Annotated in this window: 48 protein-coding genes and 1 pseudogene (1 of these 49 running past the window's edge); 31 read left to right on the forward strand and 18 right to left on the reverse strand. The window is 74.3% G+C overall.

Translation table 11 applies throughout. The features are described 5' to 3' along the window. The 5 genes and pseudogenes from Q7T67_RS12200 to Q7T67_RS12220 form a co-directional block, all read left to right on the forward strand. A pseudogene (locus Q7T67_RS12200) lies at positions 1-467 on the forward strand (hypothetical protein); the annotation flags it as partial. Beyond that, complete coding sequence (locus tag Q7T67_RS12205) at positions 467-805, forward strand: YbaB/EbfC family nucleoid-associated protein (protein ID WP_304789641.1); 339 nt, start codon at positions 467-469, stop codon at positions 803-805. The pseudogene Q7T67_RS12200 and the gene Q7T67_RS12205, both read left to right, overlap by 1 nt. Before the next feature lie 92 nt (positions 806-897). Further along, positions 898-1,566, forward strand: a complete 669-nt coding sequence (locus Q7T67_RS12210; protein ID WP_304789644.1) for a recombination mediator RecR — start codon at positions 898-900, stop codon at positions 1,564-1,566. 232 nt (positions 1,567-1,798) lie between these two features. After that, positions 1,799-4,123, forward strand: a complete 2,325-nt coding sequence (locus Q7T67_RS12215; RefSeq protein ID WP_304789647.1) for a cellulase family glycosylhydrolase — start codon at positions 1,799-1,801, stop codon at positions 4,121-4,123. Between the two features lie 123 nt (positions 4,124-4,246). Next, complete coding sequence (locus Q7T67_RS12220) at positions 4,247-5,569, forward strand: serine hydrolase (protein WP_304789650.1); 1,323 nt, start codon at positions 4,247-4,249, stop codon at positions 5,567-5,569. 127 nt (positions 5,570-5,696) lie between these two features. Here Q7T67_RS12220 and Q7T67_RS12225 read toward each other — a convergent pair whose 3' ends face one another. Continuing rightward, on the reverse strand, positions 5,697-5,858 hold the full coding sequence (locus tag Q7T67_RS12225) for a hypothetical protein (RefSeq protein WP_304789653.1): 162 nt from the start codon (positions 5,856-5,858) through the stop codon (positions 5,697-5,699). A gap of 105 nt (positions 5,859-5,963) precedes the next feature. On the opposite strand from Q7T67_RS12225, the gene Q7T67_RS12230 reads away from it, so the two are divergent. Continuing rightward, positions 5,964-7,292: an aspartate kinase gene (locus Q7T67_RS12230; RefSeq protein ID WP_304789656.1), complete on the forward strand. Its 1,329-nt coding sequence runs from the start codon at positions 5,964-5,966 to the stop codon at positions 7,290-7,292. On the opposite strand, the gene Q7T67_RS12235 is transcribed toward Q7T67_RS12230, so the two are convergent. The 3 genes from Q7T67_RS12235 to Q7T67_RS12245 form a co-directional block, all read right to left on the reverse strand. After that, complete coding sequence (locus Q7T67_RS12235; RefSeq protein ID WP_304789659.1) at positions 7,289-8,266, reverse strand: LysR family transcriptional regulator; 978 nt, start codon at positions 8,264-8,266, stop codon at positions 7,289-7,291. The genes Q7T67_RS12230 and Q7T67_RS12235 overlap by 4 nt on opposite strands. After that, positions 8,245-9,816 (reverse strand): MFS transporter, encoded by a 1,572-nt coding sequence (locus Q7T67_RS12240; protein WP_304789662.1) that lies wholly within the window; start codon positions 9,814-9,816, stop codon positions 8,245-8,247. Before Q7T67_RS12240 ends, Q7T67_RS12235 begins: the two co-directional genes overlap by 22 nt. A gap of 113 nt (positions 9,817-9,929) precedes the next feature. Then, positions 9,930-10,109 (reverse strand): hypothetical protein, encoded by a 180-nt coding sequence (locus Q7T67_RS12245; RefSeq protein WP_304789665.1) that lies wholly within the window; start codon positions 10,107-10,109, stop codon positions 9,930-9,932. Between the two features lie 76 nt (positions 10,110-10,185). Between Q7T67_RS12245 and Q7T67_RS12250 the strand changes: the two genes are divergently transcribed. The 4 genes from Q7T67_RS12250 (at position 10,186) to def (ending at position 14,346) form a co-directional block, all read left to right on the forward strand. After that, on the forward strand, positions 10,186-10,926 hold the full coding sequence (locus tag Q7T67_RS12250) for an SMI1/KNR4 family protein (RefSeq protein WP_304789668.1): 741 nt from the start codon (positions 10,186-10,188) through the stop codon (positions 10,924-10,926). 46 nt (positions 10,927-10,972) lie between these two features. Next, on the forward strand, positions 10,973-12,316 hold the full coding sequence (locus Q7T67_RS12255; RefSeq protein WP_304789670.1) for a hypothetical protein: 1,344 nt from the start codon (positions 10,973-10,975) through the stop codon (positions 12,314-12,316). A 149-nt stretch (positions 12,317-12,465) separates the two neighbouring features. Continuing rightward, entirely contained in the window at positions 12,466-13,569 is a 1,104-nt protein-coding gene (locus Q7T67_RS12260; RefSeq protein ID WP_304789673.1) for an aspartate-semialdehyde dehydrogenase, read from the forward strand. 189 nt (positions 13,570-13,758) lie between these two features. Then, positions 13,759-14,346: a peptide deformylase gene (gene def / locus Q7T67_RS12265; RefSeq protein WP_304789676.1), complete on the forward strand. Its 588-nt coding sequence runs from the start codon at positions 13,759-13,761 to the stop codon at positions 14,344-14,346. 91 nt (positions 14,347-14,437) lie between these two features. Here the strand turns inward: def and Q7T67_RS12270 are convergent, their stop codons facing one another. Genes Q7T67_RS12270 through Q7T67_RS12285 form a run of 4 tightly spaced genes read right to left on the reverse strand, consistent with a single transcriptional unit; the run spans position 14,438 to position 20,502 of the window. Next, positions 14,438-16,213: an acyltransferase gene (locus Q7T67_RS12270; RefSeq protein ID WP_304789679.1), complete on the reverse strand. Its 1,776-nt coding sequence runs from the start codon at positions 16,211-16,213 to the stop codon at positions 14,438-14,440. Next, the gene (locus Q7T67_RS12275; RefSeq protein ID WP_304789682.1) at positions 16,194-18,149 is read right to left on the reverse strand and encodes a cellulose biosynthesis cyclic di-GMP-binding regulatory protein BcsB; all 1,956 of its coding nucleotides are present in this window, start codon (positions 18,147-18,149) and stop codon (positions 16,194-16,196) included. Before Q7T67_RS12275 ends, Q7T67_RS12270 begins: the two co-directional genes overlap by 20 nt. Then, positions 18,146-19,585, reverse strand: coding sequence for a glycosyltransferase family 2 protein (locus Q7T67_RS12280; protein WP_304789684.1), 1,440 nt, complete (start codon positions 19,583-19,585; stop codon positions 18,146-18,148). The genes Q7T67_RS12275 and Q7T67_RS12280 overlap by 4 nt, the downstream gene beginning before the upstream one ends. Continuing rightward, positions 19,582-20,502: an SGNH/GDSL hydrolase family protein gene (locus Q7T67_RS12285; RefSeq protein WP_304789686.1), complete on the reverse strand. Its 921-nt coding sequence runs from the start codon at positions 20,500-20,502 to the stop codon at positions 19,582-19,584. Before Q7T67_RS12285 ends, Q7T67_RS12280 begins: the two co-directional genes overlap by 4 nt. A gap of 266 nt (positions 20,503-20,768) precedes the next feature. On the opposite strand from Q7T67_RS12285, the gene Q7T67_RS12290 reads away from it, so the two are divergent. Next, on the forward strand, positions 20,769-21,719 hold the full coding sequence (locus Q7T67_RS12290) for a hypothetical protein (RefSeq protein WP_304789687.1): 951 nt from the start codon (positions 20,769-20,771) through the stop codon (positions 21,717-21,719). Here the strand turns inward: Q7T67_RS12290 and Q7T67_RS12295 are convergent. Continuing rightward, positions 21,650-22,594 (reverse strand): SGNH/GDSL hydrolase family protein, encoded by a 945-nt coding sequence (locus Q7T67_RS12295; RefSeq protein WP_304789688.1) that lies wholly within the window; start codon positions 22,592-22,594, stop codon positions 21,650-21,652. The two genes, Q7T67_RS12290 and Q7T67_RS12295, sit on opposite strands and share 70 nt — an antisense overlap. A 181-nt stretch (positions 22,595-22,775) precedes the next feature. Here Q7T67_RS12295 and Q7T67_RS12300 point away from each other — a divergent pair, with 181 nt between their 5' ends. The 3 genes from Q7T67_RS12300 to Q7T67_RS12310 are packed head-to-tail and all read left to right on the forward strand — an operon-like array spanning position 22,776 to position 27,552. Further along, positions 22,776-24,437: an alkaline phosphatase gene (locus Q7T67_RS12300; protein WP_304789689.1), complete on the forward strand. Its 1,662-nt coding sequence runs from the start codon at positions 22,776-22,778 to the stop codon at positions 24,435-24,437. Next, entirely contained in the window at positions 24,437-25,918 is a 1,482-nt protein-coding gene (locus Q7T67_RS12305; protein ID WP_304789692.1) for a hypothetical protein, read from the forward strand. Before Q7T67_RS12300 ends, Q7T67_RS12305 begins: the two co-directional genes overlap by 1 nt. Continuing rightward, entirely contained in the window at positions 25,915-27,552 is a 1,638-nt protein-coding gene (locus Q7T67_RS12310; RefSeq protein ID WP_304789694.1) for an alkaline phosphatase PhoX, read from the forward strand. Before Q7T67_RS12305 ends, Q7T67_RS12310 begins: the two co-directional genes overlap by 4 nt. Positions 27,553-27,687: 135 nt before the next feature. Here the strand turns inward: Q7T67_RS12310 and Q7T67_RS12315 are convergent, their stop codons facing one another. Next, positions 27,688-28,674 (reverse strand): NADPH:quinone oxidoreductase family protein, encoded by a 987-nt coding sequence (locus Q7T67_RS12315; protein ID WP_304789696.1) that lies wholly within the window; start codon positions 28,672-28,674, stop codon positions 27,688-27,690. A 93-nt stretch (positions 28,675-28,767) separates the two neighbouring features. Further along, a complete protein-coding gene (locus Q7T67_RS12320) occupies positions 28,768-30,429 on the reverse strand; it encodes a PQQ-dependent sugar dehydrogenase (protein WP_304789699.1) in 1,662 nt (553 codons plus the stop codon). Positions 30,430-30,534: 105 nt separating this feature from the next. Between Q7T67_RS12320 and Q7T67_RS12325 the strand changes: the two genes are divergently transcribed. The 5 genes from Q7T67_RS12325 (at position 30,535) to Q7T67_RS12345 (ending at position 35,314) form a co-directional block, all read left to right on the forward strand. Next, positions 30,535-31,467: an ABC transporter ATP-binding protein gene (locus tag Q7T67_RS12325; RefSeq protein WP_304789702.1), complete on the forward strand. Its 933-nt coding sequence runs from the start codon at positions 30,535-30,537 to the stop codon at positions 31,465-31,467. A gap of 58 nt (positions 31,468-31,525) precedes the next feature. Beyond that, positions 31,526-32,314 (forward strand): ABC transporter permease, encoded by a 789-nt coding sequence (locus Q7T67_RS12330; protein WP_304789705.1) that lies wholly within the window; start codon positions 31,526-31,528, stop codon positions 32,312-32,314. Positions 32,315-32,348: 34 nt separating this feature from the next. Beyond that, entirely contained in the window at positions 32,349-33,695 is a 1,347-nt protein-coding gene (locus Q7T67_RS12335) for a sensor histidine kinase (RefSeq protein ID WP_304789708.1), read from the forward strand. Next, positions 33,692-34,297 carry a DNA-binding response regulator gene (locus Q7T67_RS12340; protein ID WP_304789711.1) on the forward strand — a complete coding sequence of 202 codons (606 nt, stop codon included), beginning with the start codon at positions 33,692-33,694 and terminating at the stop codon, positions 34,295-34,297. Before Q7T67_RS12335 ends, Q7T67_RS12340 begins: the two co-directional genes overlap by 4 nt. A gap of 69 nt (positions 34,298-34,366) precedes the next feature. Further along, positions 34,367-35,314: a phosphate/phosphite/phosphonate ABC transporter substrate-binding protein gene (locus tag Q7T67_RS12345; RefSeq protein ID WP_304789714.1), complete on the forward strand. Its 948-nt coding sequence runs from the start codon at positions 34,367-34,369 to the stop codon at positions 35,312-35,314. Positions 35,315-35,415: 101 nt separating this feature from the next. Here the strand turns inward: Q7T67_RS12345 and Q7T67_RS12350 are convergent, their stop codons facing one another. From Q7T67_RS12350 to Q7T67_RS12360, 3 genes are read right to left on the reverse strand one after another with little or no spacing between them, the layout of a single operon-like run. Then, complete coding sequence (locus Q7T67_RS12350; protein WP_304789716.1) at positions 35,416-36,327, reverse strand: CoB--CoM heterodisulfide reductase iron-sulfur subunit B family protein; 912 nt, start codon at positions 36,325-36,327, stop codon at positions 35,416-35,418. Positions 36,328-36,329: 2 nt separating this feature from the next. Then, positions 36,330-37,526 carry a succinate dehydrogenase/fumarate reductase iron-sulfur subunit gene (locus tag Q7T67_RS12355; protein ID WP_304789719.1) on the reverse strand — a complete coding sequence of 399 codons (1,197 nt, stop codon included), beginning with the start codon at positions 37,524-37,526 and terminating at the stop codon, positions 36,330-36,332. Further along, positions 37,526-39,229, reverse strand: coding sequence for an FAD-binding protein (locus Q7T67_RS12360; protein ID WP_304789722.1), 1,704 nt, complete (start codon positions 39,227-39,229; stop codon positions 37,526-37,528). Before Q7T67_RS12360 ends, Q7T67_RS12355 begins: the two co-directional genes overlap by 1 nt. Before the next feature lie 667 nt (positions 39,230-39,896). Between Q7T67_RS12360 and Q7T67_RS12365 the strand changes: the two genes are divergently transcribed. Genes Q7T67_RS12365 through Q7T67_RS12375 form a run of 3 tightly spaced genes read left to right on the forward strand, consistent with a single transcriptional unit; the run spans position 39,897 to position 43,356 of the window. After that, the gene (locus Q7T67_RS12365) at positions 39,897-40,667 is read left to right on the forward strand and encodes a succinate dehydrogenase cytochrome b subunit (RefSeq protein WP_304789725.1); all 771 of its coding nucleotides are present in this window, start codon (positions 39,897-39,899) and stop codon (positions 40,665-40,667) included. After that, positions 40,664-42,586: a fumarate reductase/succinate dehydrogenase flavoprotein subunit gene (locus Q7T67_RS12370; RefSeq protein WP_304789728.1), complete on the forward strand. Its 1,923-nt coding sequence runs from the start codon at positions 40,664-40,666 to the stop codon at positions 42,584-42,586. Before Q7T67_RS12365 ends, Q7T67_RS12370 begins: the two co-directional genes overlap by 4 nt. After that, on the forward strand, positions 42,583-43,356 hold the full coding sequence (locus Q7T67_RS12375) for a succinate dehydrogenase/fumarate reductase iron-sulfur subunit (protein ID WP_304789731.1): 774 nt from the start codon (positions 42,583-42,585) through the stop codon (positions 43,354-43,356). Before Q7T67_RS12370 ends, Q7T67_RS12375 begins: the two co-directional genes overlap by 4 nt. Before the next feature lie 117 nt (positions 43,357-43,473). Here the strand turns inward: Q7T67_RS12375 and Q7T67_RS12380 are convergent, their stop codons facing one another. Further along, complete coding sequence (locus Q7T67_RS12380; protein ID WP_304789734.1) at positions 43,474-44,652, reverse strand: site-2 protease family protein; 1,179 nt, start codon at positions 44,650-44,652, stop codon at positions 43,474-43,476. Positions 44,653-44,805: 153 nt separating this feature from the next. Here Q7T67_RS12380 and Q7T67_RS12385 point away from each other — a divergent pair, with 153 nt between their 5' ends. Next, complete coding sequence (locus Q7T67_RS12385; protein WP_304789737.1) at positions 44,806-45,795, forward strand: malate dehydrogenase; 990 nt, start codon at positions 44,806-44,808, stop codon at positions 45,793-45,795. 116 nt (positions 45,796-45,911) lie between these two features. On the opposite strand, the gene Q7T67_RS12390 is transcribed toward Q7T67_RS12385, so the two are convergent. The 3 genes from Q7T67_RS12390 to Q7T67_RS12400 form a co-directional block, all read right to left on the reverse strand. Further along, positions 45,912-46,286 (reverse strand): helix-turn-helix domain-containing protein, encoded by a 375-nt coding sequence (locus tag Q7T67_RS12390; protein ID WP_304789740.1) that lies wholly within the window; start codon positions 46,284-46,286, stop codon positions 45,912-45,914. 385 nt (positions 46,287-46,671) lie between these two features. Continuing rightward, on the reverse strand, positions 46,672-47,118 hold the full coding sequence (locus Q7T67_RS12395; RefSeq protein WP_304789743.1) for an SRPBCC family protein: 447 nt from the start codon (positions 47,116-47,118) through the stop codon (positions 46,672-46,674). Positions 47,119-47,171: 53 nt separating this feature from the next. Beyond that, on the reverse strand, positions 47,172-48,092 hold the full coding sequence (locus Q7T67_RS12400) for an NAD(P)H-binding protein (protein WP_304789746.1): 921 nt from the start codon (positions 48,090-48,092) through the stop codon (positions 47,172-47,174). A 397-nt stretch (positions 48,093-48,489) separates the two neighbouring features. Between Q7T67_RS12400 and Q7T67_RS12405 the strand changes: the two genes are divergently transcribed. The 8 genes from Q7T67_RS12405 to Q7T67_RS12440 all read left to right on the forward strand — a co-directional run. Next, positions 48,490-48,744 (forward strand): hypothetical protein, encoded by a 255-nt coding sequence (locus Q7T67_RS12405; RefSeq protein WP_304789749.1) that lies wholly within the window; start codon positions 48,490-48,492, stop codon positions 48,742-48,744. 279 nt (positions 48,745-49,023) lie between these two features. Continuing rightward, entirely contained in the window at positions 49,024-50,244 is a 1,221-nt protein-coding gene (locus Q7T67_RS12410; RefSeq protein ID WP_304789753.1) for an acetyl-CoA C-acetyltransferase, read from the forward strand. 41 nt (positions 50,245-50,285) lie between these two features. After that, positions 50,286-52,505 carry a 3-hydroxyacyl-CoA dehydrogenase NAD-binding domain-containing protein gene (locus Q7T67_RS12415; RefSeq protein WP_304789756.1) on the forward strand — a complete coding sequence of 740 codons (2,220 nt, stop codon included), beginning with the start codon at positions 50,286-50,288 and terminating at the stop codon, positions 52,503-52,505. A 137-nt stretch (positions 52,506-52,642) separates the two neighbouring features. Next, positions 52,643-53,440 (forward strand): MBL fold metallo-hydrolase, encoded by a 798-nt coding sequence (locus Q7T67_RS12420; RefSeq protein WP_304789759.1) that lies wholly within the window; start codon positions 52,643-52,645, stop codon positions 53,438-53,440. Between the two features lie 160 nt (positions 53,441-53,600). Continuing rightward, positions 53,601-54,062, forward strand: coding sequence for an Hsp20/alpha crystallin family protein (locus tag Q7T67_RS12425; protein ID WP_304789763.1), 462 nt, complete (start codon positions 53,601-53,603; stop codon positions 54,060-54,062). Then, the gene (gene lon, locus Q7T67_RS12430) at positions 54,059-56,530 is read left to right on the forward strand and encodes an endopeptidase La (RefSeq protein ID WP_304789766.1); all 2,472 of its coding nucleotides are present in this window, start codon (positions 54,059-54,061) and stop codon (positions 56,528-56,530) included. The genes Q7T67_RS12425 and lon overlap by 4 nt, the downstream gene beginning before the upstream one ends. Before the next feature lie 115 nt (positions 56,531-56,645). Continuing rightward, positions 56,646-57,173, forward strand: coding sequence for a hypothetical protein (locus tag Q7T67_RS12435; protein ID WP_304789769.1), 528 nt, complete (start codon positions 56,646-56,648; stop codon positions 57,171-57,173). 144 nt (positions 57,174-57,317) lie between these two features. Continuing rightward, positions 57,318-57,464: the 5' end (the start) of a TetR/AcrR family transcriptional regulator gene (locus Q7T67_RS12440; RefSeq protein ID WP_304789772.1), read on the forward strand. 462 nt of this gene lie beyond the right edge of the window; the window shows 147 of its 609 coding nt (coding positions 1-147); its start codon is at positions 57,318-57,320; the stop codon falls past the right edge of the window.

Consider the following 57,464-nt stretch of genomic DNA (forward strand, 5'->3'; position numbering starts at 1 on the left):
CGGCCCCCGCCCCGCCCGCGGCTGCCGCACCCGCCGCCCCGATCGGCATCACCGCCGGCGACGTCGACGAGCAGCTGCCCGGCATCGCCGAGCGGATGAGCGGGGCCGTGCGCGCCGCGCTCGGCCAGGCGCGCGCGGTGTCCGTCACGGGCAACGACCTCGTGCTCGGCGTGCCGGCCGGCAAGGCCACCGCCGCCCGGACGATCAACCGCGAGGACGCGAAGGAGAAGATCGCCGCCGAGCTCGAGGAGTTCCTCGGCGTCCGCTTCGTGATCCGCGCCGAGGAGCAGGCCGGGGTGGAGGCACCCCAGGAGCAGCTCCTGCCCGAGGACGAGGTCGTCCGCCGCGTCATGACCGAGTTCGAGGCCGAGGAGGTCGGCGACGGCGCGTCCGGCGTCGCCTCCCCGGGCACCGAGACCGAAGACCCCACGTCCGCACCCGAGACCCCCACCCCCGGAGATTCCTGATGGCCCGTCAGCCGAACATGCAGCAGATGATGAAGCAGGTCCAGAAGATGCAGGCCGACATGGCGGCCGCGCAGGAGGCCCTGAAGACCGAGGAGCTGGACGTCACCGCCGGCGGTGGCATGGTCACGATCAAGATCACGGGCGCCCTCGAGGTCAAGTCCGTCACGATCGACCCCGACGCGATCGACCCCGAGGACGCGGAGCTGCTGCAGGACACGGTCACCGCGGCCGTCAACGAGGCGATCCGCCAGGCGCAGGAGATGGCCGAGAAGCGGATGAGCGGCCTCACCGGCGGCATGGACCTCGGCGCCATGGGCCTCGGCGGCCTCGGGCTCTGATGCCCCCGACGGCCGGCGCCCGCGACCGGGCGCCCCGCGCCCGCACGCGCCCGGCCGTCCCCCCGGCCCGTCGTCCGCGGCGGGGCTGAGCGGTGCAGCCCGCTCCGATCGAGCGCCTCGTCGCCGCGTTCTCGCGGCTGCCGGGCGTCGGCCCGCGCACCGCGCAGCGCCTGACCTACCACGTGCTCTCCCGGCCGGACGAGGACGCCCGGGCCCTGGCGACGGCGCTCATCGAGGTCAAGGAGCTGATCGGCGAGTGCCGGATCTGCTTCAACCTCGCGGAGGGCGAGCGCTGCGTCGTCTGCGAGGACCCGCGCCGCGACCCGGCGCTGCTCTGCGTGGTCGAGACGCCGGCCGACGTCCTGCCGATCGAGCGCACCCACGAGTACCGCGGCCGGTACCACGTGCTCGGCGGCGCGCTCTCGCCCGTCGACGGCGTCGGTCCGCGCGACCTGCGGCTGCAGGAGCTCTACCGGCGCGTGCTCGAGGGGGACCCCGACGCGCCGGTCACCGGCGACGGGCCGCTCGTCGACGACGGCACCCGGCCTGCCGGCGGACCGACGGTCACCGAGGTCGTCGTCGCCACGAACCCCACGACCTCCGGTGAGGCCACCGCGCTGCACATCGGCGCCGAGCTGCGCGAGCGCTCGCCGCAGGTGACGGTCACCCGGCTGGCCTCCGGCCTGCCGGTCGGCGCGGACCTCGAGCACGCCGACGAGGTCACCCTCGGCCGCGCGTTCGCGGGCCGCCGGGCGATCTGAGTCGCCGGCCCGCGGCGCTCCGGCGGGCGGTCGGATCGGGCCGTCCCGGGCCGGTCCGACCGCGGTCCGACCCGCGGGCCGGCCGCAGGCGGGGTCCGAGGGCGCGCTGAGACGTGGGCGGGGGGCAGGCACCGTCCGGGCGATCGCCTGCGGGCCTTCTGCCTCGGACGCTCGTCCGTATACGTTGTCACTCGTGTCGGTCCGTGCTCCCGCGGGCCGATCGAGAGGACAGATGACGGCCCGCACCTCCCTGAGCCGCTGCACCGCCTTCGCGCTCGCCGTCGTCATCGTCGCCGGAGGTGCCGTCGCCGTCGCCGCGGCGGACGGCGGGAGCTCGGCCGAGGCGTCGGACCCCGTCGCGCTGAGCTCCGCCGACGCGCTCGGCGTGGCCGTCGCCGCCGACGGCACGAAGGTCCTGCGGACCGCCGACGGGCGCACCGTCCGCCTGCGTGGCGCCAACGTCAACGCCCTGGTCGACTACGGCGGGGTCCACGACACCGTCGCCGTCACCCCGGCCGACGGCGCGCAGGCCCGGGCGCTCGGCTTCTCCGTCGTCCGGCTCGCCGTGTCCTGGTCGCGCATCGCCCCGCGGCCCGGCGCCTACGACACGGCCTACCTCGACCAGGTCCGCACCGCCGCCCGGGCGTTCACCGACCAGGGCGTCCGCGTCCTGCTGGACCTGCACCAGGACCGCTACGCCGCGGGCCTCGGACCGTCCGGCGACGAGAGCGACGGCGCCCCCGCCTGGGCCTCCGCCACCGGCGGCGCCTCGACGGCGAAGGACTCCGGCGGGCACCCGTACTACGGGACGGCGGCCTCGCGGACGGCCGCCCAGGCCTTCTTCACCGACGCGACCGTCGAGGGCAAGGGGCTGCAGGAGCACTACGCCGACGCGCTGGCCCGGCTGGCCGCCGTCGGCGAGGACCTGGGGCCCGGCCTCGCGGGCGTCGAGCTCTACAACGAGCCGGTCGACCCCGTCGGGACGGACCCGATGGCGACCGACACGTTCTCGCCGACCCGCCTGTGGCCGCTCTACCGCCGCCTGATCGGCCGCCTCCGCGGACCCGACGGGACCGGGCCCGGCGCGGGCGCCTACGACGGCCCGATCTGGTTCCAGCCGCAGGCCACGCGGACCCAGACCGACGACGACGCCGTCGCCGCGCGGTTCAGCGACGACCCGAACCTCGTCTACGCGCCGCACGTCTACACCGACGTCTACAACGGCCAGATCGGACAGGGCACGTACGCGAAGCTCGAGCGGAGCTTCGACGACGCGGCCGCCGAGGCCCGCCGCTACGGGGCGGCGCTCGCGCCCTCGGAGCTGCCCGGCGCCTCGACGGGCCCGTGGGAGCTGCACCGGGGCGAGGTCCTCCGGCACCTCGACCGCCTCGACGCCGGCGGCATCGTCTGGATCTGGAAGCAGGCCCCGGGGGCCGACTACGGCTGGGGCGTCCTGCGCGCCGACGGCGGGCAGCGCGCCGAGTCCGGCATCGCCCGCGACTACGGGCGCGCGCGGCTGCGGGCCTCGAGCACCGCGACGGCGACGTCCACGTGGGCCGACGGGACGCTGACCGTGCGCACGACGGGGGCGGGGGCCGTCGAGCTTTGGGACGGCGCGCGGTTCGCCGCCGCGGCCCCGTCCTCCGGTGCCGCGCCGGTCGTCACCGTCGACGGGGCCGCGCCGGGGGCGGGCGCGCTGACCGGCCGCCGCGCCGCCGCCACCCTGTCCTCGGCGACGGAGTGGGTCGGTGGCCGCGAGCTGCGCCTGACCCTCCCGGCCGGGGCGCACACCGTCGTCCTGCGCCCGGCCCGCGCGGGCGAGACCCCGACCCCGGCACCGCTGCCGGACGGGGATCCCGCGACGACGACGCCCGTCACGACGACGCCGGCCGTGACGACACCCGCGCCGACGACGCCCACGATCCCCGCCGCGACGACCCCCGTCGCGGCCACGCCGACGACGCCCGTCGTCCCGTCGTCCGCGGCGACCACCCCCGCGGTCGATCCCGTCGGCTCGCTCGTCGGTGGCCTGACCGGCGCGGTCGGCAGCCTCGCCGGGGCCGTGCTGGACCCGGTCCGGGCGGCCGTCGGGTCGCTCGGGTCGCTGCTGCCGTCGGCCCGCCCCGCAGCCGCCCCCTCGACCTCGGGTCGGCCCGGCGCCGGGGCCGCGCCCACCGTCTCCGCCGTGCGCGCCAGCCCGACCCGGTTCCGCCCCGCGGCAGGCGGCCGCGGCGGGACCCGCGTCAGCGTGCTCGTCGCCTCCGCATCGCGCCTGCGCGTCGCCCTCCAGCGACGCACCACCGGTCGGTGGTCGGGCGGACGCTGCGTCGTGCCCACCCGGCGCACGGGCGCGTCGGCGTCCTGCGTCCGCTGGGTCCACGTCACGGCGCAGACCCGCCGCGTCGCCGCGGGGCGCACCGTGGTGCCGGTGACCGGGCGGGCCGCGGGCCGTCCGCTGGCGCCCGGCGCCTACCGGGCCGTCCTCACCCCGACCGCCGGCCGCGCCGTCGGGAGCACCCGGACCGTTGCCCTGACGGTCCTCCGCCCCGCCCGGTAGACGCCCGCCGCGAGCGGCCACGCGCCACCCCGGGGCGACCCGCCCGGCCGCGTCCCCGACGCCCGCCGGAGACGGCGTCCACCGCACCGGGCGCCGGCCCCTTCGGTTCCGTAGGCTGCGCGCGTGCTGCTGCGTCCGAAGCTCCCCGCCGTCCGGCTGCCCCGGCCGCCGCTCGTGCCCGACCCGCTGCGGCGCGTCGCGATCCCCCGGGACCTCGAGCCGCTGACCACGCGCTCACCGGCGGAGCGGCCCGCGGCCGAGGGCGGGATGACGCCCGAGGGCGTCGAGCGCATCTGGTCCGCGACCGAGCGGCTGTTCCGCCACGGGGTGCACCCGGCGATCACGCTGACGATCCGCCGCGAGGGCGTCGTCGTGCTGGACCGCTCGATCGGCTGGGCGCGCGGCGTGGGACCGGAGGAGCCGGCCGACGCCGAGCCCGTCCTGGCCACGCCCGAGACGCCGTTCTGCCTCTTCAGCGCGTCGAAGGCGGTGACGGCGACCGTCATCCACCTGCTCGACGAGCGCGGTCTGCTGCACGTCGGCGACCGGGTCGGCGAGTACGTGCCGGAGTTCGTCGGGCCGGGCAAGCACCGGATCACGATCGACCACGTCCTCTCCCACCGGGCGGGCATCCCGAACATCCCCGGGTCGGTCATCGACATGGACCGGATCCAGGACCACGACTTCGTCATGGAGCACCTCAACGAGGCGCTCGTCCGGACCCGCCCAGGCAGCCGGCTCTCGTACCACGCGATCTCGGGCGGCTTCGTCCTCGCGGCGGTCGTCCGCGCCGTCACCGGCAAGGAGCTCAAGGACGTCCTGCGCGAGGAGATCCTCGAGCCGCTGGGGTTCCGCTGGATGGGCTACGGCGTCGCCGAGGAGGACCTGCCGCTCGTCGGCACCGCGCACGCCACCGGCCTGCCGCCGGTGCCGCCGCTCTCCACGGCGCTGACCCGCGCGTTCGGGATGTCGCTGGACGCGGTCACCCACGTCTCGAACGACCCGCGGTTCCTGACGGCGGAGATCCCGTCGGCCAACGTCGTCTCGACCGCCGACGAGCTCTCGCGGTTCCTCGAGCTGCTGCGGGGCGGCGGCGAGCTGGACGGGACCCGCATCCTCGAGCCGCGGACGATCCGCCGGGCGATCATCGAGCGCTCGCACCACGAGATGGACCTGACCCTCGGCGCGCCGCTGCGCCACGCCTCGGGCTACATGCTCGGCGCGAAGGCCCTCGGCCTGTACGGGCCCGACACGGAGAGCGCGTTCGGGCACCTCGGGTTCACGAACGTCCTCGGCTGGGCCGACCCGCGCCGGGCGACCTCGGTGGGTCTGGTGACCACGGGCAAGCCCGCGCTCGCCCCGCACCTGCCGGACCTGTGGAACCTGACGCGGCGGATCGGCCTGGAGGCCCCGAAGGTCGAGCACCCGGTCCTCTTCGGGGACTGAGCCCGCGGGAGGGGTCGACGGCGGACGACTCGGGTGCCCGCCGGTCCGCGGGGGACCGGGTCGCCGCACCGGACGACGAGGAACGCGACGGTCCGTCACATCGCCCCGCGTCGCCGCACCGCGCCGGTCAGGAGCGGGCGCGCTGCTCCCGCAGGGCCTCGCGGAGGAACGCCGCGGTCAGCAGGACGAACAGGACGCCGAGGAGGATCGAGCCGTCGACGAACAGCGAGACGGCGAGGATCACCCCGGCGACCACCATGATCCACTTCAGGACGAGCAGCGGGGGCATCGGCCGAGCGTACAGCGGCTCGTCCGCCGCCCGGGTCGGTCGCCCGGGACCGCGGCGCACCTGGGGACGCGCCGGAAGGCCCGCCCCGTAGGATCGATCGCGCGCATGAGCCCCCTCCTCGACACCGGAACCGGCAGCGACACCGTCGTCATGAAGTTCGGCGGCACCTCCGTCGCCGACGCGGAGCGCATCAAGCGCGCCGCCGCCCGGATCGTGAAGAAGCGCGAGGCCGGCCAGCGCGTCGTCGTCGTGCTGTCCGCGCGCGGCAAGGAGACCGACCGGCTGATCGCCGATGCGCTGGAGATCTCCGAGCGCCCCGCCCCGCGCGAGATGGACATGCTGCTGTCGACCGGCGAGCGCGTGTCCTGCGCCCTGGCGGCGATGGCGATCAACGACCTCGGCCACGAGGCGATCTCGCTGACGGGCTCGCAGGCGGGCATCGTCACCGACACGTCGCACACGAAGGCCCGGATCCTCGACGTCCGCGCCGACCGCATCCTCGAGGCGCTGGACCAGGACCGCATCGTGCTCGTCGCCGGCTTCCAGGGCGTCTCGATCGCCAAGGACGTCACGACGCTCGGCCGCGGCGGCTCGGACACCACCGCCGTCGCGCTCGCCGCCGCCGTCGGCGCCGACGTCTGCGAGATCTACACCGACGTGCCCGGCGTCTTCAGCGCCGACCCCCGCATCGAGCCGCGCGCCAGGAAGCTCGACGTCGTCTCGTTCGAGGAGATGCTCGAGATGTCCGCCTCCGGCGCCGGCGTCCTGCAGCTGCGCTCCGTCGAGTACGCCCGGACCCACGGCGTGCGGATCCACTGCCGCTCGTCGTTCGAGGACGCCGAGGGCACCTGGGTGGTGTCCGAGTCCGAGGCGGCCGCCGCCCTCCAGAAGTCCAACCAGGAGAACACCGTGGAGAACCCGCTCATCACCGCCGTGACGCACTCGACGGTCGAGGCGCGGATCACTCTGAAGGGCGTCCCCGACACCCCCGGGGCGGCGGGGACCATCGCCACGGCGCTGGCCGAGGCCGGCGTCAACGTCGACATGATCATCCAGAACGAGCCGCCGGAGCCCGACGCGCGCGCCGACATGTCGTTCACCGTCCCGCGCGAGGACCTGCTGGCCGCCCAGGACGCCCTGAAGCCGGTGGTCGCCGACCTCGGCGTCACGGCCGTGCGCACCGAGGCCGAGATGGGCAAGGTCTCGATCGTCGGCGCCGGCATGAAGACGCACCCGGGCGTCGCGGCCAAGGTCTTCACCGTGCTCGGCGAGCAGGGGATCAACATCGAGATGATCTCGACGTCGCCGATCAAGATCTCCTGCGTCGTCCCCGGCGAGCAGGTCCCGCAGGCCGTGCGGGCGCTGCACGGCGCGTTCGGGCTCTCGGGGGAGGACACCATCCGCCCCGAGCAGCCCTTCGGGCAGTTCTCCTAGGCGGTCAGGCGCCCCGCACCCGGCGCGTCCCGCCCGGCCTCGGGCGGGAGCGGGGCGAGGCGACGTGGGTCGCGGAGCCAGCCCTCCGCCTCCGCCACCTCACCGGCGACGGCGGCCAGGGTCGCCACGCCCGGCGCCGCGGCCACCCGCGGCGTCAGCAGCACCACGTCGAGGACCAGCGCCGGAGCGACCGGGCGCCAGGTCAGGCCGTCGCCCGTGCCGCCCGCGGGCCGGCTGACGATCGTCGCGCCCGCACCGTCGCGGATCGCCTGGTGCGCGGGATCGAAGGCCACGAGCGGCGGCTCGAGTCGCGGCTCGAACCCGGCGGCCCGGCAGGCGTCGACGATCGCGTCCCACCGCCCGGGGTTGGCATCGCGCGGATGGACGACGATCGGGACGTCGCGCAGCGCGGACAGGGAGACGACCTCCTGGGCGGCCAGCGGGTGGTCGTCCCGCAGGAGGACGCCCTGCAGCTCGCGACGCACGAGCCGGCGCTCGAACGCCGACGACGCGGGGGGCTCGCGCAGGAGCGCGGCGTCGAGCGTGCCGGCACCCAGGGCCTCGAGGGCGTCGGCGACGCAGACGACCCGGGCGCGGACGTCGATCGCCCCGTCGCGCTCCCGCATCGCGGCGACGACGCGGACCGCGGTCTCGTACCCGGCGCTCGCGGCGTAGCCCAGGCGGACCGTGCGCGACTCGCGGTCGTCGCCGCCGAGTCGCTCGACGTCCTCGCGCAGCGCCTCGAGGTCCGCGATCAGGGCGGGCGCACGCGCGAGCAGCAGGGCACCCGCGGCGGTGGTCTCGAGGCCGTCCGGTCCCCCGCGGACGAGCAGCGGGGTCCCCAGCTCGTCCTCCAGCAGCCGGACCTGACGGCTCAGTGCGGGCTGGGCCACGAGCAGCCGCTCGCCGGCGCGCGTGAAGCTGCGCTCGGTCGCCACCGCGACGAAGTAGCTCAGGCGACGGAGGTCGAGCACCCGTCCGACGATACGCGCTCGTCCCGTCGCGTCTGTGCCGTACGCCGCCTGCGCAGGAGTGCCGCGCTGACGAGCAGCGCCACGACGCAGACGCCGGCGAGGCCCCAGAGCGTGGCCTCGAACGCTCCCGCGTAGGCGTCGACGGCGACGTCGACCACGGACCGGCCGCCGACCCCGGCGGACGCCGCCGTGCCCTGCACGTCGCCCTGCGTCATCAGACCGGCGATGCGATCCGCGTCCACCGGGGCGGCGAGGCGGCCGTCGGCGGAGACGCCGCTCGCGGTCAGGCTGACGATCAGCGATCCGGCGACCGCGATCGCGAGGGTCTCGGCCCCCAACCGCATCGTGTTGAACAGGCCCGCGGCCATGCCGGCCCGGGCGGGCGGTACGACGGAGACCGCGGCGCCGTCGAGGATCCCGTTGGCGATCCCGACGCCGGTGCCCGCGACCACCAGCGGCAGGGCGAGCGCGGGCAGGGCGCCGTCGGGCGGGGCGAGCGCGAGCCAGGCGACGCCGATGGACTCCAGCGCCAGTCCGGCGGCCACGAGGGTCCGGATGTCGGTCCGGGCCAGCAACGCGCCGGCGAGCACGGGGACCAGCAGCGTCGGGACCGTGAGGAACAGCAGCAGCGCACCGGCGGTCGCGGCGTCCGCTCCGCGTACGACCTGCAGCAGCGTCGGCAGGTCGACGAGCAGCGGCACGAACGCGATGACGACGGCCATCGCCGCGACCCCGAGGCCGACGAAGCGGCGGTGGCGCAGGAGGCCCAGGTCGAGCATCGGACGCGCCGTGCGGCGCTCGACCGCGACGAACGCGGTCAGCAGCCCGGCGCCGACGGCTGCGGAGACGAGGGTGCGACCGGACAGCCATCCGCGCTCCGGAGCCTCGACGATCGCGACGATCAGCACGGCCAGGGCGGCCGTGAAGAGGACGGTGCCCGCCCAGTCCACGCGCCCGGCGGCCGGGTCGCGGGACTCGTCCATCAGCCGCGGGGCGAGCACGCAGGCCACGGCGCCGAGCAGCGCGAGCACCACGAGCACCGAGCGCCAGCCGACGACGTCGGTCAGCACCCCGCCGAGGACCGGGCCGAGCGCCAGGCCGGCGCCCAGCGTCGTGCCGAACGCCCCGAAGGCCCGGGCCCGCGCCGGACCCTCGAACCGGGCGGCCAGGAGCGCGCTGCCCGACGGCAGCATGGTCGCGGCCCCGACGCCGGCCAGGACGCGGGCCAGGTCGAGCACGAGGATCGACGGGGCGAGTGCGGCGATCAGCTGCCCGACGGCGAACAGGCCGGTGCCCGTGGTGAACAGCCGGCGTCGTCCGACGAGATCGCCGAGCGAGCCCGCGGCGAGCATCAGACTGGCGAACGCCACGTTGTACCCCGTCACCGCCCAGGCCTGGGCCGCCGCCCCGGCCCCCAGGTCGCGTCCGATGTCCGGCAGCGCGACGGTCACGCTGGTCAAGGACATCGGCGCGGCGATCAGGGCCACGAGGACGACCGCGAGGGTCCATCCGGCAGGTCGGGGGAGCAGGGTCTCGGGGGAGGCGCGCATCGGGCGACGGACGCTAGGTCCGCGCCGGCCGACCGTCCAAGACCGCTTCGGGCTGGGCCCAGAGCGGATCGGCATGACCTGCGACGTCGGGGCCCGCGGGCACCGCCCTGCCGTCAGAGGACGGCGCGCACCAGCAGGTAGAGCACGGTCAGGACCGCGAGGAGCACGAGGACCGCGCAGCCCAGCGCGTTCTGGGCCCGGTCGAGGATCCCCGCCAGGCGGAAGGTCCGCGTCCGCTCCAGTCGGTCCAGGAGCGGCTCGCGCTCCCCGGGGTCCTGCGGGCCGTCGGGCATGGCGGGACCGTACCGGGACGGCGGCGGCCCGCCACCCGGCGCAGGAGTCCCGCGCCCATCCCCTAGCCTCGTACGCGTGCAACCCGACCTGAGTCCCGAGGACGCCGACCGCCTGGACCGGCTGCTGCGGGCGGTCGAGCTGCTGGACCCCGACGCGGAGCTGCCCGGCGGCGCGGACGACGACGACATCGACGAGGCGGAGCGCAAGCTCGGCCGGCCGATCCCGGCCCAGCTCCGCGAGTGGTCCCGGACGGTCGGCGGGGGAGCGGTGCTCCTCGGCGGCAACCTGCGCACCTACGCGCTGGTGAAGACCCGCCTGGTCCCGGGCCCGTACGTCGCGACGGCACGCAACGCGCTGCGCTCCCGCGAGTGGTTCGTGCCCGAGGAGGTCGTGCCGTTCGGGGCGGACGCCGGCGGCGACGTCTTCGGCATCTGGTCCCCGCGGGACGAGCCCGCACGGCCCTTCGTGGTCCTGATCGGTGCGGGCGACGGCGACGAGGACGTTCCGTCGTGCGCGATCGTCGGGGAGGACCTCTACGCCTTCCTGCAGGGCTGGATCGCCCATTACGTCTGGGCGCTCGAGGACACCGAGCCGGGGGGCCAGGAGCTGATCGACGAGGTGCAGGAGGAGCTCGAGCTGCCCCTGGACCTGCAGGGCGTGCCCGAGGAGATGGCACGCAGCGCCGGCGAGCACCTGCAGAAGACGCTGCGCTGGGCCAGCCCGTCGCTGGACGGGCTCGTCTACGACCCCGACAAGGGCTGGCCGCTGAGCGTCGCCGACGTGCGCGAGCAGGCCGAGGCGCTGCCGGACTGGTGATCCGCGGGTGGCGCGGCACCCCGCGCCCTGCGACCCTCCGACGGACATGAGCCCGAAGTACGACGCCTTCGGGCGCCCCGTCGAGCCCGAGGCGCCGCGGCCGAGCACGCTGGGCCGGCCGGGCGAGCGGTCCACCCGCGACCCGCGCGCCGCGGAGCACCGGTCCTTCGGGTCGCCCAGCGCGCCGTGGACCCCCGCGACGCGGAAGGACGACGCCGTGGTGCCCGAGGTCCGCGGCCTGCCGTCGGTCACCGGCGGCCGCCCCGTCGGCGCACGGGCCGGCAAGCGGGTCCAGGGGCTGACGCGCCTGGCCGGGGGCGTCGGCGCCGTGGTGCTCGTCCTGCTCGCGATCGTCGGGTCGCTCGTCGACGACGATGCGCCGACGGCCAGCTCCGGCGGGCGCGTCGGCATCGTCGGCACCACGCCGCTGACCGCCGAGCGGGTCGCGCGGGCCGTCGGGCTCCTGCGCGTCGAGATGGGCTCCGGCGAGCGCGTCCTCTCGGTCTCCATCACGGACTCGTACGCCAGCGCCCGCGTGCTGACCGCCGACGGCGACGGGACGCGGTCCCTCTCCCTGGGCCGCGACGGCGCGGTGACGGCGGTCGGCGGCAGCTCGACCTCGGCGACGTCGCGCGGCGTCCCCGTGACCGACCTCGACGCCCCGGCGGCAGGCGCCATCGCCGAGGCCGTCGTCCGCGGGCTGGGTCCGGGGGCGACCGGGGCCCTGCGCAGCCTCACCGCCTACAGCTACCAGGACGAGCCCCTCCGCTGGACGGCGTCCGTGGAGGGCGGCCCCGACGTGTCGCGGACCTGGAGCGCCGACCAGGCGGGCCGGTCCGTGGTGCGCACGAAGGACGGCGCACCCGCCCCACCGAAGGGGCAGCCGGGTCCGGCGACGGTCCCGGAAGGCATCTCCGGCACGTCGCTGCTGGCGCCCGACAACCTGCGTCAGGCCCTGGGTGCGCTCGGGGCCCTCCCCGCGCTGCAGGACGAGAGCCCCCGCGAGATCCTGCTGTCGACGCTGAACCTGGAGCCCGAGCGCCTGCTCGCCGGCGTCAAGGACGGCACGGACCGCCGGCTCGTCTCGGTCGACGCGGCGTTCGGGCTCGATCCCTCCGCGGTGAGCCCGAGCGCCGGGGAGGACACCGTGGCGCTGTCCGACGTCGACGCGGCCGGCCCGGCCCGCGCGCTGCGCACGATCGGCCGTCGCCTGTCGACCGACGCCGCCGCGCAGGTGCAGTCCGTCTCGCTGGCGCCCGACGGCGGCGCGGCGGACGGAGGGCGCCCGGGCTGGTTCGTCCTGCTCGAGGGCGAGGGCGAGGACCGGGTCTGGCGGGCGTCGCTGGACGGCCGGCGCGTCGGGCGCTCCGGCGAGGACCTGACGCGGTAGGACCATCGCGCCGGGGGGGGGGCGGCCCTCCGGCGGTGACCCGGGCACCGGCGACGTGCCCTGCCCATGCGGGGACGGCATGGCCGGACACCGGGACGCTGATGCCCCCGGATCCTGGCGCGGCCCCGTTCTCTCGTACCCTTCACCGCATGAGCAGCGAGGGGTACCGCATCGCCGTCGTCGGCGCCACCGGCCAGGTCGGTGGCGTCCTGCTGGACGAGCTCGGCGTGCCGAACGACGGGACGCGCGTGGGTGCGGCCACCAAGGCCCCGAACGCCGGTGAGCCCGTCGGCGCGGCGTTGCCGATCCGCGAGATCGTGCCGTTCGCCTCCGCGCGCTCGGCCGGCTCCACGCTGCGCGGCATGACCGTCCAGCCGATCACCGACGAGACGATCCAGGGCTTCGACCTCGCGGTCTTCTCCGCCGGCGGCAGCACCTCGAAGGAGTGGGCCCCGAAGTTCGCGGCCGCCGGCGCGGTCGTCGTCGACAACTCGTCGGCCTGGCGGATGCACGACGGGGTCCCGCTCGTCGTCTCCGAGGTCAACCCCGAGGCGCTCGACGACCACCACGGCATCGTCGCCAACCCCAACTGCTCGACGATGCAGCTGATGGTGGCGCTGCGGCCGATCCAGCAGGCCGCCGGCATCGAGCGGCTCGTCGTCTCCACCTACCAGGCGGTCTCGGGCACGGGCAAGGCCGCCGTCGACGAGCTGTTCGAGGAGTCGCGCGCGATCCTCGACGGCACCGACGTACCCGCCCCGCGCTCCTACGCGCACCGGATCGCGTTCAACGCGCTGCCGCACGCCGGGAGCTTCGTCGACGACCACACCGACGAGGAGCTCAAGCTGATCAACGAGACGCGCAAGATCCTCGGCGACGACACGATCCGGATCTCCGCGACCTGCGTGCGCGTGCCGGTCATCAACGGGCACTCCGAGACCTGCAACGTCGAGACCCGCGAGGAGCTCTCGCCCGAGCGCGCCCGCGAGATCCTGCAGGCCGCGCCGGGCCTCGACGTGCGCGACGACCCGGCGAACGGGGTCTACCCGATGGCCGTCGACGCCGACGGCCGGAGCGACGTCCTCGTCGGTCGCATCCGCCGCGACCGCGGCAACCCGAAGGGCCTCGACCTCTTCGTCGTCGGCGACAACCTGCGCAAGGGTGCCGCGACGAACACGATCCAGCTGGCCGTCGTCCTGCACGAGCGAGGCCTAGTGCGCCCGACGCCGGCCGCCGAGGTGCCGGCGCTCTGAGGTCGCAGCGGCGCGCTTTTTAGGCGCGCTGAAGCGCCAGACGTAGGCTGAGGCGCCATGGACCCCATCTTCTGGATCCCCATCGGCGTCATCCTCCTGATCGCGGTCGGAGGCGTGTACTACTTCGGCGTGATCGTCGAGAATCGGTCGAACGACGACTGACGCCGCGCCGCAGCTACCGTTCCGGGCATGGCCAGCCCCGACGCCTTCACCCCGGAAGTCCTGCAGCGCCGCCGCGAGGCGCTGCAGCAGGTCCGTCAGTGGGGCGACCCCGCGCTGAAGACCGTCGCGCGGCCCGTCGAGGAGATCGACCAGGACCTCGTCGGCGAGGCCCGTCGCCTGATCACGATCATGGACGCCGCCCTCGGCGCCGGTCTGGCCGCCACGCAGGTGGGGATCATGCGCCGCTACTTCGTCTACCGCGAGGGCGACGAGGAGCTCGGTGCCGCCACCGCGCTGATCAACCCGGAGCTCGAGTGGGCGTCCGAGGAGACCGACGTCACCCACGAAGGCTGCCTGTCGCTCGCGGGCGTCTGGGTGCCCGTCGAGCGGCCCGTGTCCGTGCGGGTCACCGGGCTGGACCTGTCCGGCCGCGAGCAGCGGATCGAGGCGACCGGCCCGCTCGCGCGCCGGCTGCAGCACGAGATGGACCACCTCGACGGCGTCCTGATGATCGACCGCACCACGAAGGACGCGAAGAAGACCGCGCTGCGCGCCCTGCGCGAGGGCCGCTCGATGGACCCGCCCGCCGCGGGCGAGCGCCTCGAGATCGACTAGGAGAACGGGCGGGCCCCACCCCGGGCGTCTCGGGCCCGGCCGCGTCGGCCGACGCCGCGGCCCGGGGCACCCGCAGACGCGCGGGCGCCGCTCAGTCGCCGACGCCGACCGGCACGCGCCCCGCGCGCGGGTCCGCGCCGTCGGCCAAGGCGTCGAGGCCGCGGCGGACGAGGCGGTGCGGGTCCTCGTCGCGCGCGACGCCGACGACGGTGCCCGACGCGTCGATCGCGACCAGGGCGATCTCCGGCTGCTGCTGGCCGCCGGCGGTCCGGACGACGAGCAGGCCGAGGCCCTGGGCGATCGCGGCCCTGGGGTCCTGCAGGTGGACGACCGCGTCGTCGAGCGGCTCGTCGGCAGGATGGGGCGGCGCGCCGCTCTCCGCCTCGTCCGGCACCCGCGGTGACAGGGCCGCCATGCGGATGCCGAAGCCGGCGGCGGCGGACTGGGAGGAGTCGAACGCGCGCAGCGCACCGCGCGTCCCCTGCAGCGCCGGGTGTCCGCTGGGCACCGGGTCCGACGGGTGGACGAGCAGCAGCAGGCCGCCCGGGCCCGTCAGCTGCCGGACCGACCTCGCGCGGCCGTCGGCGTCGGTCACCGGCACGTCCGGCAGCACCGTGCCGGCGGCCAGCGTGGGCGTGGAGACCTTCGTGATCTGCAGCTCGCGGTCGAGCTTGGGCTGGAACAGGCGGTCGAGGCCCGACAGGGGCTGCTCGACGTAGCGGAACGCCAGGAGCCCCGCGGGCACCACGACGAGGACGAGCGCCGCGGCGGAGACCGGCCACAGCCCCGGGATGTCCATCGGGATGATGTCCCGCTCGTTCAGCGATCGCAGGATCGGGGCGTGGATCAGGTACGTGCTGAACGACGCGGCGGCGAGCAGCTGGGCGACCGGGCTGCGCAGCAGACGGCGCATCCAGCCGTCGGGGTCGGCGGTCAGCGCGCCGAGGATCCACGACAGCGGCGTCAGGAACGAGAGCTCGAAGAACCACTGCGACGCGAAGAGCGACGTCCCCAGGCGGGCGGAGGACAGCCAGACCAGCCACGAGGTGCCCGCGATCACGATGAGGGTCGGGAACGGCTTGGGCAGACGCCACCGGTCCGGCCGCCGCACGAGCAGCGCGAGGCCCAGGAGCATCCCCATCCCGTAGAGGTACGCCCACGATGGGGGCGCGAACCACGAGCCGAACTGGCTGCCGGGGACGTCGCGGGCGATCAACGAGCTCTTCCACCAGATCGTCACCGCGATGAAGAGCAGCGGCGGTGCCAGCAGCCCCGCCAGGCGACTGCGCATCGGCCAGTTCGAGATCGCCCGCATCCACGGCAGCAGCGCGAACGCGACGACGAGCGAGAACTGCCACTCGACGCTGAGGTACCAGCCCGGGTCGATCGTGCGGAAGATGTGCTCGGTGCTCCAGCTCTGGAACAGGCTGAGGCCCCAGATCAGGTCCAGCCACTGCGACGCGCCGCCGCCGTAGCGCCAGACCCAGACCACGAGGAAGATCAGGAAGTAGACCGGCAGCAGGCGCAGCGCCCGCTTGAAGAGGAAGTCGCGGCTGCCCGGCAGGCGCTTGCCCAGGAGCACCGCGCCGCCGAAGCCGTAGTACGTCGCGAATCCCGAGAGCAGGAAGAACAGCGGGAGCAGGCCGTCGATGCCGGAGAACACGACGCCGGGCGGCGAGTAGTCGCGGAAGGCGTGCAGCGAGAGGTCCCCGACCGACGCCTGGTAGGCGTGGAAGAGCACCACGATGAACATGAGGGCCCGCAGGCCGTCGAGCTCGCGGAGGCGGTTGCCGCCGCCCGGCCGCCGCGGCTTCGCGGCGGCCGGGGCGGTGGGCGGCGTCCCGCGCTCAGGGACGGGGGTCGCCATCGCTCCCGTCCGGCGGCGGGGCGCTGCCCGCCGTCCGCCGGCGCAGGCGCCGGCTCGTCGCGCGCAGGGCGAGGACGGCGAACGCCAGGATCGCCACGCCGATGATGATCAGCGGCCAGCGGTAGGGCACCGGGCCGCGCTCGATGCCGGTCACCAGCTCCGCGTCGGGCACGCGGATGGCCACGCGCGTCGAGCTGAGGGCCTCGACGGTGCGGCCCTGGACCTTGCCGACCGCGTAGGCGTTGGCCAGCGGCAGCAGCGCCTTCGGGCCGATCGCCAGGACGCGGACCGCGTCGCCCGACTTCGTCGCCGTCAGGACGCCCGCGGTCCGCTGCCCGGGCACGCCCTTCGCCAGGTCGCCGGGCACCGCGCCGGGACGGGCGAGGACCAGCGCCGTGCCCGCCGGCGTGTCGCCGCCGAGCTGCACGGCGGGCAGCACGAGCTCGCGGCTGACCCGCCGCGCCTCGGCCAGGGTGCCGATGACGGCGCCCAGCTCGGCCTCCGTCGGCGAGGCCGGGAGGGCGACCGTCGTGCCGCGCCAGCCGGGGTTGCGGTTGAGCGGGAAGGGCAGGACCGACAGCGTCGAGGTGACGGGCCGCGGGCGGGTCTGCAGCGTCACCGAGCCGGACTCCTGGACGTCGAGCGCGCCGGCGTCGAACTCCTGCGGCGTGCACCGCAGGTCCCGCGGACGGTTCAGACGGGTGCGGATCGTGACGCTGTTGTCGCCGGCGCGCAGGTCGCCGCGGTAGAGCGCTGGACCGCGGGGCGCCAACGCCTCCTCGACGACGAACCGGGAGGGGCCGCGGACGGTCAGCGGCTCGCCGACGAGGTCGCGGCCGTTGATGGCGACGACGGCGCGGCCGCCGGCGGGGGCGTCGTACGTGCCGGCCAGGCGCAGCCGCGAGCCGCGCAGCACCTCGCGCCACTCCGGGATCCGGAACCCGAGCGAGACCTCCTGGGTGTCCAGACCGGTCACCCCGCCGGTGGGCAGGCGGACCCGGCGGGGGACGGTGGCCCGGCGGACCGTCACCGCGGGGAGCGCGGACCCGGAGGCGCTCGTCCCGGGCAGGGTGCGGGCGACGGCGGGGCGCAGCGCCCCGGCGGCCCGGAGCAGGCCCTCGCCGCGACCCTCGACCACGACGACGGCGGCCCGGTCCGTGCCGACGACCTCGGTGTGGACGCGCGGCACCGCGGCACCCTCGGCGATCGTGACGACGCTCTCGCCGACCCGCCGGCGGGTCGGCGTGCCGGCGACGGCGACCCGGACCGCGACGCCCTGTCCCTCGGCGGCCGCGGCGACCTCGCCCACGGCCACGGACGCCGCGCGGATCGCGTCGGGCGTGGGGCGGCCGGTGAAGCGCACCAGGACGGCACCGCGACGGCGGCCGACGCCCGCCACCAGGGCGCCCGGCAGCTCCTTCAGACGCGGGAGGGTCGCCGGGGCGGAGCCGTCGACGGTGACCGCGGCGGAGCGGTCCAGCTGCAGCCACGCCGCCGGGTCGTCGGGCGTGGGGCACTGCGCCTGATCCGTCTGCAGCCGCGTGTCGATCGCGACCGGGACCGTCCGGCTCGATCCGCGCAGCGCCGTGCGGGGGATCGTGAAGGTCGCGGACCCGGGGCCGGCCCCGAGGTTGGTGCTGCCCACGACGGTGTCGCCGACCCGGACCTGCAGGCCCGAGCGGTCCGAGAGCTGCTGCGACGCCCGCCAGGAGAGCCGGACGCGGCCGCCGACCGAGGTCCACCGGACCGGCACGGGGATGCCCCCGGCGTACTGGTCCAGCCCGCCGCCGAAGCGCACCGCGGCGTCGTCCGGTCCGGCGAGCGGCACGGTGGTCGGGGCGGCCCCCGCGACGGCCGGGGCGGCCAGGCCGAGCAGCGCACCCGTCGCCGCGGCGACGATCAGGCGGGTGCTCCGGCGTGGTGCTGCGGGGGTCATGCGGTCTCGATCGGTCGGGTCGGGGGAGTGGGGGAACCGGGCGCGGTCGGGGTGCCGGGCGGGCGTCGCGGGCCCTCGCGGCGCGTGACCATCCAGCGGCGGTCGCCGACGATCTCACGGACCATCGCGGCCTGCGCCACCGCGTTCTTCAGCACGGTGTAGGGCAGCGCCGCGACGCAGTACACCAGGAACCAGCGCAGACCCAGCGCCTCGCGGGACTCGTCCGTCGCCACCCGGTAGGAGGCGATGCCCAGCACGACCCCGGTCAGCAGCGTGACGATCGTCGTGCCGATGAGGAACGGGTCGCGCAGCAGGTGGAACGGCAGGCCCGCGATCGCCTGGGCGGTCAGGACGGTGAAGATCTGCAGCGAGATGATCGGGAACATCTCGCGCCAGACGAGCATCACGAGCCAGTAGAAGCGCACCCACGGCCCCAGGACCCGCGAGCGGCGGACGTCGGGGGTGTGGCGGATCGTCACCTGGAACCAGCCCTGCGCCCAGCGGGTGCGCTGCTTCCACCAGCCGCGGAACGTGGCCGGTGCCAGCTCGGTCGAGACCACGGCCCGCTCGTGCACGATCCGGTAGCCCGAAAGGAGCGCCCGCATGGAGACGTCGATGTCCTCGGTCAGCATCCGGTGGTCGACGCCCAGGCGCCGCAGGACGTCGGTGCGCCACCAGCCGTTCGCGCCGCCGAAGATGGCGGTGTCGGTCAGGAGCGACCGGCCGGAGTGGGCGATCCCGTAGATCCCCTCGAACTCGCAGCCGACGATCCGGGTGAGCAGGTTGCGGTCCGTGTTGCGGATGACGCAGCGGCCCTGGACGACGTCGTAGCCCTGGTCGATCCACCGCAGCGCGATCTCCGCCGCGTCGTGGCGCAGGTGGTGGTCGGCGTCGAGGATCGCGGTGACCTCGCCGCGGACGTGGGGGAGGGCGCCCATGATGTTCTCGGCCTTGGAGCTGCTGCCCTCGACGCGGACGACGTCGATCGACGGGGTTCGGGCGGCGAGCGCGCGCAGCTCGTCCTCCAGCGGCATCGGGTGCGGCGTGTTGTACGCCAGGAGCACCTGCAGCCGGCCCTCCGGCATGTCGACCTCGCGCGCGAGGTGCAGCAGCGTCTCCTCGATGATGTCCGCCTCGTTGGGCAGGTACGCCGCGACGACGAGGGTGACCGTCGGATCCCAGCCGCCCGCCGGCGGGGGCGGCAGCTCGCGGGCCGACCTGCGGACCGCCAGGTTGCCCTCCACGAGCATCAGCAGGCAGGTCAGGAGGTAGGCGATCGCGACGCCGTAGAGGACCCAGCCGAGGACGGGCTCGACGAGCTCGGTGACGGCCCCGAGCAGGATCGCCGGGGCGACGAAGCAGACGAGGAACGACAGGGTCAGCTGCAGCCCGACCTGGCTGCGGGCGCGCTCGAGCAGCGCGACGAACAGCCTCATCGGGGCGCTCCGAGGCGGGGGCGCAGCGCGGACAGGGCGGTGCGCCCGGCCAGCTCGTAGCCGTCCTTGCGCAGGTGGATGTCCGGCGTCCGGGGGGCGGAGACGCACATCCAGGTGTATCGGCAGATCGCGGCGACGGCTCGCGGGCGGATGGACGAGCCGGGGTCCAGCGGGGCGGACTGGTCCATCGCGCCGGCCAGGTCGACGAGGGTCGCGCCGTACCGGCGCGCCGCCGCGGCGATCGTGCCGTTGACCGCGCGCAGGAACGTCCGGTGCTCCCGGGCCAGCAGCGGACGGGCGGCGGGCTGGTCGTCCCAGAGACCGAGCAGCGGGTCGTAGAGGGTGAGGACCCCGATCGGCACGGTGCGGTCGACCTCGCGCAGGCGGCCGAGCAGCTCACCGAGGTTCTCCCGCAGCGCCGCGCCGGCGCGGGCGATGCAGCCGGGCAGCACGCGGCCGCCGGAGAAGCACGAGCCGACGTCGTTGCCGCCGATGTCGAGGAGCACCACGCGGCGCCGCCCCTTCGTGGACGACAGGAGGCCCTCGGCCCACGACGCCTGCGACGTCGTCGGATCCTCGTTGCGGTACGGCGTGTCGCGCGCCGGCGCGCAGGGCCGGATGCCCACGAGGATGGACTGCGACGTCGCGCCACCGCACCCCAGCTCGATCAGCCGGACCTCGCGGCCCTCGTCGCGCAGCGCCCGGGCGAACCGGCGCGGGTAGCCCTGCGACGTCTCCTGCCCGCCGCCCAGGAGCTTCGGCTGCACGCCGACGGCGAGGGAGTCGCCGAGCGAGACGACCTGCAGCGCGTCGGCGCTCGGGGAGCCACCGCAGCCGGCGAGGGCCAACGCCGCGACCGCTGCGAGGAGCGACCACCGGTGACGGGCGCGACGAGCCGCGATGAGGGGGAGGCGCAAGGCGGTCGCGGAGCGGGTGGTGCGGTGGCGGGGTCAGGGACGTGGGGAGCGATCGGCGGCCTCGGCGGCCACCCGCGGGGCTCACCCTAGATCATGTGTCGAGTGCGCCACGCGGCACCCGGGGCCGGGACGGCCCGCGGCGGCCGCCGACGGCCCGGTGCCGCCCGGCCCCGAGCCACGCCTCCCACGGTCGGCGCGCACCGTGCTCCACCGGGTGGGGGAGGCCGGTCGCGGACGGCTCGGGCGCGACGCTACGCTGCGGACCGGTGTCCGCCCCGTCCCCCGCGCCCGTCGCCTTCGGGCTCACCCTGCCGCTGCGCGCGGGCCTCGGCCGCCTGGTGCGGCGGCCCCTCGCGACGCTGCTGCCGGTCCTCCTGCTGCTGCTCCCGGTGGTGCCGGTGGCCTTGGCGGTCGCCGGGGTCCTGCGCGCCGGCGCGGACGTCGCGCTGACCGAGCTGATCGCCGGTGCGCCCGCCGACGCCCCGGGGGCGGTGATCGTGCGGCCCGACGGCTTCGAGGTGCGCCTGCTGATCGCGCTCGCGGCGCTCCTGACCGTCGGCGTGGCGCTGGTCGTGGCGGCCGGGCTGGTCACCGGGGCCGCGACCGCCGGGTCGCGGGGCGCCGGCGACGCCGTGCGCCGTGCGTGGCGGGCGTGGCCGGGCGTCGCGCTCGTGATCGTCCTCTCCGCGCTCGCCGTCGCCCTCGTCGCGGCGGGCGTGGTCGCGGTCGCGGTGCTCGCCGGACGCGTGCGGTTCCAGCTGACGTCGGTGCTGCTCACCGTCGGGCTGGGTGCGACGGCGGTCGTGGTGCTCCGGCTCTCGCTGTGGCCCGCCGTGGCGTTGCGGGACGGCGTCGGGCTGCGCCGGGCGCTCGGTGCGTCGTGGACGGCGACCCGGGGCAGCGTGGTGCGGCTCGTCCTCGCCGCCGTGGTCGTGGTCGTGGCGCTCGCGCTGCCGACCGGGCTGGCGTGGCTGGCGATCACCGCGGTCCTCGACGCGCTCGCCGACGCCGAGGTGCTCGAGCTCTCGCCCGTGGCGATCGGCCTGTGGGCGCTGGTGCTCCTGCCGCCGGCCGTCCTCGTCGGGGTGGTCGTCTGGGGTGTCGGGGGGCGCGCGGTGCTCGTGGCCCTCGGCGCGGCGCCCGGGGCTCAGCCGCCGACGGCGCGGTCGACGGAGCGGCGCGAGACGCGGTCGAAGAGCCGCGCCGCCCGGGCGTAGCCCTCGTCCTTCAGGTGCACGTCGCCGACGGCGCACATCCAGGTGAGGTCGCACGCCGCCGCGACGGCCCGCGGGTCCCGCCCGGTGAGCGTGCCGTTCCCGCCCAGCGCGCGGCCGAGGTCGCCGACGAGCCACCCCTCGTCGCGCAGGACCGCCGCCAGCCGCGGGTTGACGCGGTCGCGGATCGCGCGGTGCAGCGCCAGGACGGCCGGTCGTGGAGCACCGCCGGCGCGCAGCAGCCCGACGAAGGGGTCCGGCACCGTCGCCCCGACCAGCACGGTCCGCGGACCCGCCGCGGTCCGCAGTCGGCGGGCGATCGAGCGCAGCCCCCGCTCGAGCCCGGGCTCCCCGGCGGCGAGGCAGCGCTGCAGCGCCCGGCGGTCGGGCCGCAGGCAGCGCAGCAGGTCGTTGCCGCCGACGTCCAGGGTGACCAGCGTCGGCGCGGACCCGCGGTCGCGCAGCCGGCGGACGGCCCAGGCGACCTGGGAGGACGCCGGACCGTCGCCGCCGTAGGGGACCGGGGCGCGCGGGGCGCAGGCGCCCCCGCGCAGGAGCGTCGTGACGTCCGCGCCGCCGCAGCCGGCCTCCACGAGCCGGACCTCGCCGTGCCGGGCGCTCAGCAGGCGCACCAGGCGCGGCGGGTAGCCGCGGTCGGTGACGACGTCGGCACCGCCGGGCCCCACGGGCTGCACCCCGCGGCTGAGGGAGTCACCGAGCGACATGACCTCCAGCTGGGCGGGCGCGATCGCGGGCGGCCGCACGTCGCGACGGTCCAGGCCGGTCCCGACGACGACGAGCGCCAGGCCGACGAGCGCGAGCACCGCCAGGGCGAGGACGCGCCGCGGGCCCGACGTCCACGGGTCGGGGGCACTCACCGGCGCGGGGTGCGGGGGGACGGCACGCGCGCATCGTACGGCGTGACCGCGGTCCTGCCGCCGGGTGGACGCCGTACAGGACACTCGGGCCCAGAATGTTCACCACCCGGACGGCGGGGTGGGGGACACTCGTGGGACGCGGTCGCCGGCCGCCCTCACCCGCGACCACCCTCACGAGGCCGTGTCCCGCATATCGATCACCCGCCGCGAGCTCGTCGTCGCCGGAGGCTCCCTCGCCGCCGGCCTCGCCCTGACGACGCCCGCCCACGCCCGCCTGCTCCCCACCACCCGTGGCGTCGGTCGGGGGCAGTTCCTCGACGGGGTCGCCTCGGGCGAGCCCTCGTCGGACGCCGTCACCTTCTGGGGCCGCCTGACGACGTCCGCGCCACGCAGCGCCGCGCGCCTGGTCGTCGCCGAGGACGCGGGGCTGACGCGCACGGTCGCCACCGTCGTCGTCCCGACCTCGGCCGGCGTCGACCACACGCTGAAGGCCCGCGTCGGTGGTCTCAAGCCGTCGCAGCACTACTTCTACGTCTGGCAGTCGTCGACCGACGTCTCGCCGCTGGGGCGCACGAAGACCGCGCCCGCGGCCGACAGCGACACCCCGGTCTCCGTCGCCTACTCGAGCTGCCAGAACTACAGCGCCGGGTACTTCAACGGCCACCGCGACGCCGCGGCGTTCGACGAGATCGACATCTGCGCGTTCCTCGGCGACTACACGTACGAGTACCCCTACGCCGAGTACGGCGGCGCCGGTCGCGGGCCGGGCGTCGTCGACCCCGCGTCGACCGACCTCGAGACCTACCGCGGCAAGCTGCGGCTCTACCGCGCGGACGCCGCCCTGCGCGAGCTGCACCGCCTGCACCCGGTCGTCCACGTCTGGGACGACCACGAGATCGCCGACAACTACACCGACGGCGCGCCCTCGCCGTCGGACCTGCAGCGCAACGCCGGCTACCGGGCGTCGTTCGAGTGGCTGCCGCGTCTGGCCTTCCAGAACGACCGCTTCCGCCTCTACCGCTCGCTGCGCTACGGCAAGCACGCCGAGCTCTTCATCACCGACCAGCGCCAGTACCGCTCCACCGGCGACCCCGGCACGACGATGCTCGGCCGCCCGCAGCTGGACTGGCTCAAGCGCGGGCTGCAGGGCAGCAACGCCACGTTCAAGCTCGTCGGCAACCCGGACATGATCGCCCCGCTGGGCCTCTCGCCCCTCGGCGCGACGCTGGCGACGATCAACAGCGACCAGTGGGACGGCTACCCGCAGGAGCGCGCGGAGCTGCTCCGCCACATCGCCGACCGCGGCATCTCGGACGTCGTCTTCCTCACGGGCGACATCCACCTCTACATGGCCAACGACCTGCTCCTCGACGGCCGCTCGGTCGCCACGGAGTACATCGGCGGCTCGGTCACCTCGCCGGGCCTGCCGGACCTCGTCAGTGCGCTGGGCGCGCCGGCGATCCAGGCGCTGAACACGCACATCCGCTACTTCAACGGGATCGACCACGGCTGGGCGATCGCCCGGGTCACCAAGGACGAGCTGAAGGTCGAGTTCCGCTCGAGCGACATCACGAAGAAGGACGCGCCGTCCAGGACGCTGGCCGCGTTCACGCAGCCGGTCGGGCGCAACGCGGTGATGCAGACCGCGGGCGTCGGCACGGTCGGCGGGCGCGCCGCCCCGGCGGCCGCGAGGGCGAGCACCCGCAGCGCGGCGCTGAGGACGCGCCGCCGCAAGGTGCAGACGGCCGCCGACCGCGATCTCGAGCGCCGCATCGGTCTGGCGGAGTCCGCCGCCCGGAGGCGCCGTGGCCGCCGGTCCGCCGCGAAGGGGAAGGCCGTCTGATGCGCGCCCGCCCGACCGCGACCACCCGCCGTCCCTCCGCGACGGTCCTGGCCCTCGACCTCCCCGGGTCCGCGGGTCGCCCCGGCCGTCGCACGCTCCGCGGAGTCGTCCTCGCGGTCGCGACCCTCGCCGCGCTGGCCGTGCCGGCCGGCGCCTCCGCCGCGATCCCCAACGACGGTCCGGCCGGCGCCCTGCCGCTGCTCCCGGCGACGGCCGAGAACGGTCCGATCACCGAGCGGCAGCGGACCCTCGCCTTCGACGGCGCGACCCCGGACGCCGGCACGCCGCGCTGCCTGGGTCCCGCGTCGTTCGAGCAGACCGCCTGGCTCCGGGTGGAGCCCGACAGCCGCGTGCGGCGCCTGACCGTCGAGGCCGCCGTCAAGGACGGCAGCACGTCGACGCCCGACCTGGCGGCCTACGTCCAGAACGGGGCGACGGGCACCGACGTCCGCGAGCCGCAGGGCTGCTCCGGTCGCGAGACCGCCGGCGACGCCTCCCGCGGGGACCTCGGCGCGTCCGTCCCGCTGGTCGTCCCGGCCGGCGCCTCCGTCCTGGTGCAGGTGGGCTGGCGCTCCGGCGACGCGGCCGTGCCGGTCGTCGCCTCGGCCGCGAGCGAGGCGCTCCCGGCGCTGCCCGCACCCGCCGGCCAGGCCTTCGCCGGCGCGCCGTTCGCCGCCCGGGGCACCGGCCTGGTCGTCGCGTTGACCGGCGCGACCACCACGTCGCTGGACCCCGCCCAGCCCCGCTGCGCCTCGCAGGCCGGCGTCTGGCGCCGCGTGCGGATCGCGCGGAAGGGCGTCTACGCCGCCGCGACCGCCGGCGACGCCGCGGGCACGCTGACCGTCTACTCGACCACCCCGTCGGGCGACACCGCCAAGGCCTGCGCGGACGACGGCACGACCCCGGCCCTGACGACCGTCTTCCGCGCCACCAGGACGGGGACGTATTGGCTGCGCGTCGGCACCGACACGCCGGAGAAGGCCGCCTCGCAGGCGGGCCTGGCGATCCTCGGCCCGTACGGCACGTCGAAGGCGGGCACCGCCGCGGCCCCGGCCGCGCGCGACCGCGCCGCCCGGGCGATCGACCCGAAGGCCCCGTGCACCGACCGACGGGCCCCGCGCCCGGCGTTCGACGCCACGGTCGCCCGGAAGCTGAAGCGCGGCGGTCGCGCGGTCCGCGGCGGCAACGACGGTGCGGCGTGCGTGAACGGCCGCTCGACGGTCTCGCGGTTCACCGTCGCGGTGGCCCGCGTCCGCGGTGGACGCTGCTCCTGGCGGACCGGCAGGCGCTTCGGCGCGCCCCGCTCGTGCGCCGTCCCACGCGGCGCCCGCCGGGCCTCCGGCACCGACAGGTGGCGGACCACCCTCCCGACCGCCCTGCCCAGGGGCGCCCGCTACCGCGTCGTCGTGCGGGCCCAGGTCCGCAAGGGCGGGAAGCTGCGCAACTCGGGGCCGCGCGTGACGCTGGGCGTGAAGCGATGAGCGTCGTCCCCCGCGACGCCGCGGCGGGCACCGCGTTCGGTCGTCGTCGCCTGCTGCAGGGCGCCGCCGCGGCGGCCTTGGCCGCCGGTCTCGGCCCCGCGTTCTGGCGGACCCAGACCGCCGCGGCGGCCGCGGTCAGCAAGGCCGTCGACGGTCCGTACGGGCCGCTCGGCGCCCCCGACGCCAACGGCCTGCGCCTGCCGAAGGGCTTCTCGTCGCGCGTCGTCGCGCGGGCCGGCGTGCCGATCGGCGCCACCCTCTACGCCCTGCCGATCTTCCCCGACGGGTCCGCGACGTTCCCCGCCTCCGACGGCGGCTGGATCCAGGTCATCAACTCCGAGGTCCCGCTGGCCGGCGGCGCGTCGGCGATCCGCTACGCGAAGGACGGCCGGATCACCGACGCGTACCGGATCCTCGAGGGCACCTCGACGAACTGCGCCGGCGGCCCGACCCCGTGGGGCACCTGGCTGTCCTGCGAGGAGACCGACGGCGGCCGCGTCTGGGAGTGCGACCCGACCGGCCGCACCCCGGCGGTCGTGCACCCGGCGATGGGCGTCTTCAAGCACGAGGCCGCCTGCGTCGACCCCGCCGGCGAGCGCCTGTACCTGACCGAGGACCTCTCGGACGGCTGCTTCTACCGCTTCACCCCTGCGGACTACCCGTCGCTGGCCGCCGGGGTGCTGGAGGTCGCGGTCGTCGCGGCCGACGGCGCGGTCACGTGGGCGCGCGTCCCGGATCCGTCCGCGGCGTCGACGCCGACCCGCGACCAGGTCCCGGGCGCGACGCGGTTCAAGCGGGCGGAGGGCATCTGGTTCGACGACGGCTCCGTCTACTTCGCCACCACGGGCGACGAGACGATCCGCGCGCTGCGGATCGCCGCCGGGCGGATCGAGACGGTCTACGCCGCCAAGGACGTCCCGGGCACCCCGCTGCAGGGCGTCGACAACATCACCGTCTCGCGCGGGGGCGACCTCTTCGTCTGCGAGGACTCCTACGACAACGACCCCGACGCGATGGACATCTGCATGATCTCCCGCGAGGGCGAGGTCTCCCGGTTCGCGAAGTTCACGGGCGGCGAGCACTTCCTGCCCAGCGAGCTGGAGAGCGAGATCACCGGCGTGACCTTCAGCCCCGACGGCTCGCGGATGTACGCCGCGTCGCAGCGGGCGGGCGGCATCGGTGCGGTCTACGAGATCTCGGGACCGTTCCGCCAGGACCGGCCCGCGGTCGTCCTGCCGCCGGCGACGGACGTGGTGCTCGGCCTGACCGCCCGCGCCGCGATCTCCTCCGGAGGTCTGCTCGACGGCGGCCTGCGGGTGGCGCTGACGACGGACCGTGCGGTCGCCGTGCGGGTGCGCCTGCGCGCCCGGGTCCGGCGCGGCGGACGTCTGCGGACGATCACCCTGGGGGCGACCGACGCGCGGCTGGCACCGGGCGCCCGCAAGGTGCGCGTCAAGGTCCGCTCGAAGGCCGCCCGCGCCGCCGTCCGCGGTCTGGGCTCGCCGGTGCGGGCGACGCTCGAGGTGGCAGTCCGCGGCGGCTCGGGCACCACGGCGACGCGACGCCGGGCCGTGCGGATCTCGGCGACCCGGCGGGCGGCGCCGGCGCGCCGCCGGTCCGCCGCGCGGCGCTGAGCGGGCTCGCCGGAGGCTCCGGAGGTCCGCAGGGCGTTCGTCCTACGGACCCCGTCCCGGGCCCGGCGCGCCGCACGTCCCGCTCCCGGCGGGCCGATCGGTGCAGGCAGCGCGCGACGCGCCGCCCGGCGCACCTCAGCGCACGTCGAGGACGACCTTGCCGATCGCCCGGCGCTCGTCGAGCGTCCTCAGCGCGTCGGCGGCCTGCTCCATCGGGAACCGCGGGCCGACGATCGGCTGCACGGCCCCGTTCTGCAGGAGCGGCTCGATGGCCGCACCGATCTCGTCGTTCAGCGCCCGGTCCTGCAGCGCCGCCTCGCCCCAGCCCGCGCCGACGACCTCCGTGTTGCGCAGGAGCAGCCGGTTGACCTTGACCGTCGGGATGCTGCCGCCGGTGAAGCCGACGACGACGACGCGGCCGCCGCGCGCCAGGGAGCGGAGGCTGTCGGTGAAGCGGTCCCCGCCGACCGGGTCGATGACGATGTCGACGCCGCCGCCGGAGAGCTCGAGGACCTGGTCCTTCCACGCCGCGTCGGAGCGGACGACCTCGTCGGCACCGGCGTCGCGGGCGACCTGCTCCTTCTCGTCGGAGGAGACGACCGCGATCGTCCGCGCGCCGAGGCCCTTGGCGACCTGCAGGGTCGCGGTGCCCACGCCGCCGGCGGCGCCGTGCACGAGGACGGTCTCGCCGGCCTTCAGGCGTCCGCGGGTCACGAGCGTGAAGTAGGCCGTGTGGTAGTTCAGGACGAGCCCGGCGCCCTGCGCGAAGTCCAGCGAGTCCGGCAGCTTGAACGTGAAGAACGAGGGGGCGACGGCGACCTCGGCCCACCCGCCGAGCAGGCAGAACCCGGCGACGCGGTCGCCCGCGGAGACGCCGGCGCCCTCGGGCGCGCTGCGCACGACGCCGCCGACCTCGGAGCCCGGGACGAACGGCAGCGGCGGCTTCATCTGGTACTCGCCGCGGGTCTGCAGGAGCTCGGGGTAGGAGACGCCGGCGGCGTGCACGTCGATCACGACGCCCTCGCCGGGGGTCAGCATGTGCGACGCCTCGGGCTCGGGCAGGTCGGTCAGCTGCAGCGCGCTGTCCGGACCGGTGGTGTCGATGATCTGGAGGGCCTTCATGCGCCGACGCTATCGCGGGCCGACGCATCGCCCTGACCTGCCGGGTCGCGCTCTTAGAGCGCCCGACGTCCGCCCGGCCCAGGAGCGCCGCGCTCAGCGACGCTTCTTCGCCACCGTCAGCCCGACCGCGGTCGTGGCGCTCGCCCCGCTCGACGGGCGGTGGGTCACGCGCACCACGATCCGCCGGGTGGACGCCGCGCGCAGCCGCTTGCGCCCGGTCGGCCCGAGCCTGACGGCGTAGCGCTGCGTCCCGGACTTCGTCGTCCGCGGCTTCGCCCGCACCAGGAGCGTGCCGCGCGAGGAGCGCAGCCGCAGCTCGATCGTCGTCCGCCCGACCGACGGGGCGGTGGTGCGCACCACGATCGTCCGCCCCGCCTCCAGGCGCCGACGGCCGAGGCGGTCGGCTGCGGTTCGCACCTTGCGGGCCAGCGACCGGGTGCGGGAGCGGATCTTCGAGGTGCTCGGGGTCGCGGGGGCGGCGGGTGTCGCGACCGGCGCCGGCGCAGGGGTCGTGCCCGTCCCGCCGCCACCGCCCGTCCCCGGGGTCGCCGGGACGTCCGCGGCGTCGCTGCCGCCGGGCGTCGGCGCGCTGAGCGGGACTTTGAGGATGTTCGCGCCCGACGAGCTGTCGCGGGTGAACAGCAGGTCGGAGCCACGGGCCACCGCGACGCGCAGGCGCCCGAGGTTCTGCACGTGGGAGGCCTGCGCGAAGACCGAGCCCTGCCGGACGTCGAACCTCCGCAGCTCCTGGCCGGCGAGGAACGGCGAGTAGATCGACCCGTCCGCGCCGACGGCGACGTCGCCCGGGGCCCACGCGGGGGAGTCCCCGGCGACGGCCACGGGGGCGATCGTGCCGGGTCGCGTCTCGGTCCCGGAGACCAGCGGCCAGCCGTAGTTGCCGCCCTTCGTGATGACGTTCAGCTCGTCGCGCCCCTGCTTGTCGTTCCCACCCGGGTAGGCGTCGCCGTGCTGCTCGCCGGTGGGGCCGTGCTCGGTCTCCCAGAGCCGACCGGCCGCGTCGAACGCGAGGCCCTGCGGGTGGCGGTGGCCGGAGGACCAGACGTACTGCGCGTTGCCGCCCTGGGCCGCGAACGGGTTGTCGGCCGGCGCGGTCAGCGGCCCGGACGCCGGGGCGGCGAGCCGCAGGATCTTGCCGTTGAGGGAGTTCAGGTCCTGCGGCCGCGCGGGCATGTGGATGTCGCCCGTGGTGACGTAGAGCGCGCCGTCGGGACCGAAGACCATCCGGCCGCCGTCGTGGTTGCCGTCGGAGTCGATGCCGTTGAAGACCGGGCCGTCGCCGACCACCGAGAACCTCCCGTCCTGCTCCTTCAGGCGCCAGATGCCGTTGACGCCGTTGACCTCGTCGCCGGGGACGTTCTCCGCGGTCTTCACCGAGACGTAGAGGTACGCGAGACGACTCGTCGCGAAGTCCGGGGCGAGCGCCAGGCCGAGGAACTTCCGCACGTCCCGGGGGATCGCCGTCCGGGCGAGCGCGTCGCCGGCCACGAGCTTGTCCTGCGCGTCGAGACGCACGATCCCGCCGTCGCGCTGGACGACGAAGGTGCCGCCGCCGGGGATCGGGGCGAGCTCCCACGGCGTGCCGGACACGGTCGCCAGCTCCACCGGGGCGCCGGTCGGCACCGCCTGCGCGGCCGGGGCGGCCAGGAGACCGGTGGTCAGGGCGACGAGCGCGGCACCGCCGATCGCGGATCGGGCGCGGACGGGGCGGGACGACGCGGGGCGGGGGAGGACCATGGGCCATCCTCCCACGCCGGCGGAGGACCCATGACCGATGTCATGCCCAGGACCTGACGTCGTGCTCTACCGGCCGAGGAGCCCTCGGCGCAGACTCGGTGCACGATGAACGCGTCCCCCGATCCCGCCCTCCTCGACCTGCGCGGCGTCACCCAGCGCTACGGGTCGACCACCGTCCTGCACGGCGTCGACCTGCACGTCGCGCCCGGTGAGACCGTCGCGCTGCTAGGCCCCAACGGCGCCGGCAAGTCGACGCTCGTGTCGGTCCTGCTGGGCCTCGCCCGGCCGGTCTCCGGCACCGCCGCGGTCTGCGGCCGCCCGCCCGCCCAGGCGGTGGCCGACGGCTGCGTCGGCGCGATGCTGCAGGACGCCGGCCTGCCCGACAACACCCGCGTCGGGCAGCTCGTGGAGCTCTTCGCGGCCCTCTACCCGCGACCGATGGACGTCGGCCGCGCGCTCGAGCTCGCCGACGCCGCCGACCTCCGCGACCGGCCGTCCGGGGCGCTGTCGGGCGGTCAGGCCCAGCGGGTGCGGCTGGCCCTCGCGCTGGTGGCCGACCCCGAGCTGCTCGTCCTGGACGAGCCCACCGCGGCGATGGACCCGCAGGTCCGGCGCACGTTCTGGGACGCCCTGAGCGGCGAGATCGGCGGCGAGCGCGGACTGCTCTTCGCCACCCACCACCTCGACGAGGCCCAGGCCGTCGCCGACCGCGTCGTCGTCCTGGCCGGGGGCCGGATCGTCGCCGACGGCACCCCGGCGGAGGTCGCCGCGCGCGCCGGCGGCACGATCGTGCGGGTCCGCACCGAGGCCGTCGCCGCCGAGCTGGCGGGCCTGCCCGGCGTGCTCTCCGCCGTCGACGAGTCGGGCGGACGCACCGCGATGACCTGCTCGGACTCCGACCGTGCCCTGCGCGTCCTCCTCGAGACGTTCCCCGACGCCCGCGACATCGAGGTGCGGCCCGCCGATCTGGAGGACGCCTTCCTGACGATGGCCGCCGACGGCTGGACCACGGGCGTCCCCGCCCCCGCCGAGGCCTGAGATGTCCGCCCGTCCGACCCCCACCGCCCTCGATCCCGTCCCCACCAGGAGCCCCACGATGACCTCCACCGCCTCCACCGCCGTCCCGCACGCCGCCGGCCGTCCCGCCGCGCCGCGCCGACCCCTCGGGCCGACCCTCGCCTACGTCCGCCTGGAGGTGCTGCGCACGGTCCGCAACCCGCGCGCCGTGCTGCTGACGACGATGGTCCCCGTCCTGCTGCTCCTGACGCTGTCGGGGCAGGGCGACGCGACCGACCGCCGCGAGCTGCTCGCGTCGATGGCGGCGTACGGCGCGATCGGCGGCGGCCTCTTCGCCACCGGCCCGCGCCTGACCGCCGAGCGCGTCTCCGGCTGGCTGCGACAGCTCCGCGCCACCCCGCTCTCGCCGTCGGCCGCGGTCCTGGGCAAGGGCGCGGCCGGCCTGCTGCTCGCGCTGATCTCGTCGGCGATCGTCGGCGCCGTCGGGCACTTCGGCAACGCCGGGATCTCCGTCGCCCAGTGGGCCGAGCTGGTGCTCGCGCTGACCCTGTGCGCGACGGTCACGACCGCGCTGGGTCTGCTCATCGGGTCGTCGTTCCGCTCGCCCGAGACCGCCCAGGGCGCGACGATGCTCTCGTACATCGGCCTCTCCGCCGTCGGCGGTCTCTGGGTGCCGCCGTCGCAGTTCCCCGACGCCCTCCAGACCGTCGCGCACGTCCTGCCGACCTACCACGTCGGCGAGATCGCCCGGGCGATCGCGACCGGGGGTACCGTCGGGGCGGGCCACTGCGCGATCATCGCCGCGTGGGCCCTCGTCCTGGGCGTCGCGGCGACGGTCGCCTGGCGCCGGGGAACCGCCGTCCGCTGACCCCGCGCTCCACCGTCCGTCCCGTCCCACGCCCGTGCCGCCCGATCCCGCCGCCCCGGACACGCCGCTCGCCGCCCCGGGGGGGCCGTCCGGGGTCGGGGCGCACCACGCCGTCGGCGACACCGCGTGGGCCCCGCGTCCCACGTGGACCGGTGACGACCCGGCACGTCCGACTGCGCCGGGCGACCGCGAGTCGCCGACGTTCGGCGTCCTCGCGGGCGGGGTCTGGCTGGTCTACCTCTGGCCCGCCGCCGCCCAGGTGCTCGGGGGTGACTGGCCGCTCTGGCAGCGCCTCGTCGGCGGCGTCCTGCTGCTGGCCTTCCTGGGCCTGTACGTGACGACGCTCGCGGTGATGATCCCGGCGCGTCGGGCACGCAACGCCCGTCAGCAGGGCCTCGAGCCGTTCGGCCCCGCGCCCGGCGATCGTGAGATGTGGCTGCGCGTCGGGGGTCTCGTGACGATCGGCCTGACGAGCTCCGCGGCGTTCGGCGGCGAGTGGCTGACGACGATGGCGTTCGTCGCGGCGGTCCTCGCGGTCTGGACCGACGTGCCGTGGCCCCCGCGGCTGATCGTCGCGACCGCGCTGGTCTGCGAGGCCCTCCTGCTCGTCCGTGGGACCGGCGGGGACGGGGACACCGCCTCGTACTTCTGGCTCGGCTTCGCCGTGCTGGTGGCGGGGTTCGTCAGCTACGCGGCCCGACGCCGTGGGGAGCTCGAGGGCGAGCTGCGGCGTGCCCGGGAGCAGAACGCGCGACTGGCCGTCTCCGACGAGCGCGACCGGATCGCCCGGGACCTGCACGACCTGCTCGGCCACAGCCTGACGGTCATCGCGGTGAAGAGCCAGCTCGCCGAGCGGCTGCTGGACCGCGGCGAGTCCGAGCGTGCCTCGACCGAGATCCGGGACGTCCGCGGGGTCGCCCGTGATGCCCTGCGCGAGGTGCGGCAGGTCGTCGACGGCTTCCGCGGCCGGCCGCTGAGCGCCGAGCTCGCCTCCTGTGCAGCGGCGCTGCGCTCGGCGGACGTCGAGGTGCGCACCGAGGCCCCGGCGCGGGGCGTCCCGCAGGACGTCGAGGACGTCGTCGCCTACGTCGTCCGCGAGGGCACGACGAACGTGCTCCGCCACAGCGCGGCCTCCCGGTGCACCCTCGCGGTCCGGGCGGAGGACGGCCTCGTCGTCGCCACGGTCGCCGACGACGGCCCGCGCTCCGTCGCGGCCCGCCAGATCCCCGGCGATCCGGCGGCCCCGCGCACGGCCGACGGCGGGGGCAACGGCCTGCGGGGGCTGGCCGAGCGCGTCGCGACCGTGGGCGGCACCCTCGACGTGGGGCCCGGCCCCGACGGTGGCACCGTGCTGCGGGCGACGATCGCGGTGCCCGGATGATCCGGCTGTTGCTCGCCGAGGACCAGGGCATGGTGCGCGGCGCCCTCGCTGCGCTCCTGGACCTCGAGGACGACCTCGAGGTGGTCGCCCAGGTGGCCCGCGGCGACGAGGTCGTCGACGCCGCCCGGGCCGCGCGCCCCGACGTCGCGCTCCTGGACATCGAGATGCCCGGCCTCGACGGGATCTCCGCGACGGTCGACCTGCTGCGGGAGCTCCCGTCGTGCCGCGTCGTCGTCCTGACGACGTTCGGGCGACCGGGGTACCTGCGCCGGGCGATGGCCGCCGGGGCCTCGGGATTCCTCGTCAAGGACGGCTCGGCGGACGAGCTCGCGGCGGCGGTGCGACGGGTCGCGGCCGGCGGCCGCAGCGTCGACGCCGAGCTGGCCGCCGCGGCCCTGCAGGCGGGGGAGAGCCCGCTGACCCCGCGCGAGCGCGACGTCCTGTCCGCCGCCGAGGACGGCGGGTCGATCGCCTCGGTCGCCGCCGCGCTGCACCTGTCGGAGGGGACGGTGCGCAACTACCTGTCCGCGGCGATCGGCAAGACGGGCACGGCCAACCGCGTGGAGGCCGCCCGCACGGCCCGCGACCGCGGCTGGCTCTGAGGCGTCGCCCGGCCGGGCCGCCGCGCCGACGGAGCACCGCACGCTCCGCATCCGGCATCCTCCTGCGCAGTGCCCGGTCCCCGAACCCGTCCCCTCGTCACCACGGCCGGCCTCGGTCTCGCGCTGCTGCTCGTCTGCGCCGCGGTGATCGTCCTCGCCCGCCCCGGCGGCGGGGCCGACGCGGGCGCGGCCGAGTCCACCGGTGCCAAGCGCTTCGCCGACGACAGCTGCCAGTCCTCCGCGGTCCGCTTCGGGGTCGTGCTGCCCGACGGCGACGCGCAGGGCCGGGCGGCGGCCGACCGACTGACCACCGACCTCGCGGAAGGCCTGGGCTGTCGCGCGATCGCGATCCCCTACGCCACCCAGGCCCGTCTGGTGACCGCCCTGGCGATGCAGGAGGTCGACATCGCCCAGCTGGACCCCGCCGCCGCGATCGTGGCCTCCCGGGCCACCGGCTCGGTCCCGGCCGGCGCCTATGCGGTCGACGAGGACACGCCGGCCCGCACCGCCCCGACCGAGATGTGGGTCCGCCGCAGCACGGACCTGCGCACGCTGCAGGACCTGCGCGGCCGCCGGATCGCCCTGGGGCCCGCCCTGACGGCCGGCGGCGACCTCGATCCGCGGTCCGCGCTGCTGCGCGCGGGCGTCCGCCCCGACGCGACCGAGACGACCACCACCTCGGGCGACGACGAGGCGCTGACCGCGCTGCGCCGCGGCCGCGTGGACGCCGCGGTGACCCGCGGCGCGCCGATCGCGTCGGAGACCGAGGGCCTGCGCCGCATCTGGTCCGCCACGGGCCCCCTCGCCGACGTCGTGCTGCTCCGCCCCGCGATCCCGCGCGCCGTGCGCCGGCTGATCCAGGTCGCGATCCGGGACCTGCCCGGCGCGGCGCTCGCACCGCTGGCGGCCCGCCAGGGCATCTCGGAGCCCGCCCCGCTCGCCGTCGTCCCGCTCGACCTCTACGCCCCGGTCGCCTCGCGGCTGGACGACCTGATCGCGGCGGGCCTGACCCCGTAGGCGGACGCCCACCCGCACCGGTCCAGGAACGACGAAGGGCCGGCGAGATCGCCGGCCCTTCGTCGTCGTGCGGTGCGCCCCGCGGCCGAGAGTGCGCCCGCCTAGGCGGCGACCGCGCCGACCACCGAGGTCGACCAGTCGATGACCGCGGTCGGCTTGACGACGTGGCGGCCCAGGCCGAGGGCCTTGGGATCCATGCCGAGCGCCAGACCGACCATCTGCGGCAGGTGCAGCACCGGCATCTGCAGGTTGCGCCCGACGACCTTGTTCACGCGCGGCTGCTGCATGTCGAGGTTGAGGTGGCACAGCGGGCACGGGGTCACGAGGCAGTCGGCCTGCGCGTCCTTCGCGTCGCCGAGGTGCCGGCCGGCCTGCTTGAACGACGTCTCCGCGTTCATCAGGGCGACCGGGAAGCCGCAGCACTTCTGCGAGCCGGCGTACTCGACGACGGTGCCGCCCAGCGCCTCGATGACCTTCTCGAGGTACGTGTCGCGCGGGTGCTGGTCGTCGATGCCGATGCGGTCGTTCGGCCGGACGATGTAGCAGCCGTAGAACGGCCCGACCCGCAGGTCGGTCAGCGGCCGCTTGACCTTCGACGCGAGCGCGTCGAGGCCCAGCTCCTCCACGAGCACCCAGAGGAAGTTCTTGTTGACGATCCCCGCGGCGTACTCCAGGCCCTCCGGGGTCAGGTGCCTGTTGACCTCGTCGCGGTACTCGGCGCTGGCGTCCAGCCGCTGCTGGCACTCGCTCTGCGCGCCCTGGCAGGTCGAGCAGATGTTCATCATCATGTCCGCGCCCTGCTCGATCTCCTTCTGCGCGAGCGCGAAGGTGCGGGCGTTCAGGGTGTCGGCGAGCTCCTGCGAGTGCTCGGCGATGACGCCGGCGCCGCAGCAGTTGGCGCGGTTGAGCTCGACGAGCTCGATGTCCAGCGCGGGGGCGACCTGCGCCATCGCGCCGTGGAGCTCCGGGGTGAAGCCGCGGCTCACGCAGCCGGGCCAGTAGGCGACCTTCATGGCTAGTGGGTCCTGTCTGTCGCGGGGGTGTTCACGGCGGACTGGTCGCCCGTCGACTCGATCTGCGCCTCGTGCGAGCTGTCCTGGTCGCCCGGCGCCTCCGGCTCGTCCGGCTGCGTGATGTAGAGGTTCAGCTCGAGCCGCTCGTCCCGGGCGCCGATCTCGGAGTAGATCCGCCGAATCTCCGACTGGTTCGGGTTCTTGTGGTGGATCAGCGCCGTCTTCGGCGTGACCTTCCGGCGCAGCAGCGCCGTGGCGATCACCGAGACCGAGCTGGCGATCTCCTTCGCCGAGCGCGGGTGCAGCTTGCCGCCCTTGGAGTCCGGGACCAGCTGCGCCTCGTTCAGCGTGCCCCACTTCTTGACGTGGTTGACGAGCGCGTGCTCGTGCCGCGAGCCGTCGTTGACGTCCTCGATGTCGTGGTCCGCCGACGCGATGCGCCGCAGCCGCATGATCTGGTTCATCGGCGCGACGCCCTTCGGGCACGCCTCGATGCACTTGAAGCAGTGGGTGCAGTCGTAGATGCCGTGCGGATCGTTCGCCAGGTCCGTCAGGCGCTGCTCGTGCCGGCTGTCGCGGGGGTCGCCGACGAAGCGGTAGGCCTTGGCGAGGGCGGCGGGCCCGATGAACAGCGGATCCACCTCCATCGACAGGCAGTCCGACACGCAGGCGCCGCACTGGATGCAGGCCATGGACTGCGTCACGTCGACCATCGCCTCGCGCGGGACGATGTGCTCCTTGACCGGGAGCGGCTCCTGGGGGAGCAGCCACGGGGTGACCCGCTGCTGCTTCTTCCAGTGGACCGCGTCCATGTCGACGATCAGGTCCTTGATGACGGGCATGTTGCCCATCGGCTCGACCGTGATCTTGCCGTCCTTGGACCGGTCCAGCGCGTCGCTGAGGTGCGTGTGGCACGCCAGCCCCGGCTTGTCGTTGATCCGCGTGCCGCACGAGCCGCAGATCGCGGCGCGGCAGGAGCAGCGGATGCCGATCGAGCCGTCCTCGTGGTCCTTGGCGGTGAGGATGGCGTCGAGGACGGAGCGGTGGGGCTCCATCTCGACGACGAACTCCTCGTAGTACGGCGCCTTGCCGGACTCGGGGTCGAACCGGCGGAGGCGGAGCGTGAACTCCTTGAGGCCCTCGGAGTCGCCGTGCCAGGCCCCGTCGTCGGTCTTCGTGGTGTCTTCGGTGGTCGACATCAGTACGTGCGCTCCATCGGCTCCCACTGGGTGAACGTGATCGGCGCCTTGTCCAGCTTGGCCGGGGCGTCGGCTCCTTCACCGTCCTGGGAGACGGTCAGGTGGAAGAGCCAGTCCTCGTCGTTGCGCTCGGTGAAGTCGGTGCGGGAGTGCGCGCCGCGCGACTCCTTGCGCTCGAGCGCCGCCGTGACGATCGCCTCGGAGCAGTCGAGCATGAAGCCGAGCTCCAGGGCGCCGAGGACGTCCTGGTTGAAGACCGTGCCGCGGTCGTCGATGTAGGCCGTCTTCGCCTCCTCCTGCAGCCGGTTGACGATCTCCTTGCCCTTCGTCATCCCCTCCTCGTCGCGGAAGACGGCGCAGTACTGGTTCATCGAGACGCCGAGCTCCTCCTTGATCTCGGAGATCCGGCGTCCCGTCTTGGGGCGGTCGATGATCTCCTGGATGTGGCGGGTGTCGTCCCGGAGCTGGGCGTCGGAGATCTTCGGCATCTGCATCGACCCGGCGACCGCGGCGGCGTGCTGGCCGGAGCGCTTGCCGAAGATCAGGGTGTCGAGCAGGGAGTTGGCGCCGAGGCGGTTGCCGCCGTGGACCGACACGCAGGCGACCTCGCCGGCGGCGTACAGGCCGGGGACGTCGGTCTCGCCGTTGATGTCGGTCTTGACGCCGCCCATCGTGTAGTGCTGGCCCGGACGGACCGGGATCGGCTCCTTCGTGATGTCGATCCCGGCGAAGTCGCGGCCGAGGTTGACGATCTCGCGCAGCGCCTCGAGCACGCGGTTCTTAGGGACGACCGTGACGTCGAGGAGGACGGAGTCCTTCAGGGGCCCGGTGCCGCGGCCCTCGTTGATCTCGCGCTGCTCGGCGCGGGAGACGACGTCGCGGGACGCCAGCTCCATCTTGTTCGGCGCGTCCTTCTCCATGAACCGCTCGCCGGCGGCGTTGAGCAGGTGCGCGCCCTCGCCGCGGGCGCCCTCCGTGATGAGGAAGCCGTTGGCCGTCATCGTCGTCGGGTGGTACTGGATCATCTCCATGTCCATCAGCCGCGCGCCGGCGCGGTAGGCCAGGGACATGCCGTCGCCCGTGCAGATCAGGCCGTTGGTCGTCGGCTTGAACGCCTGACCGACGCCGCCGGTGGCGAGGATCGTGGACTTCGCGTTGAAGGTGCGCATCTCGCCCGTGCGGATGTTGCGGGCGACGCAGCCGACGCAGCGGCCGGAGTCGTCGCGCAGGAGCGAGGTGTTGAACCACTCCTCGAACCGGTCGACCCGGTCGTGGTACTTCATGAGCTGCTCGTACAGCACGTGCAGGATCGCCTGACCGGTGATGTCGGCGACGTAGGCGGTGCGCTTCATCGACGCGCCACCGAAGGCGCGGAGGTCGAGGTGCCCCGTGTCGTTGCGATGGAAGGTGACCCCGATGTGCTCGAGGTGCATGATCTCGCCGGGCGCCTCCGAGCACATGATCTCGATGGCGTCCTGGTCGCCCAGGTAGTCCGAGCCCTTGACGGTGTCGAAGGCGTGCGAGCGCCAGTCGTCCTCGGGGTTGATCGCCGCGTTGATGCCTCCCGCCGCGGCGACGGAGTGGGAGCGGACCGGGTGGACCTTGCTCAGGATCGCGACCGTGGAGCCGGCGTCGGCTGCGGCGAGCGCTGCGCGCTGACCGGCCAATCCGGCCCCGATGATGAGGACGTCGTGTGCAGGCATGGGCCTCCTCGGGCCAACTGGGGAACCGGTGATCGATCCTACACAGGGTGCTACCCGGGAGGGTCCATGCCAATCCATCCTCGGACGGTCGGACTTCCGGTATTTCGGGCACCCTTCCACGCCCGTCGGCGGGGCCTCCCGCAGGCTCGTCGGCGCCGCTCGGTGCGGCGGGAAACGCCCGATGGAACGGGGCCGTCGCGGGTCCCGGGCCGATCGGCCGGTCTCCGCTGCGCCGCCGCAGCGGATCGCCTCCGCGGGGCGTCGTGTGCTGTTCGGTGGGGATGGTGCTCCACGGTGGTGTGGCGCGACGCGACGTCGATGCGGAGGGCGGTTGTTCAGGCGATGGTGGTGGTGATGGTCGTCCGGTTTGCGTTGCAGTTTGCGGTGGTGTGCGTCGCCGGAGGCCGACGGTTCCGGCGGATCTCGACATGCACGCGTCTCGGCCTCAGAGCGTGATCGCCAGCACAGACCGGGCGATCCGCCCGACTCCAGCGCCCGTCGCTCGACGCCTCGGCCCGTAATGGCGGGTTCCCTAATTGGTGCGGTACGGTGCGGCGCCGCGTCCGATCCGCCGCCGCGCGCGTCGATCTCGTATGTGACGCCCGACACGGAATACAGGCAGGGAGACAACCGGCTGTGGGGTGTGGGGCGTAACATCGACGTGGACGTGGCGACCCGAGAACTGAGACGACGCAGGCGGACCTGGATCGGGGAGGCCTGGGACTCCAACGTCGGCAAGAAGCTCGCCGTCGCGCTGACCGGGATCGTCCTCGTCGGCTACGTGGTCCTCCACATGATCGGCAACCTCACGGCCCTGCTCGGGGCGGGGGAGGCCGCCACCGGCGGCGCGCAGATCGACGACTACGGCCACTGGCTCCGGGAGTTCGGCACGCCGCTCCTGCCTGCCGAGACGTTCCTCTGGGCCGTCCGCATCTTCCTGCTGGCCTCGCTCGTCGTCCACGTCGTCGGCGTCTACCAGCTGACGATGCGCAACCGGGCCGCGCGGCCCGCCGGCTTCCCCGCCAAGCGCATCGGCCGGTCGTGGTCCGCCCGCACCATGCGGCTCACCGGGCCGCTGCTGCTCGCGTTCATCGTCTTCCACATCCTCCACTTCACGCTGCTGGCGGTCGACGTCACGCCCTTGGCGCACGGCGAGATCTACTCGAACGTCTACGGCGCGTTCCAGAAGTGGTACTTCGTCGTGCTGTACCTGGCCGCGGTCGCCGCGCTGGGCTACCACCTGCGCCACGGCGTCTGGAGCCTGTTCCAGACCCTGGGCCTCGACACGCCCGCGCGCAACGCCTACCTGCGCCACGGCTCGACGGCGCTGGCCGTCTTCGTCGTCGTCGGCTTCTGGATGGTGCCGATCAGCTTCGCCACCGGCGCGCTCCCCGAGCCCGTCACCGGCCCGAACGCCCCCACGGAGGTCTCCAAGTGACCCTCGACGCACGCATCCCCGAAGGCCCGATCGCCGGCAAGTGGCGGCGGTGGCTGGACGACCACAAGCTGGTCGGGCCGCGCAACCGCCCGAGCCACCGCGTCATCGTCGTGGGCACCGGCCTCGCCGGCGCCAGTGCCGCGGCCAGCCTCGGGGCACAGGGCTTCAAGGTCGACTCCTTCTGCTTCCACGACTCGCCCCGTCGCGCGCACTCCATCGCCGCGCAGGGCGGCATCAACGCCGCGAAGGACTTCGCCAACGAGGGCGACGCCGTCCAGCGGCTGTTCTACGACACGATCAAGGGCGGCGACTTCCGCTCCCGCGAGGCCAACGTCTGGCGTCTCGCGCAGGTGTCGACGAACATCATCGACCAGGCCACCGCGCAGGGCGTGCCGTTCAACCGCGAGTACGGCGGCCAGCTGGCGACGCGCTCCTTCGGCGGCGTGCTCGTCAAGCGCACCTTCTACACGCGCGGACAGACGGGCCAGCAGCTGCTGCTCGGCGCCTACCAGGCGCTGCAGCACCAGGTCGCCGAGGGCAACGTGACGGTCCACAACCGCCACGAGATGCTCGACGTCGTCCTCGTCGACGGCGTCGCCCGCGGCATCATCGCGCGCAACCTGATCACGGGCGCGATCGAGCGGCACGCCGCCGACTGCGTCGTCATCGCCTCGGGCGGCTACTCCAACGCCTTCTACCTGTCGACGAACGCGATGGGCTCCAACGCGACCGCGGCGTGGAAGGCGACGAAGAAGGGCGCCTACTTCGCCAACCCCTGTTACACGCAGATCCACCCGACCTGCATCCCGCAGTCCGGCGAGTACCAGTCGAAGCTGACCCTGATGTCGGAGTCGCTGCGCAACGACGGGCGCATCTGGGTCCCGCGGGACCCCGATGAGCAGCGCGAGCCGCAGGACATCCCCGAGGAGGAGCGGTACTACTTCCTCGAGGAGCGTTACCCCGCGTTCGGCAACCTCGCCCCGCGCGACATCGCCTCGCGCGCGGCGAAGGTCGTCTGCGACGACGGGCTCGGCGTCGGCGGCACCAAGCGCGGCGTGTACCTCGACTTCCGCGACGAGATCGAGCGCCAGGGCCGGGACGCGATCGAGGGCAAGTACCTCAACCTCTTCCAGATGTACGAGCGGATCACGGGCGACTCGCCGTTCGAGAAGCCGATGATGATCTACCCGGCGCCGCACTACACGATGGGCGGGCTCTGGGTCGACTACGAGCTGCAGACCACCGTCCAGGGGCTGTTCGCGATCGGCGAGGCCAACTTCTCCGACCACGGCGCCAACCGCCTCGGCGCCTCGGCGCTCATGCAGGCGCTGGCCGACGGGTACTTCATCGCCCCACACACGGTCATGCACTACCTGGCCACGCAGCGCAAGAAGCCGCTGGACACGGAGCACGAGGCGTTCGTCGAGGCCGAGCAGGGCGTGCGGTCGCAGATCGACCGCCTGATGTCGGCCCAGGGCACCAAGTCGCCCCAGGCGATCCACCGCGAGGTCGGCGCGATCATGCTCGACAAGTGCGGCATGCTCCGCACGCGCGAGGGGCTGCTCGAGGCGATCGAGCAGATCCGCGAGATCCGCGCGCGCTTCTGGGACGAGGTCCGCGTCGACGGCTCCGCCGAGGAGTTCAACCCGACGCTCGAGTACGCCGGCCGTCTGGCCGACTTCATCGAGCTCTCCGAGCTCATGTGCGAGGACGCGCTGCGGCGCGAGGAGTCCTGCGGCGGGCACTTCCGCGGCGAGCACGAGACCGAGGACGGCGAGGCGCTGCGACACGACGACGAGTTCGCCGTCGTCACCGCCTGGCAGTACCCGGAGGACGGGCTGGACGCCGGCGCGTTCGAGCCCCACGACGAACCCCTCGTGTTCAACGAGGTCAAGCTCGCGACGAGGAGCTACAAGTGAACTTCCAGCTCGAGATCTGGCGCCAGGACTCCCGGGACGCCCCGGGACACTTCGAGACCAAGCACGTCGAGGACGTCGACCCCGAGGCCTCGTTCCTCGAGATGCTCGACACCCTCAACGAGGACCTCGTCGCCAAGGGCGGCCGTACCGTCGCGTTCGACAGCGACTGCCGCGAGGGCATCTGCGGCACCTGCGCGCTGACCATCAACGGCATGCCGCACGGGCCCAACCAGGTCACGACGTGCCAGACGTACATGCGCGACTTCGAGGACGGGTCGACGATCACCGTCGAGCCGTTCCGCAACAACGCGTTCCCCGCGGTCCGCGACCTGGCCGTGGACCGCAGCGCCCTGGACCGGATCATCCAGGCCGGCGGCTACGTGTCGGTGACGACGGGCCCCCAGCCGGACCCCAACTCGCAGCCCGTCACGCCGGAGGTCCACCAGACGGTCATGGACGCGGCGATCTGCATCGGCTGCGGCGCCTGCGTGGCCGCGTGCCCCAACGGTGCGGCGATGCTCTTCACCGGCGCCAAGGTGACGCACCTCAACAACCTGCCGCAGGGCCAGCCCGAGCGCGACGAGCGCTCGCGCAACATGGTCCTGCAGATGGACGAGGAGGGCTTCGGCGGCTGCACGAACTACGGCGAGTGCGCCCGCGTCTGCCCGCAGGACATCGGCATCGACGTGATCGGGATGCTCAACCGCGAGTACCGCCGCTCGTCGCGCACGAAGAAGAAGACGCACCCGAAGAAGATGGTCGCCCAGTAGGATCCGCCGTCCCGGGGCGCTCGCCCCGGGATCCGTCGTCCCGGCCGCTCGGCGCCCGGACGCGACCGTTCCCCGGCCGCTCGCCCCCGGGACACGACGGCCCCGGGACGGGACCGTTCAGGCGCGGGCCTCGGCGCCGGGGAGGGCCTCGGCCAGCGCGTCGCGGACGCCCTTGGAGGTCACGAGCCCGAGCATCACGCGCTGCTCGTCGACGACCGGCAGCGCACCGAGGCGCCGCAGCGCCTCGCTCTGCAGCAGGTCGTCGAGCGCGGCGTCCGGCGGGATGCGCGGGACCTCGGACTCCACCAGCTCGGCGACGAGCACCCCGGGACGGCCCGCGTCGAGCTCGGACCGCACGCGATCGGCCTGGACGATGCCGCGGTAGTAGCCGTCGTCGTCGAGGACCGCGGCCCACGGGGCGTCGAACGGCCGGAGCGTCTCGTGCTCGGCGTCCAGGACGGTCGCGCTCTGCGGGAGCCACGGCGGCTGCGTGTCCATGATGTCCGTCGCCGTGACCTCGTGGAGCTGCTCGCTGATCGCGCTCGTCAGGACGGCGGCCTTCGCGGCGCCGGCGATGAACCAGGCGAGGATCAGGTACCAGATGCCGCCGATGCTGTCGCCCTGCATCAGCTCGTAGACGCCGAAGGCGCCCAGCAGGATCGCGAACCCGCGGCCGAGCATCCCGGCGGCGACGGTCGCCTTCTGGCGGTTGCCGGTGATCTTCCAGGCGACCGCACGGGCCAGCCGACCGCCGTCGAGCGGGAACGCCGGGATGATGTTGAAGACGAAGAGCGCCCCGTTGACGAAGGTCAGCCAGCCCACGACGGCCAGGCCGGCGGACACCTCGACGTCGGCGCTCGACGGCACCCAGACCGCGTCGGTCAGCTCGTCGAACGAGCCCATCAGGAGCCCGGCGCCCAGGCCCACGAAGAAGAGCACCAGGGTGACGAGCGGCCCCGCCCCGGCGACGACGAACTCCTCCTTCGGCGAGCGCGAGTCCCGGCTGAGGCGCGCGACCCCGCCGAGGAGCCACAGCTCGATGCCCTGCGTCTCGATGCCGAAGCGGCGCGCGGCGAGCGCGTGGCCGAGCTCGTGGGCCACGAGCGAGACGAAGAAGATCAGCGCGGCGGCCACCGCCAGGGCGTAGGCGACCGTCGGCGACGCGTCCGGGAGGATCACGTCGAAGCGCCCGCCGAGCAGGACGATCATCAGGAGCAGCGCGAAGAACCAGCTCGGGTTGACGCCGATGCGGATGCCGAAGAGCGTCGCGAGCGGCACGGTGCGCGGGGTCGTCATTCGCGGTCCATCGTCGCAGGTCGGCGTCGCGCCCCGGCCGGGCGTCGCGCGGTGGAGGCTGCCCCGCGTGCGCAGTCACTAGCATCGCGCGGACCGGGTGCGCGTCCTCGCCACCCCGTACCGCATCGTCCTCGCAACGCCGCAGGAGAGAACATGACCCAGTCGCCCGTCAACGTCACCGTCACCGGGGCCGCCGGACAGATCGGCTACGCGCTGCTCTTCCGCATCGCCAGCGGCCACCTGCTCGGCCCGGACACGCCGGTCAACCTGCGACTGCTCGAGATCGCCCCGGCGGTCAAGGCGGCCGAGGGCACCGCGATGGAGCTCGACGACTGCGCGTTCCCGCTGCTGAACTCGATCGAGGTCACCGACGACGCGAACAAGGCGTTCGATGGCGCGAACGTCGCGCTGCTGGTCGGCGCGCGCCCGCGTGGCCCCGGCATGGAGCGCGGCGACCTGCTGGAGGCCAACGGCGGCATCTTCAAGCCCCAGGGCGAGGCCATCAACAAGGGCGCGGCGGACGACATCCGCGTCCTCGTCGTCGGCAACCCGGCCAACACCAACGCGCTGATCGCCCAGGCCCACGCGCCGGACGTCCCGGCCGGCCGGTTCACCGCCATGACGCGCCTGGACCACAACCGCGCGATCTCGCAGCTGGCGCAGAAGCTGCAGGTCTCGGTCACCGAGATCAAGAAGCTGACGATCTGGGGCAACCACTCGGCCACGCAGTACCCGGACCTCTTCCACGCCGAGGTCGGCGGCAAGAACGCCGCCGAGACCGTGGGCGACCAGGACTGGCTCGAGAACACCTTCATCCCGACGGTCGCCAAGCGCGGCGCGGCGATCATCGACGCGCGCGGCGCGTCGTCGGCCGCCTCCGCCGCCAACGCCGCGATCGACCACATCCACACGTGGGTCAACGGCACGCCCGAGGGCGACTGGACGTCGATGGCGATCCCGTCGGACGGCTCCTACGGCGTTCCCGAGGGCCTCATCTCGTCCTTCCCGGTCACCTGCTCCGGCGGCGAGTACTCCATCGTCCAGGGCCTCGAGATCGACGACTTCTCGCAGTCCAAGATCGACGCGACGGTCAAGGAGCTCTCCGAGGAGCGCGACACCGTCAAGTCGCTCGGCCTCATCTAGGCCGACCGCCCGGTGCCCACCCGCTGCGCGCGGGTGGGCGGGAACGACGAAGGGCCGGCGCGATCGCCGGCCCTTCGTCGTTCCCGGAGCGGGGGACGGCCCCCTCGGCGTGACCGCTAGGCGGCGTCCTTCGGGTACCAGAGCCGTTCCTTCTTCTCGATCAGGCCCTGCTCCTCGAGGCCGGGGAGGATGCGGTACGCGTAGTTGGGGTGCACACCGATGCGGCGTGCGACCTCGGCGGCACCGAGCCCGGGCTCCTGACGCAGCAGCGCCAGCGCCTGTCGTGAACGCTCGCCGCTGCCGCGCGGCCGGCCGGCGCTGCGGGTGCCGCCGCTCTTCTCGCTCTGGCGGCTGCTGGAGCCGCCGGAGCTGTCGACGCCGTCGAGCGCGTCGAGGGCCCGCCGGAGTCGGTCGTGCTCGGCGATCAACGGTGCGAGCTCGTCCAGGCGGGCCTGGATCTCGTCGCGCTTCTCCGTGAGGAAGTCGGACATGGGGTCCTCGGTGGGTGGGTGTTTCGGCGCGGGGCGTCGGCGGGAGAGCCTCCACCCACGACGCCACGATGGGGTGAGCCTATCCCAAACGCCGGATGTCGACGGGTGGGTCCGGGTGTGGGGTGTGCCGCCTTCCCCGACCGACGGCCACCCGACCGCCACGTGTGGGACGTGCGGCGCGGGCGGTCCTCTGCGACGCCCCCGTTCCCCGCGGACGTGGAACTCGGATTCCCGTGAGTTCCGGCGCGCCATCATCGTTCCGGCCCCCGCGCCACCCAACACTGTTACCCACCGCAGTGGGGAGGATCGCGCGACACGGGTGGGGGTGCGGGTGGGCACGCCGGGTGCGCACACCCCCGCCCCGGCCGGCGCGTCCCGGCGTGCCTCAGCCCGTGACGAGCAGCTCCCGCAGGCGCTCGAGCGACGCGTTGGCCTCCCGGTCCGGCACGCCGCCCATCAGGGCCTTCGACGCGACCCGTCCGAGGAGGCCCATGGGTGGGGTGAAGTCGTTGGTGTAGTGGAAGCGGGTGCCTCCGTCGATCTCCTCCAACCGGTACTCGATGAAGGCGGTGGCGCGTGCAGGGCCCCTGCCCTTCCACGTCGCGAGGGCGGGGGCGTCCACCTCGTCGAGCTCCCAGGTGACGGTCACGGGTGCCCCACGGATGGACATCCGCTGTTCCATCGAGAACCCCTTCCGCGGGGTTCCGTCGTCGGCGGCGACGAGCTCGCGGTGGATCGTCACCCACCGCTCCAGCTGGTGTGGGTCCATCACGAGGTCCCACACCTGCTGCCGGGTGACGGGGATGTCGATCGTGGCCACGACGGCGGTCATGCGATCAGCCTAGTGCGGCGGCCGACGCGGCCCGCCCGCGCCGGGGGCGCGGCCTAGCGGGCGCGGAGCGGCTCCTGCCGCTCCCACTGCAGCAGCGCGTGGTTGACCGCGCGGTCGAATCCGTGGGGACGGACGCCGAGGGTCGTCGCCCACCGGTCGTCGCGGGCGAGCAGGTCGCCCTGGAGGCCGCCCATCAGGGGGAGGATCAGCTCGGCGTCCTCGCCGGCCAGGACGGACGCCACGCGGCCGAAGATCGGGGTCGAGTTGATCGGGACACCGATGCTCGGTCGGCGCACCATCATCAGGTCGCGGATGCGCTCGAGGAGCTCGCCGTAGCTGACGACGTCGGGGCCGGCGACGTCGAGCGAGAGGTGCTCGCCGTCGGCGGCGGGCGTGCCGGCGGACGCCAGCAGGGCCGCGACGACGTCGCGCTCGTCGATGGGCTGCGTGCGGTACCGGCGCCACGGCGGCAGCAGCAGGACCGGCAGGCGCTCGACCAGGTGGACGAGGAACCGGAAGGACCGCGAGCCGGGGCCGATGGCGATCGAGGCGCGCAGCGCGATGGACTCGGGGGTGGCGGCGGCGACGGTGCGCTCGACGACCAGGCGGCTCTGCAGGTGCGACGAGAGCGGCTGGTCCTCGTCGACCATCACGCCGAGGTAGACCGAGCGGCGGACCCCTGCCGCGGCGGCGGCCTCGGCGTAGAGCTCCGCCGACCGGCGCTCGCGCTCCTCGAACGGCACCCCGTCCTCGGAGGCCTCCATCGAGTGGACGAGGTAGTAGGCGACGTCGACCCCGTCGAGCGCCTCGTCCAGCCCCTCGCCCGTCGTCATGTCGCCGCGGACGACCGGGACGTCGTGGCTCACGCGGGCGGGGTCGCGGGCGAACGCACGGACGTCGTGGCCCTCCGCGACGAGGCGGGGGAGGAGCGCCGACCCCGCGAACCCGCTGGCGCCGGTGACGAGGATGCGCATCGGGTCCATCATGGCGGACTACGCGCGCGGCCCGGGTGGCGGACGCGTCCCCCGTGGATCCCGGCGCCCGGTCCGGGCCCGCGGCGTTCGCCGCACCGGCGCCGGCCGCCGGACGAACCGTGCAGGTTCGCCGTCGATCGTGCCGGTCCTGCAACGGGCTGTGAACGAAAAGTGACCAACTAGCGGGAACAAGGGTCGCGCTGCCGGGAGCGGTGTGGTTCTATGGCCCTCGTGCCGCAGGACGCCTGTCCGGCGACACGACCTGCCACTCCCTTCGGCGTCTCCCGGACCGCGACCCGCGGTCCGAGCGCCCCTGTGAACACCCCGTCCGGAGCTCGCCCACGAGCCCCGAGCGCGCTCCTGCCCGCACCGCCGTCAGCACCCGGAACCTCTCTTCGTGACCACCCGTCCAGACGCCCGCACCCGCTCCCGCAGCACCGCCGCAGCCCCCAGCTGCGACGACTGCTTCTTCCGCCGCCACATGCTGTGCGCGCTGGATCGCTCCGAGCCGTGCGCGACGTTCAGGCCGGACCGCGAGCAGGGACTCCACCCGCCCCGGCAGATGTCGTTCGCGTTCCGGCCGGAACGCACCACGGGCACCCCGTTCGCGTTCCCGAGCGCGGCCGAGCAGGCCCGGCGCTACGCCGCCTGACCCCCCGCCGCCCGGCGCGGCCTGCGGACGACGGCACGGGCCCGTGCCGGCGACCCGCGCGGTCCCGGGACCGATCGCCGGTCGCTCTGGTCACGGGCGCGCACGCGTGAGGCATCCTCCCCGGGGACGACCGCGGTCGCGGCGGCCGGTTGGCCAGCCAGCCAGCCCGGTAGTATTCGCGGAGCCACCGCCGGGACGTCCGGCGGCCGCGACGCGGACGACGTGGCCTCATGCCGAGGTCCGGGTGGCAGTCGAGCACGGCGAGCACAGGAGTTCCACATGGGCACCACCGAGGCGCTGGTCTTCGAGGCCATTCGCACCCCCCGCGGCAAGGGCAAGAGCAACGGCTCCCTGCACGGGACCAAGCCGGTCGACCTCGTCGTCGGCCTGATCGACGAGACGCTGGGCCGCAACGCCCAGTTCGATCCCAACACGATCGACGACGTCATCCTCGGCGTCGTCTCGCCCGTCGGCGACCAGGGCGCCGACATCGCCAAGACCGCGGCGCTGAAGGCCGGTCTGCCGAACACGGTCGCCGGCGTCCAGCTCAACCGCTTCTGCGCGTCCGGCCTCGAGGCCGTCAACACCGCCGCCCAGAAGGTCGCCTCCGGCCTCGGCGACGACCTGATCCTCGCCGGCGGCGTCGAGTCGATGTCGCGGGTGCCGATGGGCTCCGACGGCGGCGCCTGGGCGATGGACCCCGAGACGAACTTCGACACGCAGTTCGTGCCCCAGGGCATCGGCGCGGACCTCATCGCCACGGTCGAGGGCTTCTCCCGCGACGACGTCGACGCGTTCGCCGCCCGCTCGCAGGAGCGCGCCGCCGCGGCCGAGGACGCCGGCTACTTCAAGGACTCCGTCGTCGCGGTCCGCGACCTCAACGAGCAGGTCGTCCTCGACCGCGACGAGTTCATCCGTCGTGGCACGACCGCCGAGAGCCTCGGCAAGCTCAAGCCGTCCTTCGCGATGATGGGCGACATGGGCGGCTTCGACGCCGTGGCGCTGCAGAAGTACCACTGGGTCGAGGAGATCAACCACGTCCACCACGCCGGCAACTCGTCCGGCATCGTCGACGGCGCCTCGCTGCTGACGATCGGCAACGCCGCCGCCGGCGAGCGCAACGGCCTCAAGCCGAAGGCCCGCATCCTCGCGACCGCCGTCTCCGGCGCGGACCCGACGATCATGCTGACCGCCCCGGGCCCCGCCTCGCGCAAGGCCCTGGCCAAGGCCGGCCTCAAGGCGTCGGACATGGACCTCATCGAGATCAACGAGGCGTTCGCCGCGGTGGCCCTGCGCCTGATCAAGGACCTGGACATCGATCCGGAGATCACGAACGTCAACGGCGGCTCGATCGCCATGGGTCACCCGCTCGGCGCGACCGGCGGCATGATCCTCGGCACGCTGATCGACGAGCTGCACCGTCGCGGCAAGCGCTACGGCCTGGCGACGCTCTGCGTCGGCGGCGGCATGGGCATCGCGACCGTCGTCGAGGCGATCTGAGCACCGGCTCCGATCCGCCCCTCCGAGAAGGAACGCACCCCATGAGCTTCACGAACACCATCCGCTGGGAGGACGCCGGCGACGGCGTCGTCAACCTCGTCCTGGACGACCCGAACCAGTCGGCCAACACGATGAACGCCGACTACACGGCGTCCATGCTGGCCGCGGTCGAGCGCCTCGAGGCCGAGAAGGACCAGATCTCGGGCGTCGTCATCACCTCCGCGAAGAAGACCTTCTTCGCCGGCGGCGACCTCAACGACCTGCTCAAGGCGACGAAGGCCGACTCGGCCGCGATCGCCGAGAACCTCGACAACGTCAAGGGCGCCCTGCGGCGCCTGGAGAAGCTGGGCAAGCCGGTCGTCGCCGCCATCAACGGCGCCGCGCTCGGCGGCGGTCTCGAGATCGCCCTGGCCACGCACCACCGCGTCGTCGTCGACTCGCCGAAGATCCAGCTCGGCCTGCCCGAGGTCTCCCTCGGCCTGCTCCCGGGCGGCGGCGGCGTCACGCGCGTCATCCGCAAGCTCGGCATCGCCAACGGCCTGATGCAGGTCCTGCTGCAGGGCCAGCGCATGAAGCCCGGCAAGGCCAAGGAGGTCGGCCTGGTCGACGAGCTCGTCGCCGGACCGGATGACCTGCTGCCCGCCGCCAAGGCGTTCATCACGGCCAACCCCGAGGCCGTCCAGCCGTGGGACGTCAAGGGCTACAAGATCCCGGGCGGCACGCCGAGCAACCCGAAGCTGGCGGCCAACCTGCCCGCCTTCCCCTCGAACCTGCGCAAGCAGCTCAAGGGCGCGAACATGCCGGCGCCGAAGAACATCATGGCCGCCGCCGTCGAGGGCGCCCAGGTCGACTTCGACACCGCGATCGCGATCGAGGGCCGGTACTTCGTCGACCTCGTCACCGGCCAGGTGGCGAAGAACATGATCCAGGCGTTCTTCTTCGACCTGCAGACGGTCAACGGCCTGCGCGGTCGCGAGAAGGACCGCACGCCGTGGAAGGCGACGAAGGTCGTCGTGCTGGGCGCGGGCATGATGGGCGCGGGCATCGCGTACCAGTGCGCCAAGTCCGGCATCGAGGTCGTCCTGAAGGACGTCACGCAGGAGGCGGCGGACCGCGGCAGGGGCTACTCCGAGAAGCTCGTCGCCAAGGGCATCGAGCGCGGCAAGGTGACGCAGGAGAAGGGCGACGCCCTCCTCGGCCGCATCACCGCCACGGACGACCCGTCGCTCGCCAAGGACGCCGACCTCGTGATCGAGGCCGTGTTCGAGGATCCGAAGGTCAAGGCGCAGGTCTTCGCCGAGATCGAGCCGTTCCTCAAGCCCGACGCCCTGCTGGGCTCGAACACGTCGACGCTGCCGATCACGGAGCTCGCCGAGGGCGTGTCCCGCCCGGACGACTTCATCGGCGTCCACTTCTTCTCGCCCGTCGACAAGATGCCGCTCGTCGAGCTCATCAAGGGCGACAAGACCTCCGACGAGACCACGTCCCGTGCGCTGGACCTCGTCAAGCAGATCGGCAAGACCCCGATCGTCGTCAACGACTCGCGCGGCTTCTTCACCTCGCGCGTCATCGGCACCTTCATCAACGAGGGCATCGCCCTGCTGAAGGAGGGCGTCCCGGCCCGCACCATCGAGCAGGCCAGCTCGCAGGCGGGCTACCCCGCCCCGGTGCTGCAGCTCTCGGACGAGCTGAACCTGAACCTCATGGCGAAGATCCGCAAGGCGTCCAAGGACGCCGCGGGCGACGCGTGGGTCGACCACCCGGCGTTCGGCGTCATCGACGACATGATCGAGGCCGGTCGCGCGGGCCGCCTGGCCGGCGCCGGCTTCTACGAGTACGAGGACGGTAAGCGCCTCGGTCTCTGGAAGGGCCTGGGCGAGAAGTACGGCGCCAAGGCGATCCCGGGCGACACCGACCCGGCGACGCTGTCGCTCGTGGACTACGAGGAGCGCATGCTCTTCGCCGAGGCCATCGAGACGGTCAAGTGCCTCGACGAGGGCGTCCTCGAGACGGTCTCCGACGCCAACATCGGGTCGATCTTCGGCATCGGCTTCCCGGCCTGGACCGGCGGCGTCCTGCAGTACATCAACGGCTACGTGCCCGCCGGCGCCGACGAGGCCACCGGCGTCGCCGGCTTCGTCGAGCGCGCGAACGAGCTCGCCGCGAAGTACGGCGAGCGGTTCACGCCTCCGGCCTCCCTGGTCGCGAAGGCCGAGGCCGGCGAGACGTACACCGACGAGAGCGTCCTGGCCAAGGCCTAGACGGGCGGCGCTCCGGCGCCGCCACCTCTTCGACGGCCCGCCGAACGGCGGGCCGTCGTCGTTCACACGTGGTGCGCCCGCGCCACGCCGCGTGCGTGCCGTCCCTAGACTGGGCTGATCTTGCTGAGGGCTCAGTCGTGCGCGTGAGGATCCTGGGGAAGTCCCCCGCCTGGCAGGACGTCGACGGCGCGTGCAGCGGGTACCTCGTCGAGGAGGACGGCTACACGCTCCTGCTCGAGTGCGGCAACGGCGTGTTCGGCAAGCTCCGCGCGCACATGGACTACGTCGACCTCGACGCCTGCGTGATCTCGCACTGCCACGCGGACCACACGCTGGACCTCGTGCCCTACAGCTACGCGCTGTCGTTCGCCCCGCGGCAGCAGCCCGTCCCCGTCCCGCCGTGGCCGGGCACCGACACCCCGGCGCGCCCGCGCCTGCACCTGCCGCCCGGCGGCGAGAAGGTCATGCGCACCGTGATGACGGCGTGGGGGATGCCCGCGCTCGTCGAGCAGGCCTTCGCCTCCGCCGAGTACGACCCCGAGGCCACGCTGCACCTGGGGCCGTTCGAGGTCCGCTTCCGCGCGGTCCCGCACTTCGTGCCGGCCTACGCGGTCGAGATCGTCTCGACCGTCACGGGCGGGCGGTTCGTCTACGGGTCCGACTGCGCGCCCAACGAGGACCTCGTCGAGTTCGCCTCGGGCGCGGACCTCTTCTTCGTCGAGGCGACGCTGCCGCGCCCCGAGCGCGCCGGCCCGCGCGGGCACCTCACCGCCGCCGAGGCCGGCGAGGCCGTCCGGCGCGCCGGCGTCGCGCGCGCCGTGCTGACGCACATCTCCGACGAGGAGGACCCGGTCGTCGCGCTGGAGCGCGCGACCGAGACCGCCGGTGGCATCCCCGTCGAGATCGCCGTCGCCGACGCGCTCTACGAGCTCTAGCGGGCGGCGCCGGGCGTCCGTGGACGCTTCGGATCTCTGCACGGGCGACGCTCGGCAGTGCGGGTGCACAGCTCTCCCGTCGCCCGCACCGACCTCCTCGGTCCACGAACACCCGGCATCCACCCGCAGGTCGAGTGGGGGCCGCGGGTAGATTGCCCGCATGCGTTCCCGTGAAGGCGACCTGTTCGCCAACTTCGAGCGGGTCCGTCGCGAGATGGACGAGCTCTTCGGCGGCGTCCTGGACCGCGGCCTGCACGGGCGGACGCACCGCGCCGGGTTCGAGCCGGCGGTCGACGTCTTCTGCGAGACCCCCGAGGGCGGCGAACCACGGGTCGTCGTCCACGCCGAGCTGGCGGGCATCGACCCCGAGAGGGTGGCGCTCGAGATCCGCGGCAAGGAGCTGGTCCTCGCCGGCAGCCGGGCGGCGGGCGAGGCGGAGGGGCGCGCCTACCAGCAGGTCGAGATCGGCACCGGGGCGTTCCGTCGCTCCGTGCCGCTCGGCGTCGAGGTCCACACCGACCGGGCCCGGGCCACGTACCGCGACGGGATCCTCCGCGTGGAGCTGCCCATCCGGACGGACGCCGAGACGACCGACGCCGCGTCGGCCGGGAGCGACTCGTGATCGAGATCGTCTCCGATCCCGGAACGGGACAGGTCGTCGAGATTCAGGGCGACGGCGACTCCGGGGTCCGCGGGCCGCTGCCCGTGCTGCCGCTGCGCGACGTCGTGCCCGTGCCCGACACGATGCTGCCGCTGGCCGTCGGCCAGGAGCGGTCCGTCCGCCTCGTCGACGACGTCCTCGCCGGAGACCGTCGCCTGGTGCTCGTGACGTCCCGCGACGCGGCGGTCGAGGCGCCGGGCCCCGAGGGCATCCACGAGGTCGGCGTCGTCGGCCACATCGTGCGGATGCTGAAGGTCCCCGACGGCACGCTGCGGCTGCTCGTCCAGGGCACCCAGCGCGTCCGCCTCACGCGCTTCACGGAGACCGAGCCCTACCTCGTCGCCGAGATCGAGGAGCTGCCCGACCAGCTGGGCCCGGAGGGCGAGGACGGGCCGTCCGCCGAGATCGTCGCGCTGCACCGCAGCGTCCAGGAGACCTTCTCGAAGATCGTCGAGGCGGTGCCGTACCTGCCCGAGGAGCTGCAGATCGCGGTCGCCAACATCGACGACCCCGTCGCGCTGTCGCAGCTCATCACGGGGTCGCTGCGGATCGGGACCGACGAGAAGCAGGAGCTGCTCGAGCAGGTCGACGTCCAGGCGCGGCTGCGGCGCCTGATGGCGATCCTCGCCCGCGAGCTCGAGGTCATCTCGATCGGGTCCGAGATCCAGTCGCAGGTCCAGTCCGAGCTCGACAAGGGCCAGCGCGAGTACGTGCTGCGCCAGCAGCTCAAGGCGATCCGGGAGGAGCTGGGGGAGGAGGACCCGCTCGAGGCCGAGCTCGCGGAGCTGCGCGAGCAGCTCGACGCGCTGGACCTGCCCGAGGTCGTCGCCACGCAGGCCGACCGCGAGCTGCACCGGCTCGAGTCGATCCCGCAGGCCTCCGCCGAGCACGGCGTCGTGCGCACGTACCTCGAGTGGATCGTCTCGCTCCCGTGGAACGACCGCACCCGCGACGACCTCGACCTGCACCGCGCCCGCCAGATCCTCGACGCCGACCACCACGGTCTGGAGGACATCAAGGACCGGATCCTCGAGTTCCTCGCCGTCCGACAGCTCAAGCCCGACGCCCGGGGGTCGATCCTCTGCCTCGTCGGCCCGCCCGGGGTCGGCAAGACGTCGCTGGGCAAGTCGATCGCCCGGGCGATGGGACGGAAGTTCGAGCGGATCTCCGCCGGCGGCGTCCGCGACGAGGCCGAGATCCGCGGCCACCGGCGCACCTACATCGGCGCGATGCCGGGGACGATCATCCGCGCGATGCGCGACTCGGGGTCCAGCAACCCCCTGCTGATGATCGACGAGATCGACAAGATGGGCTCGATGGGGACCGGGGGCGGGCCGGAGTCGGCGATGCTCGAGGTGCTGGACCCGGAGCAGAACGACACCTTCCGCGACCACTACCTCGACGTGCCGTTCGACCTCTCGCGGGTCATGTTCGTCACGACCGCCAACACGCTGGACACGATCCCGGGGCCGCTGCGGGACCGGATGGAGATCATCCGCCTGGCCGGCTACACGGCCCAGGAGAAGCTCGAGATCGCCAAGCGGTACCTCGTGCCCCGGCAGCTCGAGCGCCACGGCCTCCGGCGCTCGTGGATCACGTTCGGCGACCCCGCGCTGCGGACCCTGATCGAGGACTACACCCGCGAGTCCGGGGTGCGCAACCTCGAGCGCGAGATCGGCCGCGTCGTGCGGAAGATCGCCCGCGAGATCGTCGAGCAGGAGCAGGACGCGACCGACGACGCGCCCCCGGCGAAGCCGAAGCGGGTGACCGTGTCGCAGGCCCGCGTCGAGGAGCTCCTCGGCCGTGGCACGTGGGCCGGGGCCGACGAGGCGCTGCGTCGTCGCACGCGGCGCGCGGGCGTGGCGACGGGCCTCGCCTGGACCCCGGTCGGCGGCGACGTCCTCGTCGTCGAGGCGGCCGCGATGCCGAAGTCCGGGTCGCAGCCGACGCTGACGACCACGGGCCAGCTGGGCGACGTGATGCAGGAGTCCGTCCGCGCGGCCCTGACCTGGGTCCGCGGGAACCTCGCGGCCGTGGCGCCCGACGTCGCGCAGGACTGGTTCTCCCAGCACGACCTCCACGTGCACGTCCCCGCCGGGGCCACGCCGAAGGACGGACCGTCCGCGGGCATCACGATCGCCACCGCCATCGTCTCGCTGCTGACCGGCCGCGAGGTCGCCAAGGCCGTCGCGATGACCGGCGAGATCACGCTGACGGGCGAGGTCCTGCCGATCGGCGGTCTGAAGGAGAAGGCGCTGGCGGCGCAGCGCAACGGCGTGCGCTGCGTGATCGCCCCGCGAGAGAACGAGCGCGACCAGGAGGACATCCCCGAGCCGCTGCGTTCGCGCATCGACTTCGTCTGGGTCGACCGGGTCGAGCAGGTCCTCGAGGCCGCCCTGGGCCGTTTGCCCGGGGGATCCGCCGGGTAGCGCATCTGCAGCAGTCACCGGAATCCGGCGTCGCAGGACGCCGGACCCCGGTGGCCCCGGGCGCGGAGCGGTAGGCTCACGTGCGTTCGGCCTCACCACCCCAAGACGGAGGACCATGGCGTTGAAGACGCAGTCCAAGAAGCAGCGGAAGATCCAGGCGAAGGCCGCCAAGAAGAGCGCGAAGCAGCTCGGCAAGCGGGCCTCGAAGAAGGTCGCCGCGCGTGAGGACGCCGTGCGCAACCTGATCGAGAACCAGGATCTGCACGACGACCTCCGCAACCTGGCGGACGCCGCCAAGACCGCCTACGCGCGCGTCTCGACGAACCCCGGCGCCCTCCTGCAGGACAAGAAGGTCCACAGCGAGGTCCGCGCGGGCACGAGCGCCCTGCTCGACGCCAAGGGTCAGCTGAACGGCAAGAAGGCGAAGAAGAAGAAGGGCGGCTTCGGCGGCATCTTCCTCCTGCTCGTCGGCTCCGGCATCGCCGTCGTCACCGTCCCGGCCCTGCGCACGAAGGCGCTGGACCTGGTCTTCGGTCCCGAGGAGGAGCTCGACTACTCCGTCGGGTCCGCCGCCGGCTCCACGTCGGCCAACGGCAACGGCGCCACGGCCGGCACGACGTCCACGCCGGTCAGCGGCAGCTGAACCTCGCACTCCCGGGTGCGCCGCACGGCGGCGCCCCCGACGTGCGGACCCGACGGTCCGCGTCCCGACGGCCCCGCGAGGGGCCGTCCGTCGTTCCTGACCACGATTCGCTCGGCTGGCCAGCCAGCCAGGTATCCTCGGTCTGTGGCGACGGAGGAGACCAAGCGACAGCTGGCGACGGACAAGGCCCTGCGGATCGTGGACGCCATGCGCTCCAGCGTCGCGCGTCGCGGTGTCGCCGGCTCGACCTTCGACCACGTCGCCCGCGAGGCCGGGGTCTCGCGCGGGCTC

The sequence above is a fragment of the Patulibacter sp. genome (assembly GCF_030655195.1).
Taxonomy (GTDB): Bacteria; Actinomycetota; Thermoleophilia; order Solirubrobacterales; family Solirubrobacteraceae; genus Patulibacter.

Coding starts and splice junctions, on each gene's coding strand:
- Q7T67_RS12260 (WP_304789673.1), top strand. CDS start 12,466: ATGAGCAGCGAGGGGTACCGCATCGCCGTCGTCGGCGCCACCGGCCAG.
- Q7T67_RS12395 (WP_304789743.1), bottom strand. CDS start 47,118: ATGACCGCCGTCGTGGCCACGATCGACATCCCCGTCACCCGGCAGCAG.
- Q7T67_RS12205 (WP_304789641.1), top strand. CDS start 467: ATGGCCCGTCAGCCGAACATGCAGCAGATGATGAAGCAGGTCCAGAAG.
- Q7T67_RS12360 (WP_304789722.1), bottom strand. CDS start 39,229: ATGCCTGCACACGACGTCCTCATCATCGGGGCCGGATTGGCCGGTCAG.
- Q7T67_RS12310 (WP_304789694.1), top strand. CDS start 25,915: ATGAGCGTCGTCCCCCGCGACGCCGCGGCGGGCACCGCGTTCGGTCGT.
- Q7T67_RS12305 (WP_304789692.1), top strand. CDS start 24,437: ATGCGCGCCCGCCCGACCGCGACCACCCGCCGTCCCTCCGCGACGGTC.
- Q7T67_RS12390 (WP_304789740.1), bottom strand. CDS start 46,286: ATGTCCGACTTCCTCACGGAGAAGCGCGACGAGATCCAGGCCCGCCTG.
- Q7T67_RS12425 (WP_304789763.1), top strand. CDS start 53,601: ATGCGTTCCCGTGAAGGCGACCTGTTCGCCAACTTCGAGCGGGTCCGT.
- Q7T67_RS12320 (WP_304789699.1), bottom strand. CDS start 30,429: ATGGTCCTCCCCCGCCCCGCGTCGTCCCGCCCCGTCCGCGCCCGATCC.
- Q7T67_RS12350 (WP_304789716.1), bottom strand. CDS start 36,327: ATGAAGGTCGCCTACTGGCCCGGCTGCGTGAGCCGCGGCTTCACCCCG.
- Q7T67_RS12315 (WP_304789696.1), bottom strand. CDS start 28,674: ATGAAGGCCCTCCAGATCATCGACACCACCGGTCCGGACAGCGCGCTG.
- Q7T67_RS12340 (WP_304789711.1), top strand. CDS start 33,692: ATGATCCGGCTGTTGCTCGCCGAGGACCAGGGCATGGTGCGCGGCGCC.
- Q7T67_RS12255 (WP_304789670.1), top strand. CDS start 10,973: ATGAGCCCGAAGTACGACGCCTTCGGGCGCCCCGTCGAGCCCGAGGCG.
- Q7T67_RS12385 (WP_304789737.1), top strand. CDS start 44,806: ATGACCCAGTCGCCCGTCAACGTCACCGTCACCGGGGCCGCCGGACAG.
- Q7T67_RS12325 (WP_304789702.1), top strand. CDS start 30,535: ATGAACGCGTCCCCCGATCCCGCCCTCCTCGACCTGCGCGGCGTCACC.
- Q7T67_RS12215 (WP_304789647.1), top strand. CDS start 1,799: ATGACGGCCCGCACCTCCCTGAGCCGCTGCACCGCCTTCGCGCTCGCC.
- Q7T67_RS12240 (WP_304789662.1), bottom strand. CDS start 9,816: ATGCGCGCCTCCCCCGAGACCCTGCTCCCCCGACCTGCCGGATGGACC.
- Q7T67_RS12400 (WP_304789746.1), bottom strand. CDS start 48,092: ATGCGCATCCTCGTCACCGGCGCCAGCGGGTTCGCGGGGTCGGCGCTC.
- Q7T67_RS12415 (WP_304789756.1), top strand. CDS start 50,286: ATGAGCTTCACGAACACCATCCGCTGGGAGGACGCCGGCGACGGCGTC.
- Q7T67_RS12380 (WP_304789734.1), bottom strand. CDS start 44,652: ATGACGACCCCGCGCACCGTGCCGCTCGCGACGCTCTTCGGCATCCGC.
- Q7T67_RS12245 (WP_304789665.1), bottom strand. CDS start 10,109: ATGCCCGACGGCCCGCAGGACCCCGGGGAGCGCGAGCCGCTCCTGGAC.
- Q7T67_RS12275 (WP_304789682.1), bottom strand. CDS start 18,149: ATGACCCCCGCAGCACCACGCCGGAGCACCCGCCTGATCGTCGCCGCG.
- Q7T67_RS12230 (WP_304789656.1), top strand. CDS start 5,964: ATGAGCCCCCTCCTCGACACCGGAACCGGCAGCGACACCGTCGTCATG.
- Q7T67_RS12330 (WP_304789705.1), top strand. CDS start 31,526: ATGACCTCCACCGCCTCCACCGCCGTCCCGCACGCCGCCGGCCGTCCC.
- Q7T67_RS12270 (WP_304789679.1), bottom strand. CDS start 16,213: ATGGCGACCCCCGTCCCTGAGCGCGGGACGCCGCCCACCGCCCCGGCC.
- Q7T67_RS12355 (WP_304789719.1), bottom strand. CDS start 37,526: ATGTCGACCACCGAAGACACCACGAAGACCGACGACGGGGCCTGGCAC.
- Q7T67_RS12280 (WP_304789684.1), bottom strand. CDS start 19,585: ATGAGGCTGTTCGTCGCGCTGCTCGAGCGCGCCCGCAGCCAGGTCGGG.
- Q7T67_RS12435 (WP_304789769.1), top strand. CDS start 56,646: ATGGCGTTGAAGACGCAGTCCAAGAAGCAGCGGAAGATCCAGGCGAAG.
- Q7T67_RS12225 (WP_304789653.1), bottom strand. CDS start 5,858: ATGCCCCCGCTGCTCGTCCTGAAGTGGATCATGGTGGTCGCCGGGGTG.
- def (WP_304789676.1), top strand. CDS start 13,759: ATGGCCAGCCCCGACGCCTTCACCCCGGAAGTCCTGCAGCGCCGCCGC.
- Q7T67_RS12410 (WP_304789753.1), top strand. CDS start 49,024: ATGGGCACCACCGAGGCGCTGGTCTTCGAGGCCATTCGCACCCCCCGC.